This window comes from Enterobacter wuhouensis (assembly GCF_004331265.1).
GTDB classification, from domain to species: domain Bacteria; phylum Pseudomonadota; class Gammaproteobacteria; order Enterobacterales; family Enterobacteriaceae; genus Enterobacter; species Enterobacter wuhouensis.
The window spans coordinates 170,932-227,824 of the sequence record NZ_SJOO01000006.1; the positions used below are offsets into that span (position 1 = coordinate 170,932).

The window sequence follows — 56,893 nt, forward strand, 5'->3', positions numbered from 1 at the left end:
GGCGGCACGCGTACCGCATCCATTACTGGTGCCTGCGTCGCGCTGGCGGATGCGCTGAACAAGCTGGTTGCGGCCGGTAAGCTGAAAACCAACCCCATGAAAGGGATGGTTGCGGCAGTTTCCGTGGGTATTGTTAACGGCGAAGCGCTTTGCGATCTGGAATATGTTGAAGATTCCGCCGCTGAAACCGACATGAACGTGGTGATGACTGAAGACGGTCGCATCATCGAAGTGCAGGGCACCGCGGAAGGCGAACCGTTCACCCACGAAGAGCTTCTCTCCTTGTTGGCGTTGGCCCGAGGGGGAATCGAATCCATTGTAACGACGCAGAAAGCGGCGTTAGAAAATTGATTTACAGGCGACCAATGAGTCGCCTTTTTTTTGCCTGTAAGACAGAAAAACCAAAGGAGCGAATCCATGAAATCGTATCAGCGCCAGTTTATCGAGTTTGCGCTTAACAAGCAGGTACTTAAGTTTGGCGAGTTTACGCTGAAATCCGGGCGTAAGAGCCCCTATTTCTTCAACGCCGGACTGTTTAATACCGGGCGCGATCTGGCTCTGTTAGGCCGTTTCTATGCCGAAGCGCTGGTGGATTCCGGGATTGATTTTGACCTGCTGTTTGGCCCGGCCTACAAAGGCATTCCGATTGCGACCACCACCGCGGTTGCGCTGGCGGAGCACCACGACCGTGATGTGCCTTACTGCTTTAATCGTAAAGAAGCCAAAACCCACGGTGAGGGCGGCAACCTGGTCGGAAGCGCGCTGCAGGGCCGCGTTATGCTGGTAGACGATGTGATCACCGCCGGCACGGCGATTCGTGAATCGATGGAAATTATCCAGGCTAACGGTGCGACGCTGGCCGGCGTGCTGATTTCTCTGGATCGTCAGGAGCGCGGCCGTGGCGAAATTTCTGCCATTCAGGAAGTTGAGCGTGATTACGGCTGCAAGGTGACTTCCATCATCACCCTGAAAGATCTGATTGCATACCTGGAAGAGAAGCCAGAGATGGCGGACCATCTGGCGGCGGTACGTGCGTACCGGGAAGAGTTCGGCGTGTAGTTGAATTGCCCGGTGGCGCTACGCTTTACCGGGCCTGCGCATTTCGTTGGCCGGATAAGGCGAAGCCGCCATCCGGCAACGGCATTACTGCAACTGAGCGGCCACTAACGGCCAGCGAGCGTCGAAATCTTCCGTTGGGCAGTACTTGAATTCACTGCGCACAAAGCGGGAGAGCATCCCTTCACAAAACGCCAGGATCTGGCTCGCCAGCAGCGTTTCATCGGTGGTGTAACCTTCACCTTCACGCATTTTCTTCTCGCGCAGCACCTGTCGCAGCTGGGCTTCGATACGCTCAAAAAGCTGGTTAATGCGGCCCTGCAGACGGTCCTGCTCGAACATCAGCGCGTGGCCGGTCAGAATACGGGTGAGGCCCGGATTGCGTTCACCAAAGCCCAGAATCAACAGCACTATCAGTCGAATACGTGCGGTAGTGTCTTTTTCATCTTTCAAAATCAGATTGATGCGCGTGATCAGGCTGTCTTCGATGAACTCGATCAGGCTGTCGAACATCCGGGTTTTGCTCGGAAAATGGCGATACAGCGCCGCCTCTGACACGCCTACAGAAGCGGCCAGTTTTGCGGTTGTGATGCGTTGACTGCCATCGCTGGATTCAAGCATCAGAGCCAGAGATTGAAGTATTTCTTCGCGACGATTCCTTTTCGCGGTTTGTTTTTCTGCCATGTTACAAAATACCCCTGAAAATAAGCACTGCCAGGCTGGCATCCACACAGCGACCGCAAACTAACGTTTGCGGTTTGTTATGACATTATGGCGCTGTGAGATGCGTATCTGTCGGGCGACTATTTGCGCCCGGAATGGCCGAAGCCGCCTTCGCCACGGTCGGTAGCATCAAAGTCAGCTACCAGGTTAAATTCTGCCTGCACCACAGGGACAAAGACCATCTGCGCGATACGCTCGCCGGGCTCAATGGTGAAGCTGTCCTGACCGCGGTTCCAGACGGACACCATCAGCTGACCCTGGTAGTCAGAATCAATCAGGCCGACCAGGTTGCCCAGCACGACGCCGTGCTTATGGCCCAGGCCAGAACGCGGCAGGATCACCGCTGCCAGCGACGGGTCAGCAATGTGAATCGCCAGGCCGGTCGGGATCAGGGTGGTCGCACCCGGAGCCAGTTCTACGGCGTCATCGAGACAGGCGCGCAGGTCAAGACCGGCAGAGCCGGAGGTGGCATAGGTTGGCAGCGGGAACTGCTCGCCAACTCGCGGGTCCAGAATCTTAACGTCGATTTTTTTCATCATAACGGGTAACGATCTCGTCCAGTAATTGTTGGCCCAGGAGTTCCTTACGCTCACGCGGTAAGACTTTATCTCCCTCCTGCCAGAAAAGGTGCAGTGCGTTGCTGTCGCTGTTAAATCCTTGCGTGGCCAGCGATACGTCGTTCGCGCAAATCAAATCGAGGTTTTTGCGGGTACGTTTTTGCCGGGCATATTCTTCCACATTATTCGTTTCTGCGGCAAACCCAACAACGTAAGGACGATGGCTTTTCAGTGCGGCGACACCGGCAACGATATCCGGGTTTTTCACCATTTTTATCGTTAATTCATCGCCTTGCTTTTTAATTTTGGCATCAGAAATTGTCTCTGCACGGTAATCCGCCACGGCCGCACAGCCGATAAAAATCTGCTGGCTTTGCGCATGCGCCTGCACGGCGGCTTCCATTTCCAGCGCGGTGGTGACATTGATGCGCTGCACAAACGGTGGCGTAGGCAGCGAGACCGGGCCGCTTACCAGCGTGACGTGCGCACCGCGTTTTGCTGCCGCAGCAGCAATGGCAAAGCCCATCTTACCGGAGCTGTGGTTGGTAATGTAACGCACCGGGTCCAGCGGCTCGCGCGTGGGGCCCGCGGTAATCATGATGTTGAGATGTTGCAGATCGTTGACAGGCGAAAAATGGGCGGCGGCCATATCAACAATCGTCAGCGGGTCAAGCATACGGCCTGGGCCTACGTCACCGCAGGCCTGGCTGCCGCTGTCTGGCCCCCAGATCAGCAGGCCTCGTGAGGCCAGCGTCTCCAGATTGTGCTGGGTCGCGGCGTTACGGTACATCTGCTGGTTCATGGCGGGCACGACGGCCACGGGCGCAGGCGTGGCAAGGCAAATGGTTGAGACGAGATCGTTCGCCATGCCTGCGGCCACGCGGGCAAGTAAGTCTGCCGTAGCCGGGGCAAGGATAACCAAATCTGCCCATTTTCCCAGCTCGATATGACCCATTGCGGCTTCTGCAGCCGGATCGAGCAGGCTGTCAGATACCGGGTATCCTGAAACGGCCTGCAGGCTCAGCGGGGTGATAAAGGCTTTGCCACCTTCGGTTATCGCGACCCGCACGTCGGCCCCGCGCTCGCGCAGGCGACGCACCAGGTCCGGGGCTTTATAGGCAGCAATACCGCCGCTCACGCCAAGAACGATCTTTTTACCGGCCAGGCTCATCATGATTCTTTCCTGTTGGGGTTCACCAGAGAGCGGGCATTTTATCACAATCATAAAAACGGGGGCATTTTGTCCGCTGTCCAGTTTGCGAGGCGTTACGCAAGAACGAAAAATGCGCGTCGAGTGCCGGGTTTGCCTGTGGCAGCATGAAGGCAACAAAAAGGAGACGGCACATGGAAGAGACAGAACTTATGCTACCGCGCGAAAAATTACTGCGCTATGGCGTCACGTTGTTAAAGGATGACGAACTGCTGGCGCTTTTTTTGCGCACCGGTACGCAGGGTAAGACGGTGTTTACGCTGGCAAAAGATTTGATAGACCACTTTGGCTCACTGTACGGTTTGCTGACGGCAGAGCTGGAGGAGTTCAGGCACGTCGAGGGAATTGGCGTTGCGAAGTATGCTCAATTGAGAGGCATCGCCGAGCTTGCCCGACGTTTTTACAATGTCCGTCTGGAGGAGGAAGACCCGGTTCTGACGCCCGACGGCGCGCGTGAATTCCTGCAAAGCCAGCTGGCAGATGCGGAGCGCGAGATCTTTATGGTGATCTTCCTCGACAACAGGAATCGGATAATCAAGCACAGCCATCTGTTTTCAGGGACATTAAGCCATGTGGAGGTTCATCCGCGTGAAATTGTGCGGGAAGCGATAAAAGTGAATGCAGCCGGCGTGATCCTCGCGCATAATCACCCCTCTGGCTGTGCGCAACCGAGCAAAGCGGATAAAGAAATCACCCAACGCATTATCAAGTGCTGTCAATTCATGGACATTCGTGTGCTGGACCATATGATAATTGGCCGCGGAGAGTACATTTCTTTTGCAGAACGGGGTTGGATTTAGGCCCTTTCTCGCGATCCATTGGGATCTTTGTCTGTTCGGGACTTGAGCACACCGCCGAGTCAGCGTATACTACGCCACCTTTGAGAATCTCGGGTTTGGCATTTGGGCCTGGCAATCGAGAGTTCACTTAGAACTATGCGATGACCGGGCTGTAAAGCCTGACGAGGCGCCGATACCCCATACGAAGCTCGAGCTAATTTGATTTTTGGAGAATAGACATGTCCCGAGTCTGCCAAGTTACTGGCAAGCGTCCGGTGACCGGTAACAACCGTTCCCACGCACTGAACGCGACTAAACGCCGTTTCCTGCCGAACCTGCACTCTCACCGTTTCTGGGTTGAGAGCGAGAAGCGTTTTGTCACCCTGCGTGTATCTGCTAAAGGTATGCGTGTTATTGATAAGAAAGGCATCGATACAGTTCTGTCCGAACTGCGTGCCCGTGGCGAAAAGTACTAAGTACTTAAAGAGGAAATAAATCATGGCTAAAGGTATTCGCGAGAAAATCAAGCTGGTTTCTTCTGCTGGTACAGGTCACTTCTACACCACCACGAAGAACAAACGTACTAAGCCGGAAAAACTGGAACTGAAAAAATTCGATCCAGTTGTACGCCAGCACGTACTGTACAAAGAAGCTAAAATCAAATAATTTTAGTCTCCTTGTATTGAAAAACCCCGCAACTGCGGGGTTTTTTGCATTCTGTATCTCAACGGAGGAACCATGCCTGAATTACCCGAGGTAGAGACCAGCCGCCGCGGCATTGAGCCCCATCTGGTCGGCGCAACTATTCTTCATGCGGTTGTCCGTAATGGTCGCCTTCGCTGGCCGGTGTCCGATGAGATCCACGCGTTAAGCGATAAACCTATCCTCAGCGTGCAGCGCCGCGCTAAGTACCTGCTGCTGGAGCTGCCCGACGGCTGGATTATCATCCACCTCGGCATGTCCGGAAGCCTGCGTATCCTCACCGAAGAGCTGCCTGCCGAAAAGCATGACCATGTCGATCTGGTGATGAGCAACGGCAAGGTGCTGCGCTATACCGACCCACGGCGCTTTGGCGCTTGGCTATGGACCAAAGAGCTTGAAGGGCACAGCGTGCTGGCGCATCTGGGGCCGGAGCCGCTCTCAGAGGCCTTTAATGCGGAATACCTGAAAGAGAAGTGCGCAAAGAAAAAGACGCCGATTAAGCCCTGGCTAATGGATAACAAGCTGGTGGTCGGCGTGGGAAATATTTACGCCAGCGAATCGCTGTTTGCCGCCGGGATCCATCCCGATCGGCTGGCCTCTTCGCTGTCGGCACAGGAGTGTGAGCTGCTGGTTCGGGTGATTAAAGCGGTGCTGCTGCGCTCAATTGAGCAGGGGGGAACCACGCTGAAGGACTTCCTGCAAAGTGACGGTAAGCCGGGCTATTTTGCGCAGGAGCTACAGGTGTATGGCCGCAAAGGCGAGCCGTGCAGAGTGTGTGGCACGCCCATTATTGCGACGAAACACGCCCAGCGCGCCACGTTCTACTGTCGTCAGTGTCAGAAGTAGGGCTACTTCAGCTTTTCCATTAATGCCCGGTGGACGTTGACCGGCAGGAAGTGGGTCACGTCGCCGTGATGGCGCGCGACCTCTTTCACCAGCGATGAAGAGATAAATGACCACTCTTTGGAAGGCATCAGGAACACGCTTTCCAGCTCCGGCATAAGATGGCGGTTCATGTGCGCCAGCTGCATTTCATACTCGAAGTCTGCCACCGCGCGCAGGCCACGGATCAGGATATTGGCCTGCTGGGCGCGTGCAAAGTTGGCCATCAGGTCGCTGAAACCAATTACCTCAACGTTCGGCAGGTGCGAAATCGCATCGGTGGCAAGCGCCACTCGCTCGGGCAGATCGAACATCGGCTTTTTGCTGGGGCTGGCGGCAATCGCCAGAATCACCTTGTCGAACATGCTCGCCGCACGGGTGATGATGTCAAGATGACCGTTTGTGATCGGATCGAAGGTACCCGGATAAATCGCTTTTGTGCTCATGGCTCACGCTTTCTCTGAGTAGCCGCGGCAGAGCGCCCACAGCTCGGTGTATTTGTTGAAAGTATACTGGGCATTAACCACAGCCAGTAACCAACCCTGCTTACCGTCCAGTACGCCACCGCGCAGCAGCAGCGTTTTCAGAAACGCCCCCAGCGTGTGGGTGAAGATCCCCGTCAGCGAGGCCTTCTTGCCGCGCTGGTGACGTTCCTGCGCCCATGCCGTGGCGTAGCTGAGCTGCTTACGCTGGAAGCTGGCGAAATCCCGGCAGGTCAGGTGCAGCAGGTCGCCCGTCAGGGGAAGCACCTGAGCGTTATCGCAGGCAAGGGATTCATGGACAAGGTTATCGTTATACTGATAGCGGTCGCGCTCATACAGGCGCATCACGCGGTCGGGATACCAGCCGCTGTGGCGCATGAAGCGGCCAAGAAAGTAGTTTCGGCGCGCAATACTGTATACCGCACCCGGTTGAGGCGCGGCGAGCACGCCCTTGATGGCCTGCTGAAGTTCCGGCGTAACGCGCTCATCGGTATCGATCATCAGCACGTAATCGCCGGTGGCGTAATCCTGCGCGCGCTGGCGCTGGATGCCGTAACCCTGCCAGTCGGTGTTGATATACACCTTCGCGCCCGCCGCACGGGCAACGTCCACCGTGTTGTCTTCGCTACCTGAGTCGAGGAGAACAATCTCGTCAGCCCAGGCAACGGAGGCCAGGCAGTCGGGGAGCAGGTCGGCAGCGTTTTTGGCGATCATCACCACCGACAGACGCGTTGGCATTAGTGGCTCCGCTGAGGCAGATAAGGTTGCAGAAGTTGCAGCAGACGGGTCAGTGCGCCCTGATTCTGATGCAGCACTTCGACGGCATGGCGACCGTACCACAGGCGGTAGTCTTCGTCGGTCAGCAGGGTTGAGACCTCTTTAACCACCGAATCCGCGTCGGTTACGGTGATTAAGCCGTCAGCCTGCTGCAATTTAGCGCAGATATCTTTGAAGTTAAAGGTGTGTGGCCCCATCAGCACCGGAATGGCGTGGGCAGCCGGCTCTAGCGGGTTATGGCCGCCGCGCTCCACCAGGCTACCGCCAACGAACGCGAGGTCGGCAATGCCGTACAGCAGCATCAGCTCGCCCATCGTATCGCCAATCACCACCTGAGTGCTGCCGGAAGGGATCTCACCGCTGCTGCGCAGGGTGTAGCTGAAGCCGCCCTTTTGCACCATTTCGCGGGCATCCTTAAAACGCTCCGGATGGCGGGGAACCAGGATCAGCAGCAGGTCTGGGAATTTTTCCAGCAGCTTGCGGTGCGCCTGCAGGATAATCTCTTCTTCGCCGTCGTGGGTGCTGGTCGCAATCCAGACCTGGCGGCGCGGTGCCCACTGGCGGCGCAGCGTTACCGCGCGAGCTGCGAGCTCTGGCGTAACGGAAATATCGAACTTCAGGCTTCCCGTTACCGCAAGCTGGTTACGCTTCAGGCCCAGCGCGACAAAGCGTGCCGCGTCTTCTTCGTTCTGTGCGGCGATCAGCGTAATTCTGCTGAGCAGGCGACGCATAAATTTACCCAGCTTGCCGTATCCCTTCGCCGAGCGCTCTGAAAGGCGGGCGTTGGCAATCACCAGCGGGATTTTACGGGCGTGCAGGGCGGAAATCATGTTTGGCCACAGCTCGGTTTCCATCACGATCACCAGCTTCGGGCGCACGGTGTTCAGGAAGCGGTTCATGGCGCAGGGAAGATCGTAAGGGAGATAGACGTGATGTACGTCTTTACCGAACGCGGATAACGCGCGCTCCGAGCCGGTCGGCGTCATGGTGGTGACTGTGATCGGCAGCGAAGGGTAGCGGTGACGCAGGGCGCGCACCAGCGGGATAGCCGCCAGCGTTTCACCGACAGACACGGAATGAAGCAAAATACCGTCCGGGGCAACCTTATTGCGGCAGAAACCATAGCGTTCAGCCCAGCGTTTTCGATACGCAGGCGCTTTTCGGCTACGAAGCAACAGTCGCAGCCACACCAGTGGCTGAATGAGGTAGAGCAGGGCGGTATACAACAATTCCAAGCGATTATCCGTTTTTTTAGTTTCGGCGGGCAAATTCTAAGCATTTAAGCCAGGTAAAGCTATCTCTTATGCCAGATACCGTTTTAAACGGAAATAGCGACGGCCCAGCCGCCAGTGCTGGCGCAGCCCGCGAGCATTTTTCCAGATAAGCGTCCAGATCCCGCGATCGAACAGCTCGCGGATGATTTCGCGCTTTTTACTGAGATCGCCGATGTTGTTAATGGCGTGAAGAATACCCAGGCCCTCTTTTGCGATCTGCCACTGGCAGGCCGGAACGCGGCGCACGGCATCCGGATGGCGCTGATTAATAGCATCCAGCATCTCGAGGATTTTCATGTAATGACGCGCGTTGCGCATGCGCGTGTCATCCGTTCCCGGCGTATGCGATACCGACGCGGAGTGGATGAGGTAGTCGTAGAAGGTTTCGTCGGTGTACTGCACGCGTTTGGCGGTCAGCAGCACTTCGGTGGTCCACGGAATGTCCTGGTGACGCAGGCCATGCTCAAAGGTGAAGCCCTGCTCCTGAATAAACGCGTGGCGGTAAATATTCAGCCAGGTAACGTGCAGGAATTTACGCGACGCCAGGGCGCGCTGCAGCCACGTTGGGCCGTCGAGTACGTCCGTGGAGTGCAGTTTATCGGAGGGGAAGATTTTCTTCGACGGTCGACCATCGTCGTAGATATAGGTCCCGTTACAGGTCGCCACGTCAAGATCGTTCTTTTTAGCCATCTCAAGCAGGCGCGGGTACATGCCCGGATAAATCACGTCGTCGATATCCGGAAACGCAACATACTCGCCGGTTGCCTGCGCCAGTCCGGTATTACGGGCCGCCGAGACGCCCTGGTTGGCCTGGTCAATCACCTTGTAAAACGGGAATTCGCTGGCGTACTGCGCGATGATGGCCGATGAGCTGTCGCTCGAGCCGTCGTTCACAACGACCAGTTCCAGACTGTCCAGACGTTGAGCTTTGATGCTGTCGAAAAATGCACTCAGGAATTTTTCACCGTTGTAGACGGCGACTACAAGGCTCAATAAAGGTGTGTCGGACATGCTTTCTCCGTTGTGTTCAGGGCAGGCCACCCAGTATGGTGATACCATTCGTGCTGTATTATATCTGGTGGATACTAAAAACATATGCCTGGAGGGACAAAGATCCCGTCAGGCGGCAAATTAGCGTCACGCTGGCGAGATTCTTAACAGGAAATGTATGCATATTGTTCACACTGAAGCAGACGGCGGCAAAGGCGGACAGCCTCTGCGCATTATCAACGAATCGCTCGGGATGATTCAGCGTGGCCATCAGGTGACGATCCTTTGCCCGGAAACCGCGCCTTTACATGGGCTGGCGCGCGATGCCGGGTTAACGGTGGTCACCATGCCGTTACGGCGCAAAAACCTTAAAAACCTGCAGCAGCTGCGCCGCTGGCTGAAGGATAACCGACGCTCGATTGACGTCATTAATAGCCACAACTCCGCCGACACCTGGCTGGTAGCGCTGGCAAATTTGACGCTCTCTCAGCCTGTTCCCCTGGTGCGTACCCGCCATGCGTCTGGCGTTCCGCGCAACAACTGGACGACCCGCTGGCTGTTCCGCACGGCCTGCGCGCATATCGTGACCACGGGCGAGGCGCTGCGCCACCAGGTCGCAAACATTGGCGTGCCGATGTCCCAAAGTACCTCGGTGCCAAGCGGCGTGGATACGCAGCGCTTCCGCCCCGGTGATAAGCACGAAGCCCGCGCGCACTGCGGATTAACGCAGGATGATTTCTGGCTCGGCGTGGTGTCTCACCTGCGCCCTAACAAAGGCCACAGCGTGCTGCTGCGCGCCCTGGCAAAGATCGACAATCCGCATATCAAACTGGCGATTGTCGGGGAAGGGCCGCACAAAACGGCGCTGGAACAGGAAATCGCTGGGCTTGGGCTGCAGCAGCGCGTGGTGATGGCGGGGCACCGCAGTGACCCGGAGCGCTGGTTCCCGGCGTTTGATATCGCGCTTAGCCCGTCTCACGATATGGAAGGCGTGCCGCAGGGCGTGCTGCAATCGTTAGCTTCCCGCATTGCCACTATCGCCACCGATGCAGGCGGAACGGGAGATGCGGTCATTAACGGCCAGACGGGGATGTTGATCGCGCAGCGCGATGAAAAAGCGCTGCACGATGCGATTGTGACGCTCTACGATGATGCTGCACTTCGCGAGACGCTGGCGCAGCAAGGTTATGACTACCTGAGCGCCCACTTTACCCGCGAATGTATGCTGGATGCGATGGAGAAGGTCTTCTCTGACGCGGCTCAGCGCAGCAAGTCGCGGTAAAGCGCCTGCAGCTCTTTCGCCATTCTGTCCAGCGTATAAGGTTCTGCCGTCGCGCGTGCGGCGGCGGAATAGTCGACTCCCACTTCGCGGCCTTTTAACCATTGGGCAACGGCCTGCTGGTAGCCTTCGCTGTCGAGCGCATCGCGCACCCAGCCGTTTTGCCCTTCGACGATCCACTCCGCTGCACCGCAGCCGTGGCTGGTAAGCAGCGGCAGACCGCAGGCCAGGGCTTCCACGCAGACGTTCGGGAAGGGATCGTAGAGCGTCGGCAGGATAAGCGCATCGGCCGTTCCGTACACTTCGCGCACGTTAGCAACCGGGCCCAGGAACTTAACGCGGGAAGAGACGCCCAGCTTACCGGCGAGCTTTTCGAACCTGCGCGCGTGTTTATCGCGCCCGGCAACCAGCAGCCAGACCTCAGGATGCGGCACGATGGCGCGCAGCGCGGTCGCCACGCCTTTACGGCTGAAGCCGGAACCCACGTACGCCAGCACGGGCGCACGCTCGGGAATGCCGAGCGCGTTACGCTGCGAGAGCGCGCGTACTTCAGGGCTAAACTGTTCAGTGTCGACGCCGTTGTAGATCACCGTTAGCCTGTCGTCCGGCAGCCCGAAGCGACGGGCGATATCATCCCGCACCATCTTCGAATTGCAGATCACCTTGCGCAGCTGCGGATGGGTAAACATCTGCGCTTCGGCCTGCAGAATGTAGCGGTGATACCGGCTGAGTGACTGCGCCCAGCGCGCCAGCGGCGACAGGATGCGGCCATACTGCTCAAGCCAAGTGGCATGTACGCCGTCGCCCGCGCGGAAGATGGTGGCACCCGGAATGCGCTCGTGGCTCTGCACAATATCGAACTGCGGAAAATGCGAGGCGGCCTCCGCGGCAAAGCCGGATTCACGGGCGATTCGGTTACGGAACGGCGGGTTCACCGTCAGCGTTTTCCAGCCTGCGGCATCTTCCCACTGGCGGGCAATTAGCGTCACGTCCAGCGAGGTATCCTGCGCCAGCACGTTCAGCGCGCGGGAAACGAAACGCTCCGCGCCGCCGTTCGGGTTATAGGTCTGTCGGACTATTGCCAGCTTCATGCCGGATTTTCCAGAAGCATGGTGTCGATGGCGCTCAGCACCTGCTGCGGGGTGATGGCCGTAATGCAGTCAGAAATGCCGCCGTCGCCGCAGCCCGCTTTACCGCACGGCTGGCAGGTGAACCCGGCAACGATAACGCGATAGTTCACCCCCCACGGCGCCCACTTGATCGCCCCGGTTGGGCCGAAGATGGCGACGGTCGGCGTACCGACGGCGCTGGCGAGGTGCATCGGCATGGAATCCACGCCGAAATAGACCCGGGCGTGCTTCATGAGCGCGCCCAGCTCTTTCAGGTTCAACTGACCGCTTAAATCAAACACCGGCTGGGTGAGCGCAGCGCGCAGCGCGTCCATGTACGCCTTCTCTTCTTTTGAAGGCGCGGCGGAGAGGATAATCGGCAGGCCGCGTGCGGCCAGGCTATCGATGGTGGCGGCCAGCTTGTTGATATCCCAGGCCTTAAACATCCAGCGCGACGTCGGGTGTACCAGGATATACGATTTACTCTGCAGCCCGAATCCGGTCAGCTTTTCCGCAATGGACGCTTCCGCCGCATCGCCCGGCACGAACAGGGTGTGTTTATCTTCGCTGGACTGCGGATGAATGCCGATCCGGCGCAGGGCGTCCAGGTTCACCTCCACCATGTGGCGGCTGTTGTCCTGAATGGCCGGGTAGAGCGTGGTGAAGGATTTCACCCAGCGACGACGCGCAAGGCCGCTGCGTTTGTCCGGCTTAAAGCCCACGGAGACGCGCGGCTTCAGGCGACGCGCCAGACGCGCGCCGTGCCAGTGCTCGGTCAGGTTAATCAGCACGTCGTACTGGCGGACTTTCAGCGTATTCACCAGCGCACGGTAGAGGCGGAACTGCTCAAACCAGCCTTTTTTACGCCAGTTGCGGCCAATGGTATGGACCTGGTCAATGTGCGGATGGCTGGTCAGCATCGCCTGCGTGTCGTCATAAACCAGCGCGTCGACTTCCACGTTCGGCCAGTTCTTTTTCAGCACGGTAAACACCGGTGAGGTCAGGAGAACGTCACCGTGGTGACGCAGCTTAATGATTAGCACGCGCTTGGGCGGGCGCTCCGCGGAGAAAAAATCAGACATAGGCTCTCTCTGCTGCCAGCAAAGGCTCTAATTGCGCAAATACCGCAGCGGCACCGAGGTCGCTTAGCTGCGATGAATGTTCCGGGCGGCAGATATATTGATTTTTTCCATAGCCGCCAATAAGGCCCGGGTCCGTTGGGCCGTAAAGCGTAATATTAGGTCGATCCAGCGCCGCCGTCAGGTGGCTGAGGCCGGTATCGACGGACACGACGGCCGCTGCGCCTGCCAGCGCCTGCGCCACGCCATCGAGCTTCATGCGTGGCAGAACGTCAACGTAATCAAACCCTTCCGCCAGGCGTTTCGCGCGCGCTTCTTCATGCGGCGCGCCCCACGGGAGCTTGATGCGCAGCCCTGAATGGGCGAGCAGAGCGATCAGTTCACGCCAGTGCGCTTCCGGCCAGTGTTTATCATCGCGGGTCGTGGCGTGAAGGAAAATGAGATATGGCGAACCGTCGTGCGGCGAACCGGGCATGAAATGCTGCGAAATAGCGTAATCGCCCTGCGATTCAGGCTTCGCATAGCCCAGGCTTTTGGCGAACAGCTCGCGGGTACGTTCGACGGCGTGCTGCTGTTTTGCGATATGGTGACGGCGGTTATAGAACAGGCTCGCCAGCGGCTCGCGGGCGGTTTGCCAGTCCATGCCGTGCTTTACGCCGCGTGCAAGACGCGTTACCAGCGCGGCGCTTTTGACCAGCCCCTGCGCGTCGATGATGGCATCATAACGCTGGGCCTGCACCGCATCGCGGAACGCGCTGCGCTCGGCCTTAATCGGCGCGGAGAACCAGGCTTTACGCCAGCGGCGGATCGCCACCGGGATTACGCGGTCTACTGCCTCATGCCAGGTGGGGATCTGCGCGAAGCCTTCTTCCACCACCCAGTCGAAACGAATGCCGGGAATGGCCTGCATGGCGTCCGTCAGGGACGGCAGCGTATGCAGGACATCGCCCATCGACGAGGTTTTAACGATCAATACCCGCATTCGTTATCCTTCTTCACTCAACAGCAGTTCGTTGAGCTCTTCGAGCACGCGCTCTGGCGTAATGTCGATCAGGCTCTGGTGATAGCCTTCTGCGGCATCGCCCTTGCGCACCTTGTGGTAGCCGGAGATCAGGCGGATAACGCGCGCCTTATGCGACAGCGGCGGGGTGAAGTCCGGGCTGCTTGGGCCATACAGCGCCACCAGAGGGCGATCCAGAGCGGCGGCCACGTGCATCAGGCCGGAGTCGTTGGTGACCACGGCCTTACAGGCGGCAATGAGGATAACCGCCTGCTCCAGCTGCGTTTCCCCAGCCAGGTTGCGGCACCAGGCCTGCTGTTCGGTGCTGAGCGTCGCGAGGATTTCGTTGCCCGCGTCGTGGTCTTTCGCCGAGCCGAACAGGACAATCTGATAGCCTTCGTCGATCAGCTGCTTCGCCAGCTCGGCGTAGTGGTAGTGCGGCCAGCGTTTTGCCGGGCCGAACTCCGCGCCGGGGCAGAAGCCGATCATTGGGCGTTCTGACGAGATGCCAAACGCGTTACAGGTGTGGGATTTCTCCCCGTCATTAACCTGCAGCTGAGGCCACAGGAGCGGCTGCGGCAGGTCTTTCGCACTGCGCATCACGCCTTTATCGTAGGCCAGCGCCACGTAGCGCTCCACCATCAGTGGCCAGGCCTCTTTATCCAGCACGCGCGCGTCGTTCAGCAGGCCGTAGCGCATTTCTCCGCGCCAGCCGGTGCGGTGCGGAACGCCCGCAAAGAAGGGCACGAGAGCGGATTTGAAGGAGTTTGGTAATACGTAAGCGCGGTCATAGCGCTTCTCGCGAAGGCTGTGGCCGAGCTTGCGGCGTTCGCCGATTTCCAGCGCCCCGTGGCCGAGCGGCATCGGGATCGCCTCGTTCACTTCCGGCATACGCGACAACAGCGGACGGCACCACGCGGGTGCCATCACGTCGATTATCGCCTGGGGATAGCGCGCCTTGAGCGTGCGATAGAGACTTTGCGACATCATCATGTCGCCCACCCATGACGGGCCGATCACCAGAATTTTCATACTTACGCGTCGCGGTTCAGCCAGGCCATATACTCCGTTACGCCTTCGGCAACGGTTTTGAACGGCTTGTCGTAGCCCGCCGCACGCAGGTTGGTCAGGTCAGCCTGGGTGAATGCCTGATAGCGGCCTTTCAGTTTTTCCGGGAACGGAATGTACTCAAGGCTGCCTTTCTTGTGATACGCCAGCGCTGCGTCAGCCACCGCCTGGAAGGATTCCGCACGGCCCGTACCCAGGTTGAAGATGCCGGACACGCCGTTTTCCCAGAACCAGAGGTTTACGGCCGCAACGTCGCCCACGTAGACGAAGTCACGCTTGAAGCCGTCGCTACCTTCGAACAGTTTCGGGCTTTCGCCGTTGTTCAACTGGGTGTTCAGGTGGAACGCTACGCTCGCCATGCTGCCTTTGTGGCCTTCACGCGGTCCGTAGACGTTGAAGTAGCGGAAGCCGACAATCTGGGAGTTCGCTTCTGGCAGCACCTGACGCACGTACTCGTCGAACAGGAACTTGGAGTAGCCGTAGACGTTCAGCGGCTGCTCGTACTCGCGGGACTCGATAAAGTCCGAGGTGCGGCCGCCGTAGGTTGCCGCGGAGGAGGCGTACAGGAACGGAATTTCACGCTCCAGGCAGTAGTGCAGGATCTCTTTAGAGTACTGATAGTTGTTGTCCATCATGTACTTGCCGTCCCACTCGGTGGTGGAAGAACACGCACCTTCGTGGAAGATGGCTTCGATCTCGCCGAACTCTTCACCTGCCATAATCTGGATAAGGAAGTCTTCTTTATCCATGTAGTCAGCGATGTTCAGATCCACCAGGTTTACAAACTTGGTGCCGTCTTTCAGGTTGTCCACCACCAGGATGTCGGTGATGCCTTTGTCATTGAGGGCCTTGATAATGTTGCTGCCGATAAAGCCCGCGCCGCCGGTAACGATGATCATAACTGTAACCTTTGAAGTGTGGAGTCCGGGGACAATCCCGGACGCTAATGTTTCTATCATATCATTAGTATGGCTGCCCTTCAGCCATTCACCGACATAGCGCAAGGGTACACGTGATTTATGCTGCAAAAACGAGAAGAGATAATGTGTCATCTCGTCAGGAAGTATAGGTTTGGGTAATATGTGCCAAAATTTGCCGAGTCTGGAGAATTGCAATGCGTGGTGATTTTTACAAACAGTTAAACAGCGACCTCGATACCGCACGTGCGGAAGGGTTGTTCAAAGAAGAGCGTATTATCACGTCTGCTCAGCAGGCGGACATCACCGTTGCCGACGGCAGCCATGTGATCAACTTTTGTGCGAACAACTACTTAGGTCTTGCGAATCACCCTGAGCTGATTGCCGCTGCAAAAAACGGCATGGATACCCACGGTTTCGGCATGGCCTCCGTACGCTTTATCTGCGGTACGCAGGACAGCCACAAGCAGCTTGAGCAAAAGCTGGCGAGCTTCCTTGGGATGGAAGACGCGATTCTGTACTCCTCCTGCTTCGACGCCAACGGCGGGCTGTTTGAGACCCTGCTCGGCGCAGAAGATGCGATTATCTCCGACGCCCTGAACCACGCCTCCATCATCGACGGCGTGCGCCTGTGTAAAGCGAAGCGTTTCCGCTACGCCAACAACGACATGGTTGAGCTGGAAGCGCGCCTGAAAGAGGCTCGTGAAGCGGGTGCTCGCCACGTGCTGATCGCCACCGACGGCGTGTTCTCGATGGACGGCGTCATCGCCAACCTGAAGGGCGTGTGCGACCTGGCAGACGAATACGACGCGCTGGTGATGGTCGATGACTCTCACGCGGTCGGCTTTGTCGGCGAAAACGGCCGCGGTTCCCACGAATACTGCGACGTGATGGGCCGCGTGGACATCATCACCGGCACGCTGGGCAAAGCGCTCGGCGGCGCGTCCGGCGGCTATACCGCCGCGCGCAAAGAGGTGGTTGAGTGGCTGCGCCAGCGCTCCCGTCCGTACCTGTTCTCCAACTCCCTGGCGCCGGCGATCGTTGCCGCCTCCATTAAGGTGCTGGAGATGGTGGAGTCCGGCGCCGAGCTGCGCGACCGCCTGTGGTCCAACGCCCGTCTGTTCCGCGAAAAAATGAGCGCTGCAGGCTTCACCCTGGCGGGTGCTGACCACGCGATCATTCCGGTGATGCTTGGCGATGCGGTTGTCGCGCAGAAATTTGCCCGCGAGCTGCAGAAAGAAGGGATTTACGTCACCGGGTTCTTCTTCCCGGTGGTGCCAAAAGGTCAGGCGCGTATCCGCACCCAGATGTCTGCGGCACATTCGCCTGAACAAATTGAGCGTGCGGTGGAAGCCTTTACCCGCATCGGCAAACAGCTGGGCGTAATTGCCTGAGGACGTGTGATGAAAGCGTTATCCAAACTGAAAGCGGAAGAAGGGATTTGGATGACCGACGTGCCGGAGCCGGAAGTCGGTCATAACGATCTGCTGATCAAAATTCGTAAAACCGCCATCTGCGGTACTGACGTTCACATCTACAACTGGGACCAGTGGTCGCAGAAAACCATTCCGGTACCGATGGTTGTCGGTCACGAATATGTCGGCGAAGTGGTGGGTATTGGCCAGGAAGTGAAAGGCTTCAAAATCGGCGACCGCGTCTCCGGTGAAGGCCACATTACCTGCGGTCACTGCCGTAACTGCCGCGGCGGACGTACTCATCTGTGCCGCAACACCGTCGGCGTGGGCGTGAACCGTCCGGGCTGCTTCGCAGAGTATCTGGTGATCCCGGCGTTCAACGCGTTCAAAATCCCGGACAATATCTCGGACGATCTGGCCTCCATCTTTGACCCGTTCGGCAACGCGGTACACACCGCGCTCTCCTTTGATCTGGTCGGTGAAGACGTACTGGTCTCCGGCGCGGGCCCGATCGGCATTATGGCGGCTGCCGTGGCGAAGCACGTGGGTGCGCGCAACGTGGTGATCACCGACGTGAACGAGTACCGCCTGTCGCTGGCGCGCAAAATGGGCGTGACCCGCGCGGTGGATGTCTCCAAAGAGAGCCTGACCGACGTGATGGAAGAGCTGGGCATGACCGAAGGCTTCGACGTGGGTCTGGAGATGTCCGGCGCGCCGCCGGCGTTCCGCACCATGCTCGACACCATGAACCACGGTGGCCGTATCGCAATGCTGGGTATTCCGCCGTCGGATATGTCTATCGACTGGAACAACGTCATCTTCAAAGGGCTGTTCATCAAGGGCATTTATGGACGCGAGATGTTCGAGACCTGGTACAAGATGGCGGCGCTGATCCAATCCGGTCTGGATCTGTCGCCAATTATCACTCATCGCTTCTCTATCGATGAGTTCCAGCAGGGCTTTGACGCGATGCGTTCGGGGCAGTCTGGAAAAGTGATACTGAGCTGGGACTAATCTGCTCCAGGGCACCCGTTTTTAGGGGTGCCCTTACATTTTTAGCGGTTTGACTTTCCCGGGGTTACTTGTTAACTTTTGGCGAAATTTCCCCCACACTGTCTTCTCCATACGTTCATTTATGTTGTCTTAATGATTACGTCAGGAAAGATGTTTGCCAGACTAATCAGGTCATTATGTCCACACTGCTGTCGCAAAAGTTGGTGAGTACCCCGTCACGTATTATCGCCTTTTTAACGGTGGTAATTTCCCTGCTAATAGTCATTGGCGTTAATATTATAAATGCCAAATATAATGCGGTCATTAACCGTACGCTGGTGTTTTTCCTGATCGTAATGACGTTAAAATGCATTAATAATAAATTAATCAGAAATACTCTGGCGGCTGTTTTATTAATTCCCGTCGCGGCAGATATTACTCTGCAGTTATATGCCTGGAATAATTTTAATTCGTCGTTTAGCTATGGATTTGCGCTAAGTGTACTAAATACCACTCCAGGTGAAGCGAGTTCGATGCTTGGGCTGTACTGGCGCGATTGCCTGACGTTCATCGCTCTCTCCGCGTTTTTCATCTATACCGCGAATACGGGCAGTTGGCCGATTGCGCCACGTTTTCGTCGCTGGCCAGCCATCGCGCTTGCGGTGACGCTGCTGGCTTTTTATGGCCAGGCTTTGCAGCATCAGCTCAGGAAAAGCAGCGTTGAAAGCCTGGCGCAGCGCGTGGTTCAGGCCACACCCGTTAGCACGGCAAAGGTCTTTATGCAGGCCATCGAAGATAATGCCGTCGTCGCCAACATCGGCAACAATATTCCTGATTACAAACTCACCCTGACGGATACCGGGATTGAGAACTATGTGCTGATCGTCGGCGAGTCCGAGCGCACGGCAAATATGGGTATCTACGGCTATCATCGCGATACGACGCCAGAGCTGGAGAAACAAATATCGCAGCTTCTGCTGTTCCGTAACGCCGTCACTCCGGCTCCGGTCACCATTATGGCCGTTCCTTTAGCCCTCACCGCCGATACCGTGGGTGCACGTGATCCGCGTAAATATAGCGATAACGTCATTAACATCGCCAATAAAGCAGGATTCGAAACCTACTGGTTTAGCCGCCAGGGTAAAGGCGGGGCGCATAATAACGTCATTACCGGCATAGCCTTGAACACCAAAGAGCACGAGTGGCTGGACGGCGGCTATGATGAAGACCTGCTGCCTTTGCTCCAGAATGCGCTTAAAGCGCCGGGCAAAAAATTGATCGTCCTGCACCTGTACGGCAGCCACGAGCCCTCCTGCCGGCGTTTCCCTGCCGATCGGGCGGTTTTGCACGGTGATAACGAAGCCGATGACTGCTATGACAACTCCGTTCGCTACACCGACGCGCTGATGGGCAAGATGTTTGGCATGCTGGAGAGTTCACGCTCGTCGGTCATGTATTTCTCCGACCACGGCCTGGTCCGCGACCCGCAGCGTGCTGTGGTTTACTCCCACGGAAATGTTAATCCTCCGCGAGAAGCCCTGCATATCCCCATGTTTATCTGGTACGGAAATCAGGTTGATGCGGGTAAGAAAACCACCGGGGACTATAATACCGTCTGGTCTGCGGATGATGTAAACACGCTCGCCGAGCTGTGGCTTGGGATCCATCGTCAGGGCGAACCCGTGCAATCGGTTCATTCCTGGCTTGCCGGTTACAATAAGGACGTGTCCGTGCTGGACACTACAGGAAAGTCCTATGACTGGCGTAATATTCGTTAACACAGGTGCGATAAACTTGCTTTTAGCAGTGTGCTAGCCTGCTTTGCCTTTCAGTAAATGGAATGATGATGATTAGTGTAGAACGAAATAAGCTTAAATTTGCGTTGTTGCAATTACTCTTTGGACTGTGCGCACTGGCTTTTGGATGCGTTATTGTCTCACCTAACTTATCCGCAAAAATTATGGGCGCAGCAGGTGTGACTGCATTAGTGGTTTTCCTGCTGGATATTAAACATTTCAGAAAAAATGATGTGTTCTGGCTGTGCCTGGTTCTGTTGGTGATAGGTATCTGCGATCTGGTCTGGTACAGAATGTATAAGGCTGAGACTGCGGCGATAAATTCTTATCGTGCATACCTGGAGGTAGGGAAAATCTGCCTGTTTGGCGCCTTCTCCCTCTTCGTGTTTGTGAACAGAAATGAGCTAAAAATAGGCAATAATAAGATCCACCTGCTGCTGGCGGCTGTCCTGCAGGTCATGATTCTTATCTATGCAGGCTATCAGCATTTCTTCCTTGACAGCAGAAGAGTAACGCTCGCCCTTACCGGCGGCACTGACGCGACGGGGGCCGCCTATACGGTCGCCTTTATCTCTTTCTATACGATTTTGGTTCTGCAGCACAGCTCCACCAGGTGGAAAGAGTTTTTAATTCTGGGCCATTTTTTCACCACCTTCCTGGTGCTGGTGACCACAGAAACGCGGGCAGCGATTCTGACCTATCCGATCATTTTCTTTGGTCTGCTGGTCGTTAAGCTCTACAAAGAGAAACATATTCCCTGGAAAGGTGTTGCTGTTTTCATCGTGGCGCTGATCGTCGGCGTATTCATGATGAAAGACAGCTTGATTCAACGGTATAACGACCTGAATCGCGATATTGTTGCCTACGATAAAGATAACAGTTCGACGTCAGTAGGCGCTCGTTTTGCGATGTGGGAGACGGGCCTGGCAGCAGCAAAAGATAATTACCTGTGGCAGTCAACGGATGAGCGAAACGCAAAAATCAGGGAAGTGGTAAAAAAAGAGCCAAGCCTTGCCGGTGCACTCGCGCATATTCGCGGCCACCTGCATAACGAAGTGGTTGAAACGCTCTCCTTAAAAGGTCCGTCAGGATTAGTACTGTATATCCTGTTTATTATCTCGCTTGCATGGTATGCGTTAAAAAAACGAAAAAGCGTTATTCTTTTTGCATTCCTGGTCTCATTAATTATGTTTGGACTCAGCGGCGTAATGTTCTATTCAAAAACAACGCCGGTCACCTGGATGCTAACGCTGATAATGTCGGTTGTTTTCCTTGAACAGAACAGACACCGCGCGGTCATTAAGTAATCGTTTTGATTCTCCACCGGGAAAACGGTATTCTCCCGGTGGAGAAATACCCTTCACCAGACGAGCACGCCATGAACGACCTAATCTCAGTAATCATCACCACCTATAACAGAGAGGACCTGCTGGAACGTGCAGTGCGTTCAGTTATTGCCCAGACCTATCCTGCGGTAGAATTGGTGATTGTTGATGATTGTTCTAACGAAAAAACGTCACAGCTGATTGAGCGTATGCGGGCGGAGTGTGAAGCGCGATTTGTGCATTTTACCTACGAGCGCAATGAAAAGAACAGCGGGTCTAACTTCAGCCGCAACCGGGGCTATGCGCTCTCGCACGGGAAGTTTGTGACAGGTCTGGACGATGACGACTATTTCCTGCCCGAACGCCTGACAAAGCTCGCGGAACGCTACGATGACAAATACGCTTTCGTCACGGATACGCCCGCCAGGCTGGATAAAACCCACCGCACCTATCCCGACACGGATGATAAAAGAATCATCGAGCTGCAGGACGTGTTGTGTGAAAACGTGGTGGGTAATCAGGTGCTGACAACCAAAGAGAAGCTGTTGGGCGTGGGGGGATTTTCGCCTGAAATCAAACAGCAGCAGGATCGCGATGTCTGGATTAAGCTGATCCTTAAATATGGTCCCGGTATTAAATACAGCTTCAGCACCGCCATGGTAGATGCTGAACACGGCAGTGACCGCATTACGTCACAGGTTAAAAAATATAACGCGTATCGAAAGCTTTATTTTAAATATCGCCAGCATATGACTGACGTTACGCGCAGTAATAATCTGTTCCAGCTCATGTCGTTTCGGGGTTTTAAATCGACGCGGATGAATTGCCTGCTGCGCGGCCACAAAAAAGATGCCAAGTTAAAAATGAAGCTGTTTCGCCGTACGTTAAAAGAGCTGTTCTGAGTGTGAGAAGGTGAAATAATGAATCTCAATGTAACGAATAAGCTCATCAAGAAAACCCGTCGCTGGCACAAAAAAACGGGTTTTTCTCTTTTTCAGCGCGCAGCCGCGCATTTTGAGCAGAAGAAAAAAGAGACGATTTTTAGCGTTATTGATGGCCTGCAGCTTCAGCCTGAAGAAGCAGGCTCTGCGGAACCCGCACAGTCGCGTATTATCTGGATCTGCTGGTTCCAGGGGCTGGAGAGCGCGCCTGAGCTGGTGAAGCGTTGCATTGCGTCGGTACAGAACAACGCGCCTGATGCGCAAGTCATTATCCTGACGGATGAGAATATTCCCGACTATCTTGCGTTGCCTGAGCATATTAAAACCAAGTATCAGGCAGGGCTGATTAGCAAGGCACAGTATTCCGACATTGTACGCTGCTCGCTGTTGTATCAGTACGGCGGGATTTGGATGGATGCCACCGTATTTATGACCAGGCCGGTACCGGAATCGTTCTACCAGCGTACCTTCTCATCATTGCGTTTTGATGTAGCCGAAAATGCGCTGAGCCAGGGTTACTGGACAGCCTATTTTCTTGCGGCTCAAAAGGGAAATGCCCTGGTGAAGCTGGTGCGGGATATCCTGTATCGCTACTGGCAGCACCATGACGCGCTGATTGAGTATTTCCTGATTGATTACAGCTTTTTGTATGCGCGCGAGAGATATCCTCAGTTCCGGCAGATAATGGATGTGCAGCCGGTTACCGGAAACAACCGCTTTTTGATTCGACAGTTTATCTCCTCGAAGCCGGACGTAACGGCCATGACGGCGCTAAATCAAGATCCGGTGGGAATTTATAAGCTGTCGCATAAAGAACAATACCGCACCTCAGACAGCGGCCAGCCAACGGTTTACAGCAAAATCCTGGACGGTTCCTTCTCTCTTAAGTCATAAAAAAGCCACCCTTAAGGTGGCTTTTTAGCGTCAGGCTTTTTTACCCCATCCCTGCCACTGATTCTGGACGTACTTCACCAGCGTGCTTTCACCGATGCTCTCCCCAATAACCGAGAAGAAGCGGGTCGCGTAGACCGGCTCAAGCGGCTGCTTCGGCAAGCAGCGCTTCACGCCGCGGAACGGATTGCGCGGTGTTGAAGGTGCGGGCTGCCCCGAGTTTGGTGTTGAGGTATCCACCTGCGGTTCGTTCAGCAGATCGCTCGGGCGCACCAGCGTGATATCGGAAGGCAAGGTCGGCAGCATCTGCTGAAGCACGCGCACCGTTGAAGGATGCGGGTGGCCGATAGCAATTGCTGAACCGTTGCGCCGGGCCAGCTGTACCGCGCGGTTGAACTGGAACCGGATATCCGCTTCATTCTGCGTATCATCCAGGAACACCTTGCGCTTAATCACCTTCACGCCCGTTCCCTGCGCGGCGCGCATGGCCTGGCTGTTGCCGATGGTCACGCTGTCGAGGAAATAGAGGTTGTAGCGCTCAAGCGACTGCATCACTTTGAGCATGCCATACAGGCTGGACGTCATCGCGCTGCCCATATGGTTATTCAGACCCACGGCATAGGGCACTTTGTTGTAGGCCTCGCGGATGATGCGATCGATCTCATCGCTGCTCATCTCCGGGCGAAGGGTATCTTTTTCTAGCGGCTGCTTGCTGATGGGCGCCATGGGCAGGTGGATCAGCACCTGATGGCCGCTGTTATGAGCTTTGGTCGCCATCTCACGCGCGTGTGGCGCATTGGGAAGAACAGCGACTGAGATGGCTGACGGCATCGCCAGCACCTGATTTTCGTAGTGTGGACGATAACCGAAGTCATCAATCACGATGGCGAGTTTGCCTGCGTATACCGGCGCAGCCAGCGCCAGTACGCTGGCTACGGAGAGAACAATTCGACGAAATTGAAGCAAAACTTATCTTCCCAACCACGGCTGTGGATTGACCGCCTGACCCTGGCGACGAATTTCGAAATAGAGTGACGGGCGGCCCTGACCGCCACTGCTGCCCACAAGGGCGATGGGTTGGCCCGCGCGCACCTGCGTGCCGACGCTGACCAGCGCGCTCTGGTTGTAGCCGTAAAGGCTCATGTCGCCTTTACCGTGTTCAACCACCACCACAAGCCCGTAACCCTGCAGCCAGTCGGCCAGGATCACGCGGCCATCGGCGATGGCTTTCACTTCGCTACCTTCAGACGCACCGATAACGATCCCTTTCCAACGTAGCTCACCCTGCAGCTGTTCGCCATAGCGATGCAGAATTGAACCGCGAACCGGCCAGTAGGCCTGACCGCGAGGTGAGCCCAGGCCGCCGGTACGCGACATTAACGAGCGCTCGCTTTCGCTGGGTTTGTAGGTGGTGCCTTTACGGGAGGCTTCCTGCTGCTTGTTGCGAACCGCCTGCGCCTCACGCGCCTCTTTTTCGGCACGCGCTTTCGCCGCCGCTTCGGCGCGGGCGATGCTGTTACGCAGTTTTGATTCGTTTGCCCGCATTTCGCTCAGCTGGCTTTGTCCTGCCTGAATAGAGGACTCCAGTCCGGCAAGCGTTTTCTTACGCTCGTTGCGTGCCTGCTCCAGCTTCGCCTGCTGGGCCTGCCGATCGTAAAGCAGCGTCTGCTGCTGGCTCTGCTTCTCTTCCAGCTCGGCTTTTTGGGTGGTGACTTCCTCGCGCGTCTGCTTCAGCTGCGCGATCGTCTCCTGGCGCGCCTGGTTCAGATAGCCGAAGTAGGCCTGCAGACGCTGGCCGCGCTGGCTCTCTTCACCGCTGAGGATCAGCTGAAGTCCGGTATGTTCACCCTGACGAAACGCGGCATCAAGCTGCGCGGCAAGGGTGCGCTCCTGCGCATCACGCTGGCGTTCCAGTTTGGCAATCGACGCGTTCATTTCGTCGATCTGTTTATTCAACTGGGCGAGGGTGTCTTGCGTTTCACGGAGCTTGCGTGCGGCGGCGGAAATGGCTTCTTCCTGCTGCTTGAGCTGGGCGAGAAGTGAGGAGCGCTGCTGCTGCTGCTGGCGTACCGCGCGCTCTTTGGCGGCGATATCGGCCTGAATGGATTTGAGCTGGTCGCGATCGTCCGCGTGGGCGGATGCGGCGCACAGCAATACGCCAGCGCTGAGCGCGCTGGCGTAAAACAGAGGTCTGACTGATAACCTAAGCGGCTTCACGACCCATGTGATTGAAAAAATCGCCTTTCCCCTCATGGGGAGCGATTATTCCACGATGAACAGCGGCTTACCAGTCATCTCTTCAGGGATCGGCATACCCATCAGCGTCAGCATGGTTGGCGCGATGTCGGAAAGCTTGCCGCCTTCCACTGCTTTCAGTGATTTATCACCCACATAAATCAGCGGAACGGGCAGGTTAGTGTGCGCGGTGTGCGCCTGACCGGTCGCCGGGTCGCGCATTTGCTCTGCGTTACCGTGGTCAGCGGTGATCAGCAGCTGGCCGCCAACGGATTCAACGGCTTTGGCAACCTGCTCAACGCAGTGATCCAGCGCTTCAACCGCTTTAACCGCCGCTTCCATCACGCCGGTATGGCCAACCATATCGCCGTTCGGGTAGTTACAGATGATGGTGTCGTACTTGCCGCTTTCGATGGCTGCAACCAGCTTTTCAGTCAATTCTGCAGAGCTCATTTCTGGCTGCAGATCGTAGGTGGCGACTTTCGGGGAGTTAATCAGGATGCGGTCTTCACCCTTGAACGGCTCTTCAACGCCGCCGTTAAAGAAGAAGGTGACGTGCGCGTACTTCTCGGTTTCAGAGATACGCAGCTGCGTTTTGTCGTTCTTCGCCATCCACTCGCCGAAGGTGTTTGCCAGCGAGGCTGGTGGGTAGGCGCAAGGCGCTTTAATGTCTGCGGCGTATTCGGTCAGCTGGATAAAGTCGAGGCTCACCACTTTCTTACGGGCGAAACCGTCGAAATCGCTGTTCACGAAGGCGCGGGTGATTTCACGCGCGCGGTCAGCACGGAAGTTCATGAAGATCAGCGCGTCGCCATCTTCCATCGCGGCATCGGCCTGGCCTTCAGCGCGAATAACGGACGCCTTAACAAATTCGTCGTTTTCATCACGTGCATAAGCGGCTTCCAGCGCTTCAACGGCGGTCGCGAACTGGAACTCACCCTTGGCAAGGGTCATCAGGTCATAGGCCTGTTCTACGCGATCCCAGCGGTTGTCGCGATCCATCGCGTAGTAACGACCAATGATGGAGGCCACGCGGCCCTTGCCCAGTGCGGCAAATCTATCTTCGAACGCTTTCAGCGAGCCTTCTGCGCTGCGCGGTGGCGTATCGCGACCGTCCAGGAACGCGTGCAGATAGATTTTCTCTGCGCCACGTTCCGCTGCTAGCTCAACCATCGCCATGATGTGATCTTCATGGCTATGAACGCCGCCAGCAGAGAGCAGGCCCATGATGTGTACCGCTTTACCTGCGGCAACGGCTTTATCCACTGCGCCAGACAGCACCGGGTTGGAGAAGAACGTACGTTCTTTAATTTCAACGTCCAGACGGGTCAGATCCTGATACACGATACGGCCCGCGCCCAGGTTAACGTGACCGACTTCGGAGTTGCCCATCTGGCGGTCCGGCAGCCCCACTTCCAGGCCAGACGCGTCAATCAGGGTATGGGGACGTTTTGCCCACAGCGCATCCATGACCGGGGTTTTGGCGTTGAAAATGGCGTTATCCTGTTGATCTTCGCGGTAGCCATAGCCATCCAGAATCACCAGTACCATAGGTTTTTTAGAAACCGACATTGCGACAACCTCATGCTCAAGAGACAAAAAATTTGCGTAATTTTACTACAGCTGAATCGATCAAATAGCCGCAGAAGATCAAAGAATACGTAGGGGCAACGCTCTTCACCGACTATTTTCAGGCTTTTTTTTCGTGGCATGCCGCAGAAAATGGATTAGCTTATTGTCGCTGGCTGTATTTGCCACAACGCACAGGTATACTCCTGTCCTGGTTTTTTTAATCACTTAGTCGGGAGTTGTTACCCCCCATGCAAGAAATTATGCAATTTGTTAGCCGCCACCCGGTTCTGAGCATCGCGTGGATTGGCCTGCTGGCCGCTGTGCTGTTCACCACCTTTAAGGGATTGACGTCTAAAATTAAGGTGATCACCCGTGGTGAAGCGACGCGTTTGATCAACAAAGAAGACGCCGTTGTTGTCGATCTGCGCCAGCGCGACGATTTCCGCAAAGGCCACATTGCAGGTTCTATTAACCTGCTGCCTGCTGAAATCAAAGCGAACAACATTGGTGAACTGGAAAAACATAAAGCCCAGCCGATCATCGTTGTTGACGGCACCGGTATGCAGGCGCAGGAATCTGCCAACGCACTGCATAAAGCAGGCTTCGAAAACGTAACGGTACTGAAAGAAGGCATTTCCGGCTGGAGCGGGGAAAATCTTCCTTTGGTTCGCGGTAAATAAGGAGTTGAGTGATGGCCAATATTGAGATCTACACCAAAGCAACCTGCCCGTTCTGCCACCGTGCGAAAGCGCTGTTGAACAGTAAAGGCGTCACCTTCCAGGAACTGCCGATCGATGGTGATGCGATTAAACGCGAAGAGATGATCCAACGTAGTGGTCGCACGACGGTTCCGCAGATTTTTATTGATGCGCAGCACATTGGCGGCTGTGATGACTTGTATGCGCTCGACGCCCGTGGCGGACTCGATCCGCTGCTGAGCTAAGAGACTTTAGGACAATTAAAAAGGGTTTTTCCATGTCAGAACAAAACAACACCGAAATGACTTTCCAGATCCAGCGCATCTACACCAAGGATGTCTCTTTCGAAGCGCCAAATGCGCCACACGTTTTCCAGAAAGATTGGCAGCCAGAGGTTAAACTTGATCTTGATACCGCATCCACCCAGCTGGCGGATGACGTGTATGAAGTCGTACTGCGTGTGACCGTTACCGCGTCTCTGGGCGAAGAAACTGCATTCCTGTGCGAAGTACAGCAGGGCGGTATCTTCTCCGTTGGCGGTATCGAAGGCAACCAGATGGCGCATTGCCTGGGCGCATACTGCCCGAACATTCTGTTCCCGTATGCGCGTGAGTGCATCACCAGCCTGGTATCTCGCGGTACATTCCCGCAGCTGAACCTTGCGCCAGTTAACTTCGATGCGCTGTTCATGAACTATCTGCAGCAGCAGGCTGGCGAAGGTGCCGAACAACATCAGGATGCCTGATGAGCACTGTTAATGCGTCAATGACTGTGATCGGTGCCGGCTCTTACGGCACCGCTCTTGCTATCACGCTGGCAAGAAATGGTCACGACGTGGTCCTGTGGGGCCACGATCCCAAACATATCGCGACGTTGCAACACGACCGCTGCAACGTGGCGTTCCTCCCGGACGTTCCGTTCCCGGACTCTCTGCATCTGGAAAGCGACCTCGCAACCGCCCTGGCGGCCAGCCGCAACATTCTGATTGTGGTGCCAAGCCATGTCTTTGGCGAAGTCCTGCGTCAGATTAAGCCGCTGATGCGTTCTGATGCACGCATTGTTTGGGCAACGAAAGGCCTTGAAGCGGAAACTGGACGGCTGCTGCAGGACGTTGCCCGCGAAGCGCTGGGGGATGAGATCCCGCTGGCGGTCATCTCCGGCCCGACCTTTGCCAAAGAGCTGGCCGCTGGCCTGCCGACGGCGATTTCGCTGGCCTCCACCGATCAGGTCTTCTCCGACGATCTTCAGCAGCTGCTGCACTGCGGCAAAAGCTTCCGCGTTTACAGCAACCCCGATTTCATCGGCGTGCAGCTGGGCGGGGCGGTGAAGAACGTGATTGCCATCGGTGCCGGGATGTCTGACGGCATCGGTTTTGGTGCGAACGCGCGTACTGCGCTGATCACGCGTGGCCTGACCGAAATGTCGCGCCTGGGCGAAGCGCTGGGCGCCGATCCTGCCACCTTTATGGGCATGGCGGGGCTGGGCGATCTGGTGCTGACCTGTACCGACAACCAGTCGCGTAACCGCCGTTTTGGCATGATGCTCGGACAGGGCAGCGATGTGCAAGGCGCGCAGGAGAAGATTGGCCAGGTGGTTGAAGGCTACCGCAATACCAAAGAAGTTCGCGAGTTGGCGCACCGTTTTGGTGTCGAAATGCCAATAACCGAGGAAATTTATCAGGTATTGTATTGCGGAAAAAATGCGCGCGAGGCAGCATTGACCTTATTAGGTCGTGCGCGCAAGGACGAGCGCAGCAGCAACTAGCCGGGAACTATCGTCACCTGAATGACCCAGCCAGCGCAGAACTGGCTGGTCATTATACTATCGTCTGGAGCAAGCAATGCCGTGTGAAGAACTGGATATCGTCTGGAACAATATAAAAGCCGAAGCTCGGGCTTTGGCCGACTGCGAGCCTATGCTGGCCAGTTTCTATCACGCGACGCTACTCAAGCACGAAGACCTCGGCAGCGCCCTGAGCTACATGCTCGCCAACAAGCTGTCCTCCTCGATCATGCCCGCCATTGCCATTCGTGAAGTGGTGGAAGAGGCCTATGCCGCTGACCCGGAAATGATCGCCTCTGCTGCCTGTGATATCCAGGCCGTGCGCACGCGTGACCCGGCGGTCGATAAATACTCGACGCCGCTGCTGTATTTGAAAGGCTTCCACGCGCTCCAGGCTTACCGCATCGGCCACTGGTTATGGAATGAGGGCCGCCGCGCGCTGGCGATCTTCCTGCAAAACCAGGTGTCCGTTACCTTCCAGGTCGATATTCACCCGGCGGCGAAAATTGGCCGTGGGATCATGCTCGACCACGCCACCGGCATTGTGGTCGGTGAAACCGCGGTGATCGAAGATGATGTATCTATCCTGCAATCGGTCACGCTGGGCGGTACCGGCAAAACCAGCGGCGATCGCCATCCGAAAATTCGTGAAGGGGTGATGATTGGTGCGGGTGCCAAGATCCTCGGTAACATCGAGGTAGGGCGTGGGGCGAAGATTGGTGCGGGTTCGGTGGTCTTACAGCCTGTTCCGCCACATACCACCGCCGCTGGCGTACCGGCACGCATTGTCGGCAAGCCAGACAGCGATAAACCGTCTATGGATATGGATCAGCACTTCAACGGCATCCACCATACGTTTGAGTACGGTGACGGTATCTGAGACAACGCCCGGTGGCGCTGCGCTTACCGGGCCTACCTTAAAAGCGCACCGGGATAACCCAGCTGGCGCCAGGCTTCATACACCACTACCGACACCGCGTTCGACAGGTTCATGCTGCGGCTGTCCGGCATCATCGGAATACGAATTTTCTGTTCAGCAGGCAGGGCATCCAGAATCGAGGCTGGCAGGCCGCGCGTTTCAGGGCCAAACATCAGATAGTCACCTGCCTGATAGCTCACGGCGCTATGTGCTGGCGTGCCTTTGGTAGTCAGGGCGAACATACGCTGCGGCTTTTCGGCATCGAGAAACGCAGCGTAATCGTGATGGCGAACCACGGCGGTAAATTCATGATAATCCAGCCCCGCGCGGCGCAGGCGTTTGTCGTCCCACGCAAAGCCCATCGGCTCAATGATATGCAGACGAAAGCCGGTGTTGGCACACAGGCGGATAATATTGCCGGTATTCGGTGGGATCTCTGGTTCGAATAAAACGATGTTAAGCATGCTGCCCCCTTAATTTCGGGGGCAGAATAGCATCCCCTCTCCCCTTTGGGGAGAGGGCCAGGGTGAGGGGAAGCTCCTTAAGCCGCGTCGCCCTGCGACAGCGGTGCCAGCGCGGCAGGCAGCTTGCGCAGCTCCTGCACCAGTGAATCCTGGCTGATTTCGCTAATCGACTTCGCGCCGGTCAGGGTCATCGCCACCTTCATCTCTTTCTCGATCAGGTTCAGCAGATTAGCGACCCCGGCCTGTCCGTGGGTTGCCAGCGCGTACAGGTACGCACGTCCCAGCAGCACGCTGTCTGCGCCCAGGGCGATCATACGCACTACGTCCAGCCCGTTGCGGATGCCGCTGTCGGCCAGAATCGCGATGTCCCCTTTCACTGCATCTGCGATGGCAGGCAGCGCGCGCGCAGAAGAGAGCACGCCGTCAAGCTGACGTCCGCCGTGGTTAGAGACGACGATCCCGTCCGCGCCGAAGCGCACCGCATCGCGGGCATCTTCCGGATCGAGGATCCCCTTGATCACCATCGGCCCATCCCAGAATTCGCGGATCCACTCCAGGTCTTTCCACGAGATGGACGGATCGAAGTTGTTCGCCAGCCAGCCGATGTAATCTTCAAGCCCGGTCGGTTTGCCGAGATAGGCAGAAATGTTGCCCAGATCGTGCGGACGACCGTTTACGCCGACGTCCCACGCCCACTGCGGGTGAGTAACCGCCTGCCAGTAGCGGCGCAGGGCGGCATTCGGGCCGCTCATGCCGGAGTGCGCATCACGATAGCGCGCGCCCGGCGTTGGCATATCCACGGTAAAGACCAGCGTCGAGCAGCCCGCCGCTTTGGCGCGCTCAAGGGCGTTACGCATAAAGCCGCGATCGCGCAGGACGTATAGCTGGAACCACATCGGGCGCTTGATGGTCGGGGCGACCTCCTCAATTGGGCAGACGGACACGGTAGAAAGCGTAAACGGAATGCCTTTGGCGTCCGCCGCCGCCGCCGCCTGGACTTCACCACGGCGGGCATACATGCCGCATAGGCCGACGGGTGCAAGCGCCACCGGCATGGAGAGCGTCTCATTGAACAGCTTTGTTTCAAGGCTTAGGTCAGACATATTCTTCAGCACGCGCTGGCGCAGGGCGACATCCGACAGATCTTCCACGTTGCGGCGCAGGGTATGTTCGGCATAGGCCCCGCCGTCAATATAGTGGAACAGGAACGGCGGCAAAATGCGCTGCGCCGCGGCGCGATAGTCACTGGCTGCTGAAATAATCATGCTTTGTTCTCCCTGGAAATATCACTCTCGCCGGGCAAGCGGGTAATGCGCGCCTGTCGGGCCTGATCTTCATCAAATCGTTTAATGGTGGTGTGCACGAAGCCGAGATGCGCCATCATCGCCTTGCGCGCGGCTTCGGCATCTCCGGCCAGAATGGCGTTGAGCACCGCCTCGTGCTGTTCGGTTAGCTGGGCGAAAACCGGCGGAACCAGATACATGCGCTGTCGGCTCTGCTTCACGGAGGATTGCAGCAGGTCGAAGAACCCGCGCATGGTTTGAAGGAGCACCACGTTGTGCGACGCTTCGGCAATCGCCAGGTGAAAACGCACGTCCGCCTGAGAGGCGATGTCCGGGTCGCTGCTCTGCGTGGCTTCAAAACACGCTTTGAGCTTCTCTTTGTCGGCCTCGGTTGCCCGCATCGCCGCGTGCCAGGCGGTGCTGGTTTCGATGGCGTGGCGCGCTTCAAGAATGTCGAAGCTGTAGTCCGGGTCGTTTTCCATCAGCGTTTTCAGCGGCTGGACGATATTTTGCTCGGACCAGTCGTCATGCTGCCAGCGCACGAAAGTACCGCCGCCGCGACGGCTCAGCAGCACTCCTTCGCTGACCAGCGTCGCCAGCGCTTCGCGCAGTGAATTACGCGACACGCCAAGCAGGGCGGCAAGCTGGCGTTCGGCGGGCAATTTCATGCCCGCCTCCAGCTGTTGTTCTTCAATCAGCGCCCGCACGCGAGTGGCAATCTCGTCGGACAGGCGTCTGGGCATCACTATCATGGAATCATCCAGGTTAAGACATAGGCCTGCAGGGTGGTGATCACCCCCACCATGCAGGTGAATATCAGGCTGTGTTTAACGGTAAAGCGGAACAGGTCAGACTCTTTCCCCACCAGCCCTACCGCCGCACAGGCAATGGCGATGGACTGCGGAGAGATCATCTTCCCGGTCACGCCGCCGGTGGTGTTCGCCGCGACCAGCAGCACGTCCGACACGCCAATCTGCTGCGCCGCCGTCGCCTGCAGGGCGGCAAACAGGGCATTCGATGAGGTATCAGAACCGGTCAGGAATACCCCCAGCCAGCCGAGGAACGGCGAGAAGAAGGTAAACGCGTGCCCGGTATGCGCCAGCGCTAACGCCAGCGTCGACGACAGGCCGGAGTAGTTCGAGATAAACGCGAACGCCAGCACCATCCCGATGGAGTAGATCGGCAGCAACAGCTCTTTAATCGTCGCCGCAAAGGTCTGCACCGCGGCGGCAGGCTTCATGCGCAGCCACACCACGGAAAGGATAGCGGCAAACAGAATCGCCGTGCCGGTGGCGGAGAACCAGTCGAACTTGAACACCGCCGCATACGGCGTGGCGTCGTGTACGACCGGCGGCATACGGGCAACCATCTTGTCGAGGAACGGCACGGAAATGTTAACCACCATGTCGTAAAGCGCGCCGCCCGGAGCGAATAGCGCTTTAAATGGCGGAATGCTCCACAGCGTCACGGTGGCGGTCAGGAACAGGAACGGTGACCAGGCGCGGACGATTTGCCCGGCGGTATAGCCGGTGCGGGCGAGGGTCTGATCCACGTGCGACGCGCCCATATCGGCAAAGCGGAAGATGCGCACCGGCTGCCAGCGCTTCAGGAACAGCGTCAGACAGACCAGTGATACCAGAGATGAAATAATGTCCGGCAGTTCCGGGCCGAGGAAGTTTGAACTCAGGTACTGGGCAATCGCGAACGAACCGCCCGCCACCATCACCGCAGGCCACGTCTCCTTCACGCCGCGCCAGCCGTCCATAATCGCCATGATCCAGAACAGCACGATGATGGTCAGGAACGGCAGCTGGCGGCCCACCATCTGGCCGATCTCAAAGCTGTCCAGCCCGGTCACCTGTCCGGCCACCAGAATCGGGATCCCCATTGCGCCGAAGGCGACCGGCGCGGTGTTCACAATCAGGCACAGGCCAGCGGCATACAGCGGGTTAAAGCCCAGCCCGACCAGCAGCGCCGCGGTGATCGCCACCGGTGCGCCGAAACCTGCAGCTCCTTCCAGGAACGCCCCGAAGGAGAAGCCGACGATCAGCATCTGCAGGCGCTGGTCCGGCGTGATGGAGAGGATCGACGAGCGAATAATGTCGAACTGCCCGGTTTTTACCGAGATTTTATAGACGAAGACCGCGGCGATGATGATCCAGGCAATCGGCCACAGTCCGTAGAAGAAGCCGTATACGACAGAGGCCAGCGCGCGATCGACCGGCATTTTGTAGAAAAACAGCGCCACCATCAGCGCAATGGCAACGGTATACGTCGCGGCGAGGTAGCCCTTCAGCTTGAGCTTAATCAGCGCAAAGAAGAAGAACAGGATCGGAAGCGATGCGATCAGGCTCGATAGCCAGATATTTCCGGCCGGATCGTAGTTTTGTTGCCAGAGGCTCATGCAGGTCTCCTGGGGACCACACGGTCTGAATAGCGGGTGAGTCTGCGCTCATCTCTGCGTCACAGTCTGTGTAAAAGTGGTCCTGCCAATATTGTGATGTAGGGTTAATGACAACGAATGGTTAACCAAATGTTATGGGTGAGCAATGATTTTGTGAGTGCAAATAATGGAAATGTGAACCAGGAAAGGGTTGGTTGAGTGATTGGTTGGGCCAATTTTATTCGTCAGAAAAAAATGGCGATACCACAGGGATATCGCCATTGTCAGGATTAACGCTATTGTTGTTACCGTATTACCACTGAATACCCGCACCGATGGCCGCGGAGTAATCGCCCTGGCTGTTGCTGGTCCCCTGCAGCTTGTAGACCCAGCTACCGCTCTCACTGACCATTGAAACGCCCAGCGCAACGGCGGTTTCACCGTTATAGGTACTTCCCGCGAGAGAGGTCATGCTGGCGCCTGGCGCGTAAGCCTGAGGCAGGCCTGCCATGGCCATTGCAGAGGCAATACCCCCGCTCATTTTGTCTTCCACGTTGCGGATCTTGCTGTTCATTTCACCCATTTTCTGGTCGGTATAGGTGTTCGCCGATTCAACGCTTTGTTTTAGCTGCGTATAGTTAACGGCGTCGGTATTGTTCACCGCTGCCGATACGTTGCTAATCCGCGTGGTGCTGCCGTTTCCGTCACCCAGGTTGATTACGCTGTAGTCTACAGAGCCATCAGTATTGGTGTTGTAACGCACGGTACCTGCTTCGGAAGCTTTCAGCTGAGCCACGTTAACAGCATCAGTGGAATTTACCCCCGCCGAGACGTTGGTAATACGACGCTGTTGGCTTGAGGAACCGACAGATACCGTGTTTTCCTCATTCGCGATGGAACCCGACCCTAACGCCACGCTGTTGTTGGCTGACGCCGTGGACGATGCGCCAATCGCCACGCTTTCATCACCTGTTGCGATAGCAACATCGCCAGTTGAATTCACCGCCAGATAATCGGAACCGCCGGATACAGTAATATCACCCAGGGACGTTTCCAGCGTGGTTACGCGGTTATCCAGGCTGCTGTACTGGTTTACAAGGTTGGAGATATTCGTGGTGTTTTCTGCCACTTTGCTGTCGGTGACTTTAAGCTGAGCGACGTTAACTGCATCAGTGTCCGCAGAGCCAGCGGCAACGTTAGTGACCTGGCGCTGACCGGTTGAGCTGCCAACCGAGAATTCACCTACAGAAGTTTGCGCGTCGCTCAGGTTGTAAGCCGTGTATCCACTCTGAGCGCCCACGGTAGTCATCGAGTTGCTGCCCATCGCGATGCTGTCAGCGTAGCTTGCATGCGCGTTGGTCCCGATGGCGATACCATTTGTCGCTGTTTGGTCAACGATAGAACCCGTCCCCATACCTACACCCGCATCGCCGTTCACAACCGTTTTTGCACCCACTGCAATAGCGTCAGTGCCAACAGCCAGGGCATCTTCGAGCGTGGAGTTTGCATGGAAATATTTACTTGCTGTCGTGGCAACGGCGCCGACTGCATTTTGCAGCTGACGTACGGTTACAGCATCCTGCGATTCAGTACCATCGGCAACGTTGGTGATCTGGCGATAGCTTTCACCGTCTTTACCCAATGACAGCGCGCCCAGCAGAGTGCGATCGGTGGTGTCATGGCCCACTGTGATAGTGCCATCGCTGTTAGTTTGCGTCGCTTTACTTGAGGCGACGACGGTTCGATCGGCGATCGAGCCTGAGCCTAACGCAATACCGGTATCGATGCTGCTCGTGCTGTTTTGACCAAGAGCCAGGCTGCTCGCCCCAGACGCAACGGCGTTATATCCGATAGCTGTCGCACCGACACCCGACGCATGCGCATCGTCTTCGGTTAAGCCCGTATCGTTAGTGCGCACATACTTCACACCAGAGCCGTTATTCGTGATGTATGTCGTGCTGGTATCCCCGGCAATCTGGCTAATGGCCTCGCTGTTTTCCTCAACCAGCAGGTTGGTTGCATACAGCTGCGCACCATTAACCACATCGGAACTGTCCGCCGCCAGGTTGCCTGCGGCAACATTGGTGATCTTGCTGGTGGCAGAGGAGCCGTGAGCGGCGCTGAATGCACCGGCGGTTTCATCCCACAACAGCGCATTCTCGGTCAGGCCCGTAATAGAGGTAGTGATGTCAGTGACGTTGTTATTGAGGGTGGTGATATCAGTGGTGTTTTGGGCCACGTCCTGATTGGTAGCAAACAGCTGTGAGCCATTAACGGCATCAGTGCTGTCTGCGGCCAGAGCGCCTGCCGCGACGTTGGTGATCTTGTTAGTGGTAGTGGTGCCGTGCGCGGCACTGAATGCACTGGCAGCGTCGTTCCACAGCAGAGCATCTTCAGAAATGTCGGCCACAGAGGTATCTATGGAGACTAAAGCGTCACCAACGTTGTTATACGTGCCGTGGCTTAATACGTACTTAGGGGCATTTACCGTGCCGTTTACGTTTACGGATGCACCGCCGCCCAGGCGGGTGGCCACGGATGAGCTCAAGTTATAGAGCTGCGACCCGTTAACGGCATCGGTGCTGCTGGCGGTAATTACGCCTTTATCGACATAAGTGATTCTGCGTTGTGTATTCGCATTCCCTACTGAAACGGTATTATCCTCGGCTGCACTAGAACCATCACCGAGTGCAACGGAATTGAGGGCCGTAACTTCTGCATTTTTACCAAGTGCGATACTTTGATCGCCGCTGGCGGTTGCACCATTACCGATAGCAATAGAATCGACGGCGTTAGCATCCGCTTTGTGTCCCAGTGCGACGGCGTTATTTCCCGTTGATTTTGCGCCGTTACCCAAGGCGACGGAATCGGTGCCCGTTGCATTGGCTACTACGCCCAATGCCATTGAATAGCTACCGCTAGCCTTAGAAGATGCACCCACAGAAATGCTGCGGTCGCCAGATGAGCTAGCTTTAACACCCAGCGCCAGCGATGCGTCGCCGTCGGATTTACTGTAGGAGCCAATTGCGGTACTCCAGAGACCCATTGCGGAAGAGTAATAGCCCAGTGCTGCACTGGCACCATCACCGCTGGTATAGGTATTTGCCGTTACGCCCGTACCGATTGCAATCCAGCCGTTTCCTGCTGGATTACCCTCTTCGGTTACGCCTGTGCCCGTATCGTTCCCGGTATTGGCAAACACATTAACTGCTGACGCCAGGCTGCTCATGCCGATTAATGCGGACAAGACTAATTTTCTAGCGCCGGTTTTTTTTCCACGACTTTTTGCAGTCTCACTTGCTACTTTATATGTGCCAGTGGATGCATCCCAGATAACTTTAAAAATTTTGTTCAAAGTGATAGGTCCTTTTCATTAGTCTTTAAAATGTTGACGCTTTATTTTTTACTTTTTTTAACGTCAGATTTTGACGTTTTATTTGTGCCGAAAATGAGATTGTCCATATTAATACTCATTTTCAGATATTTAAGGTTGTTCGGTGATACGCCTTTCAATGTAAGGTCAATATCTTTCCATTGCCCAGGCAGTAACTCGATGCTTGAATCCATTTTTGTGCTAAATAAAAGCTGCTGCCAGCGAGTAAGCGCCTCTTTGTTTTTGGGCCTTTCGTTTCCCCATGCCATTTGGAAGGCAATGTTAGCAACAGGTACGCTTAAAAGATTAACTAGCGAAATATGAATGATGCTTCCATCGGTGGTCGGGGCGATTGAAATAATGCGGCCTGCCAGCCCAATCGAACCGTTATTCAAAACAAAAAAGCGGGTTTGGGTTGGATCGAGTTCTGTATAGGTTGAAGCCTTCTCTCTGGCATCAATATGGCCGACCGCTTTAGCAATAACTTTTTCATTATTCACAAGAATCTGTTGCTGTTTCTCAAGTTGCTCAATTCTTTTTAACTGGGCTTGCTGCTGCGCGCTGAATTCTGCGGCGTCAAATGTGTCGAGTTTTCTGTCGCAGCCGGATAGAATAAAAGGCAATGATATGATTAATGAATAATAAAGAGATTTAACGGCAAACATAGTTCTTCCTTAACGTTATGTCTTAACAAGAAGTTATCCTTTTCTTGTAATAAAAAATTGCAAAACGTGTCGAAGATTATCATTTGAAATCTTTAAATATAATTTAGTATTCCTAATTTCTGTGTTTAGTATTATTTATTCTGAGCGAATCATTCATGGTAAGAATGTTTGAGCGGGTGTAAAGGCGTGCGGGATAGTATTTCAGCGAGTAAGAGGGGGGGATTAAATTAAAGCAGTTATCTGATTGAACAGATAACTGCCTGAGATACTGTAAACAGCAAATCTTAGAATTCAGTTCTGGCGAAGCCGGTCATCTCTTTCAGGCCCATTTCGCGGCCAAGCTCGGTCATCGGGTGTACCACCACCAAACCACGGACGCTTTTCTTCAGCTTGCCCATGTCGGCCTGCTCTTTTTTGGTGATCGCACGACGGTGCGGCATGTTCATCAGCTTCTGCGCTTCTTTGCTCAGCTTCTGGCCTTTCACTTCGCGCAGGCGCTCGATCTCCGCTTCCAGCGTGGCGGCTTCCTTCTCTAGCTCGGCGTACTTCTCGGCGGAATCGACCAGGGAGAGGCCAGCCATCTGGTGGCGGATCAGATCCAGACGGTCGCTCAGGCGTTTAATTTCGTTCTTTTCGACTTCTTTCATGACAAATGACTCTAAAAACGGGGGATTTACAGGGAAGGATACACCAATGTGCGCAGGCTTACTTCTGAAACGCTTTTTTTAAGCTGATTCGGGAAATCAGCTCAGTCAGGGAAAGGACCATTGTGGAACGGACAACCTGTTGATAACGCAGCTTTTGCATCGCGTACAGCTCAGGATCGCTGTTATCAAAATGGGGGGCAGGGGGCAGTGCGGTCACGCAGTGCAGCTCGCCGAAGGGCCCCAGAATCTCATCATCGGTAAAGCTGTATTCGTTACCGTCATGATTTAACTCTTCGCGCAGCGCCATCAGCAGTTCAGCGTCTTCATATTCCGGCCTGCTCAGCACGCCAAGACCGTAAATCAGCTTCAGGCGTACCGACAAATCGCCCAGCGGTCCGTCTCCGTCCAGTAACGGTTCTACAGCATATTTTACCGCGTAGTCGTCTTTGCGGAACACCTGAAGCACCAGAATGTTCACCGCCTCGGTCAGTAGTTCGACGGCGGCAATCAGGAAGCTTCGTACGGTTTTGCCAGCATTCAGACGCTCAAGCACACGATTTTCATAGGCCTGGGTTTGTTCCATTATTGCCTGCATATCTGACAATCTGTTGTTTGGGCGCAGGCTTACCTGCGCCGCATTCTGCATCATTTGGTTGCGTTATACGCGTCAACCGCCTCCACAACCACGTCGCTGTTGGCGTCCAGACCGGAAATCTGCGCCAGCGCAGCCTGCGCGCCTTTGTCATCAATCAGCTGAGCCAGCTCAATCGCCTGCGGGTCCTGCTCGCTGCGGTAGTGCATCGCGGCGGCAATCCCTTTCACCAGGTTGGCGTGCGGCAGGCCGTATTCCAGCGTGCCGAGCAGCGGCTTAATCAGGCGATCGCCTGCACTCAGCTTGCGCAGCGGCTGACGGCCCACGCGCTCAACGTCATCTTTGAGATACGGATTTTCAAAACGACCGAGGATTTTCTGGATATATGCTGCGTGTTTTTCAGCATCAAAACCGTAGCGTTTGATCAGCACCGCGCCGCTCTCTTCCATTGCACCTTTTACCACAGCGCGAATGTTCTCATCGAGAATCGCGTCACGGATGGTCTGATGACCGGCCAATTTTCCGAGGTACGCGGTTATAGCATGCCCGGTGTTCAGCGTGAAGAGTTTACGTTCGACAAATGCCATCAGGTTATCGGTTAACTCCATGCCCGGGATGGTCGGCAGCGCGCCTTTAAACTGGGTTTTATCAACGATCCACTCGCTGAACGTTTCCACGGTGACTTCCAGCGGATCGTTGGTGGCGGATTCTGATGGCGGAACGATACGGTCAACGGCGGAATCAACAAAGCCAACGTGGGCTTCAACCCAGGTCTTGTCTTCATCCGCAACGGCGGCGAGAACGTGCCCTTTCAGCTGCGTGGTGCCGCGCACCATGTTTTCACAGGCGATGATGTTCAGCGGGGCGTCGTTACCCTGTGCTTTACGTTTTGCCAGGCCTTTAGCGACCGCAGGGGCGATGCGCTCAAGCACCACCGGGCCTACCGCCGTGGTGACCAGGTCAACGCTGGCGATCAGATCGATAACATCGTCGCCGATGCTGCTCACCGCATTCACGCCCGATACCGTTTCAACCTGCTCGTTTTCGCCCACCACGTGGACCTGATAGCTATGACGGGCATTCAGGGCATCCAGGACGACCTGATTCACATCGGCGAATGTCAGCGTAATGCCCGCGTCTGCCAGCAGTTTGCCGATAAAGCCACGACCGATATTACCTGCGCCAAAATGTAATGCTTTCATAGTATTAACCTTCCTAATGTTTTTACCCGAGAGGGCTGGGGTGAGGAACCGCATAACTTTCCCCTCACCCTAGCCCTCTCCCCAAAGGGGAGAGGGGATAGACCGGAACTTACTTGTTCAGCAGTGCCAGAACTTCTTCTACGCTGGTGGTGTTGGCCAGACGCTCAATGACGGTGTCGTCATCCAGGGCGTTGGTCAGGCTGGTAATCACCTGAATGTGCTCGTTGTTGCGAGCGGCGATACCGATCACCAGACGGGCAATATCGTCTTCTTCTTCGCCGAAGCGCACGCCCTGCGGATACTGACAGAACACCACACCGGTTTTCAGCACGCGGTCTTTCGCTTCAACCGTACCGTGCGGAACCGCGATGGATTCACCCAGATAGGTCGGGGTCAGCTTCTCACGTTCCAGCATCGCATCAACGTACTCTGGCTGAACGTAGCCGCCTTTCACCAGCTGCTCGCCGGCAAAGCGAATCGCCTCTTCTTTGGTGCTCGCGGTACGGCCGAGGAAGATGTTTTCCGCGCCCAGCCTGAACAGGTGAGCGTTGCTCTCGTCAAAGCTGTCCTGCAGGCTGCTGCGCACTTTCACTTCGTTGTCTTCGTGACGCTGCGCCGCGACCAGACGCTCGGTCAGGCTGGTGTACAGGCCGCTGTCGAGGAAGTTGGTCAGGGAAATGTGCTGCGCCTGCGGTACCTGACGCATGGCGCGTTCGGTCAGATCGCGGTGCGTGATCACCAGGTCAACGTCCGGCGGCAGGCTGTTAATCGCGCTGTTGGTCACAGAGATGTTGGTCAGGCCCGCATCCTGCACTTTCTTACGCAGTACGCCTGCACCCATTGCGCTGGAGCCCATACCGGCGTCGCAGGCAACGATGATTTTACGCACGTGGCTCAGGTCGTTAGAGACATCGCCAGCCGCCAGCGGGGTTGCGCCTTTGGATTCCGCTTTCATGTCGTGCATACGGCGGGTCGCCGCTTCAATATCGTCTTCTTCTTTCACTTTGCTGGTTTTCAGCAGGATGGCAGAGACAACGAAGGAGACCGCCATTGCCGCGCAAATTGCCGCGATGTTAGCGAAGTAAGCGCCTTTCGGGGTCATCGCCAGTACCGCCAGGATGGAACCCGGGGAAGCTGGAGAAACCAGACCACCGCCCAGCACGCTCAGGGTGAACACGCCGGTCATACCGCCGAGGATTACGGCCAGGATCAGACGTGGGTTCATCAGCACGTACGGGAAGTAAATTTCGTGGATACCGCCCAGGAAGTGGATGATTGCCGCGCCGCCCGCAGACTGCTTCGCGCTGCCGCGACCGAAGAACATGTACGCCAGCAGTACGCCCATACCCGGACCCGGGTTCGCTTCAATCAGGAAGAAGATGGACTTGCCGAGATCGTGAGACTGCTGAATACCCAGCGGTGAGAAGATACCGTGGTTGATGGCGTTGTTGAGGAACAGGATTTTCGCCGGTTCAACAAAGATAGACGCCAGCGGCAGCATGTCGTGCGCCACCATGAAGTTAACGCCCGCCGCCAGAATTTTGGACAGGACTTCAACCGCAGGGCCAATGCCGAGGAACGCCAGAATCGCGAGGATCATCCCGATGATGCCCGCGGAGAAGTTGTTCACCAGCATTTCGAAGCCGGACTTGATCTTGCCATCAACCCAGACGTCGAATTTCTTAATCGCCCAGCCGCCCAGAGGACCGGCAATCATGGCGCCGAGGAACATCGGCATATCCGCACCGACGATCACGCCCATGGTGGTGATAGCACCCACCACGCCGCCGCGGTCACCGCCAACCAGACGGCCACCGGTGTAACCGATGAGCAGCGGCAGCAGATAGGTAATCATTGGGCCAACAAGTTTCGCCAGCGTTTCGTTAGGCAACCACCCTGTCGGAATGAACAATGCGGTGATGATACCCCACGCGATAAACGCGCCGATATTTGGCATCACCATGTTGCTGAGAAAACGACCAAAGCTTTGAACTTTGATCTTGAAATCGGATGACATAAAACACCCCTTCTTATGTTTACGCTTAGGCTTGCGGCCCGAGGTTTATCGTTAATGTGCGGCGGCAGAGGTAGCCGGGCCCTGTTCTGATGCTGTGAAATCTGGCACTGAATCGTTCAACTGTCCAGACGGCGAAAATTTATGTGATCGCAGTCACGTAAATGTAGGGGGTAGAGAGATTATTGAAGTGATCTGCATCACAAAAACACGGTACAAAATAAATGCAACGGCCAGAAAAGCAGCAAAACCGCCCCTGTTTTGTGATCTTCATCACGTCAGCTTGTCGTGGGTTTGTTTCTGGAATGTGACTGAATTCACAAAATATTTTTATGCGGATTTGTCTGGGTGCATTTGGCGAAAAAGTTAAAGCTGGATTACGCTCATAATGTAAGGTTAAGTAGATTATTATTCAGGATATATTTTGACACGTTTATAAACTTGCGTGGAGATATTATAAAAAACCATACTCCCCGGCTCTGAAATAATAAATACAGGCTCTGTATTTAAAAATAAATTAATTAGATTGCATATCATTTTATTAATTTAATGAGTTGACGTTGTTAAAGTGAGGAGAATATGTTTCTCAACTATTTCGCGCTGGGCGTATTAATTTTTGTATTCCTGGTTCTGTTTTACGGAATCATCGCTATTCATGACATTCCCTATAATATGGCCAAAAAGCGTAACCATCCGCATGCCGATGCGATTCATACGGCGGGCTGGATCAGCCTGTTCACGCTCCATGCTATTTGGCCGTTCCTGTGGATTTGGGCCACGCTGTACCGGGAAGACCGCGGTTGGGGTATGCAGAATCATATCGCCACGCCTGATGAGGTTCCCGGCATGGATGCCCTGACCAAACGCGTGGCAGAGTTAGAGCAAAAGCTCGCCGCGGCACAGCCCGCTGCTGATAAGAAAACGCTGGAGCACTGATCGTGGATCTGTTAATTATTCTGACCTATGTGGCCTTCGCGTGGGCTATCTTTAAAATATTCCGCATTCCGGTCAATCAATGGACGCTTGCCACCGCAACGTTGGGCGGCGTCTTTATTGTTGCGGGCCTCATTCTGTTAATGAACTATAACCATCCGTATACCTTTACGGCGCAAAAAGCGGTTATTTCTATTCCGATTACGCCGCAGGTAACGGGGATCGTCACGGAAGTGACCGATAAAAATAATCAGCTCATTAAAAAAGGCGAGGTGTTATTTAAACTCGATCCGGGCCGCTACCAGGCACGCGTCGACAGGCTGAAGGCTGACCTGGTAACCGCCACGCACAATATCGATAACCTGAAAGCGCAGCTTTCGGAAGCGGTCGCCAACACCACCCGCGTGTCCGCCGAACGCGACCGTCTGTTTAAAGACTATCAGCGCTATCTGAAAGGCAGCCAGGCGAAGGTTAACCCGTTCTCTGAGAGCGATATCGATAACGCCCGTCAGAACTATCTCGCGCAGGATGCGATGGTGAAAGGCTCCGTTGCAGAACAGACGCAGATACAAAGCCAGTTGGACAGCATGGTCAATGGCGAGCAGTCGCAGATTGCGTCCCTGCGCGCCCAGCTAGCCGAAGCAACCTATAACCTCGATCAGACCGTGGTGCGTGCCCCAAGCAACGGCTATATCACCCAGGTGCTAATCCGTCCGGGAACCTACGCCGCCGCGCTGCCGCTGCGCCCGGTGATGGTGTTTATTCCTGAACAGAAACGTCAGATCGTGGCGCAGTTCCGGCAGAACTCGCTGCTGCGCCTGAAGCCGGGCGATGAGGCGGAAGTGGTGTTTAACGCGCTGCCGGGCCAGGTCTTCTCCGGCAAACTCACCAGCGTCCTGCCGGTGGTGCCCGGAGGATCATATCAGGCGCAGGGCGCATTGCAGGCGCTGACCGTTGTGCCGGGTACCGACGGCGTGCAGGCGCTCATCGAGCTGGAGCCAAACGCGGATGTCGATGCTCTGCCGGACGGCATTTATGCCCAGGTGGCGGTCTATTCTGACCACTTCGCCCACGTTTCGGTGATGCGTAAGGTCCTGTTACGCATGACCAGCTGGATGCACTACCTCTACCTGGATCATTAATCTCCCCGACGGAGGCAGGAATGCGATACGCATACCTGCCTTTTTTTTCGCCTTGATCCATACTGATTTCTTTATGGATATTCAGGATCAGGCAATGAAACTCATCGGCAGCTACACCAGTCCCTTCGTGCGTAAAATTTCGATTCTCCTGCTGGAGAAAGGGATTGAGTTTGAATTCATAAATGAACAGCCCTACAACGCCGAAAACGGCGTGGCGCAGTACAACCCGCTGGGGAAAGTCCCTGCGCTGGTGACGGACGAAGGCGAATGCTGGTTTGATTCCCCCATTATTGCCGACTACATCGAGCTGCTCGGCGTAGCGCCGCGGATGCTGCCCGCCGACCCTAAGGCTGCGCTGGCGATAAAGCAAATTGAAGCGCTGGCCGATGGCATTATGGATGCGGGGCTGGCCTCCGTACGCGAGCAGGCAAGACCTGCCGTGCAGCAGTCAGAAACCGAGCTGCTGCGCCAGCGTGAAAAAATCAGCCGCAGCCTGGACATGTGCGAGCAGCTCATTCGGGACGGTAAAATTAAGAATGAGGAGGTAAACCTGGCGACGATTGCCATCGCCTGCGCGATTGGCTATCTCAACTTCCGCCGCGTGTCCCCCGGCTGGTGCGTGGAGCGCCCGCAGCTGGTGAAGCTGGCGGAAACCCTCTTCCAGCGCGAAAGCTTTGCCCAGACCGAACCGCCAAAGGCTTGATGCGGGATATAACACTTCGCGGCGGGAGGCGGTACAATCCCACCACATGTTAACTCCCTCTCCCGTCGGGAGGGGGGAAGATATTCACTCGCCAGGCGCTTTCATGACAACTCATCACTCCCTCTATACCCAAATTCCCGCGACCGATCGTTTGCTTCGTGAGCCTCGCGTTCACGCTGCCCTGGCGCTGTTCGGCCATACCGCGACGGTCGAGATGCTACGCCAGCTTCAGGACGAAGCCCGGCGCCATATTCAGGCGGAGAATGCGTTGCCCGCCTGGTGCGAAGCGTGGGAGCGGGAAGTTGAGCTGAGGCTGGCTGAGAATGCGCAAAGCGCGCTGCGCCCGGTGATTAACCTGACGGGAACGGTTCTGCACACCAACCTCGGGCGTGCGCAACAGGCCGACGAGGCGGTGGCGGCGGTCACGCAGGCCATGCGCTCCCCGGTCACGCTGGAGTACGATCTGGACGGAGCAGGGCGCGGCCACCGCGACCGCGCGCTGGCGGATCTCCTCTGCAGGATCACCGGGGCGGAAGATGCTTGTATCGTGAATAACAACGCGGCGGCGGTGCTATTGATGCTGGCCGCCACGGCGAGCGGCAAAGAGGTGGTGGTGTCGCGCGGCGAGCTGGTGGAGATAGGCGGGGCGTTTCGCATTCCTGACGTCATGCGCCAGGCCGGCTGTGCGCTGCACGAGGTCGGCACCACAAACCGCACGCATGCGAAAGATTATCGCGCGGCGGTAAATGAAAATACCGCGCTGCTGATGAAGGTGCATACCAGTAATTATCATATTGAAGGTTTTACCAAAACGGTCGACGAGGCGGAGCTGGCCGCAATAGGTCACGAGCTGAATATTCCGGTGATTGCCGATCTTGGCAGCGGTTCGCTGGTGGACTTGAGCCAGTACGGGCTGCCAAAAGAGCCTATGGTGCAGGAGATGATTGCGGCGGGCGTAAGCCTGGTCAGCTTCTCCGGCGACAAGCTGCTGGGCGGGCCGCAGGCGGGGATCATCGTCGGCAAGCGCGAGCTGATAGCGCAACTGCAGCAGCACCCGCTGAAGCGCGCCCTGCGTGCCGATAAAATGACGCTGGCCGCGCTGGACGCCACGCTGCGGCTTTATCTCCACCCGGAGAAGCTGGCCGAGCGCCTGCCAACGCTGCGTATGTTGTCCCGCGATGCGGCTTCGATTCGCGCGCAGGGGGAGTTATTGTTGCCCGAGATCGCGCCGCACTATGCTGATTTTGATGTGCGCCTCGAATCCTGCCAGTCGCAAATCGGCAGCGGGTCGCTGCCGGTAGACAGGCTGCCGAGCGAAGCTCTGACGTTCACGCCGCGCGACGGGCGCGGCAGCCAGCTTGAGGCGCTGTCGGCGCGCTGGCGAGCCTTGCCGACGGCGATTATCGGGCGAATTTACGATGGCCGAATGTGGCTGGATCTACGCTGTCTTGAAGATGAAGCGCGTTTTCTGGAGATGTTGTTGAAATGATTATTGCCACCGCCGGTCACGTCGACCACGGAAAAACCACCTTGCTGCAGGCAATCACCGGCGTAAACGCCGATCGTCTGCCGGAAGAGAAAAAGCGCGGTATGACCATCGATCTGGGCTATGCCTACTGGCCACAGCCGGATGGCCGCGTGCTGGGATTTATTGACGTGCCCGGCCACGAAAAGTTTCTTTCTAACATGCTGGCGGGCGTCGGGGGTATTGACCATGCCCTGCTGGTGGTGGCCTGCGACGACGGCGTGATGACGCAAACGCGCGAGCATCTGGCGATCCTGCAGCTTACGGGCAACCCGCAGCTGACCGTTGCGCTAACAAAAGCCGACCGCGTAGATGACGCCCGTATTGAGGAGGTACGCGATCGGGTGCAGGCGACGCTGCGCGAGTTTGGTTTTTCGGATGCTTCACTGTTTGTCACGGTGGCGACAGAAGGACGCGGTATTGACGAACTTCGCGACCATTTGCAGCAGTTGCCCTCTCGCGAGCACGCCGATCACCATCGTTTCCGCCTGGCTATCGACCGCGCGTTTACCGTAAAGGGCGCAGGCCTGGTGGTGACGGGAACGGCCCTGAGCGGCGAAGTGAAGGTAGGCGACACGCTGTGGCTCACGGGCGTTAACAAGCCCATGCGCGTGCGCGGACTGCATGCCCAGAATCAGCCAACGGAGAGGGCGTATGCCGGGCAGCGTATTGCGCTGAATATCGCCGGTGATGCAGAAAAAGAGCAGCTTAATCGGGGAGACTGGCTGCTTGCTGATGCACCACCTGAACCGTCCGAGCGGGTGATTGTTGCCCTGCAGGCCCATACTCCGCTCACGCAGTGGCAGCCGCTGCATATTCACCATGCGGCCAGCCATATTACCGGGCGCGTATCGCTGCTGGAGAACGACCTCGCTGAGCTGGTGTTCGATTCCCCGCTCTGGCTAGCGGATAACGATCGTCTGGTGCTGCGCGACATCTCGGCGCGGGAAACGCTGGCAGGCGCGCGCGTGGTGACGCTCAATCCGCCGCGTCGCGGCAAGCGTAAGCCAGAGTATCTTCAGTGGCTGGCGACGCTGGCGCAGGCCAGCGATGATAAATCCGCATTGCTGGTCCATCTCGAACGGGGCGCAGTCAACCTTGCCGATTTTGCATGGGCCCGCCAGCTGAGCGGAGAGGGTTTGCGCCTGTTGACCCAGGAGCCCGGCTTTATCCAGTCCGGTTACAGCCTGCTGAATGCGCCCGTTGCGGCGCGCTGGCAGCGTAAAATCCTCACCACGCTTGCGACCTATCATGAGCAGCATCAGGATGAACCCGGCCCCGGTCGTGAACGTCTGCGGCGCATGGCGCTGCCGATGGAAGACGATGCGCTGGTACTGCTGCTGATTGAAAACATGCGCGAAAGCGGCGAGATCGCCAGCCATCACGGCTGGCTGCATCTGCCGGATCACAAGGCGGGCTTTACCACAGAGCAGGAAGCAGCCTGGCTAAAAGCGGCTCCTCTGTTCGGCGATGAGCCGTGGTGGGTTCGCGATCTCGCCCGCGAAACGAATACCGACGAGCAGATAATGCGTCAGGTGTTACGCCACGCGGCGCAGCAGGGGCTAATAGTGGCGATCGTGAAAGATCGTTATTACCGTAACGATCGGATTGTGGCGTTTGCCAACATGATCCGCGAGCTTGACCGGGCGCGGGGATCGACCTGTGCGGCGGACTTCCGCGACCGGCTTAACGTGGGGCGCAAGCTGGCCATCCAGATCCTGGAGTATTTCAACCGCATTGGGTTTACGCGCCGTCGCGGCAATGACCATGTGCTTCGCGACGCGCAGCTGTTCCCCTAAGCGTTCTGCTTCGCCAGCCAGACCGCGCCCAGCCGTCCCGCCTGGTTACCGAGTTCGCAGGGCAGAATGGGCACCTTGAGCGCTTCCCACTCTTCGAACCGCTGCAAATACTTATCGAGCAGGAGGTAAATTTTCTCCTGCTCGCTAATTCCGCCGCCAATCAGCACCACCTGTGGGTCAAACATGGAGATCACGCTGTAAACGCCGCGGGACAAAAAATGCGCCCACTCTTCAATGGCTTCGTGCAGATGGACGTCGCTCTCCATGCGCTTGAACAGCTCCTCGCCGTGGGGCATTTCATCTTCAGAAAGCCGCAGCGCGCGGCTGCAGGCCTTCATCAGGCCGCTGGCAGACGCCACCTCGTGCATGCACTCGCCGTTATTGCCGACCGGAAGCACGCCAAACTCTCCCGCCCGATAGTGTGAGCCGCGATAGAGATCGCCTTCCATCACAATTCCCCCGCCGATGCCGGTTCCTATCGTGATGCACACGAAATGCGCGTAGTCCTTGCCCGCGCCCTGCCAGCGTTCACCCAGCGCCGCGCAGTTGGCGTCGTTTTCAATGGTGACAGGGAGATCGGTCAGGCCAGCAAAGAGTTCGCACAGGTTTTCGCCGTCAAGGTAGTCGAGCGCCCCCGCTTTTGCCGCTTCGCCGGTATGGTGATTGATGTGGCCGGGAAAGCTCACGCCGATGCCAGCGATGTCATGTTCCTTTTGATAGGCGGCAACCACCGCTTTCCACTTCTTTTTGAAGGCGTTTTCATCTTCGGGCGTATCGTATTCATCAGACACAATTTCCCTGCCGTTCTCATCAATCACGCCGTGTTTAATGTGCGTTCCACCTACGTCAAAGCCGATAAACAGCTGCATCGCGTCGTTCCTCGTGAGCCCTTGAACTGTTAAGTATGGCTCAGCGGCGGAAACGAAACGTAAAGTACGGTAATCCGTGATACGGCTCGTAAACCCGTCACCCGCTGGCGAGAAAATCGCCAGCCGCAGCTACCCTTGTTGTACACCAACAGCAAGGAGACGGACATGACGAACAATCCTCCCTCATCGCGCGTTCAGCCCGGCGAGTATGGTTTTCCCCTCAAGCTGAAGCCCCGTTATGACAACTTTATCGGCGGCGACTGGGTCGCTCCCGTCGACGGCGAATACTATTCCAATCTAACGCCCGTCACCGGCCAGCCGCTGTGTGAAATAGCCAGTTCGGGCAGGCGCGATATCGATCTGGCCCTGGACGCGGCGCACAGCGCCAAAGATAAATGGGGGCAAACCTCCGTTCAGGACAGAGCCGCCATCTTGTTCAAAATTGCCGATCGGATGGAGCAGAACCTCGAGCTGCTGGCAACGGCGGAGACCTGGGATAACGGCAAACCGATCCGTGAAACCATGGCGGCGGATGTGCCGCTGGCGATTGACCACTTTCGTTATTTTGCCTCCTCCATTCGTGCTCAGGAGGGGGGGATCAGTGAAGTCGATAAAGATACCGTGGCGTATCACTTCCACGAGCCGCTGGGCGTGGTGGGACAAATTATTCCGTGGAACTTCCCGCTGCTGATGGCGAGCTGGAAAATGGCCCCCGCCCTGGCGGCAGGCAACTGCGTGGTACTCAAACCTGCGCGCTTAACGCCGCTTTCCGTGCTGCTGTTAATGGAGGTGATTGGCGATCTGCTGCCTCCGGGCGTTATCAACGTGGTCAACGGTGCGGGCGGCGAAATCGGGGAATATCTGGCGACCTCAAAGCGTATCGCCAAAGTCGCGTTTACCGGATCGACGGAAGTGGGGCAGCAGATCATGCAGTATGCGACCCAGAACATCATTCCGGTGACGCTGGAGCTGGGCGGCAAATCCCCGAACATCTTCTTTGCTGACGTGATGGATGAAGAGGACGCCTTCTTCGATAAAGCGCTGGAAGGGTTTGCGCTCTTTGCGTTCAACCAGGGCGAAGTCTGCACCTGCCCAAGCCGCGCGCTGGTGCAGGAGTCCATTTATGAGCGCTTCATGGAGCGGGCGATCCGCCGCGTGGAGTCGATCCGCAGCGGTAACCCACTCGATAACGTCACGCAGATGGGCGCGCAGGTGTCGCATGGACAGCTGGAAACCATCCTCAACTACATTGATATTGGCAAAAAAGAGGGGGCCGATGTCCTGACCGGCGGTAGACGCAAGATGCTGGGCGGCGATCTGCAGGAAGGATATTACCTTGAGCCGACGATCCTGTCCGGTAAAAACAACATGCGCGTTTTCCAGGAGGAGATTTTCGGACCGGTGCTGGCCGTGACGACCTTCAAAACGATGGAGGAGGCGCTGGAAATTGCCAACGACACGCAGTACGGCCTGGGGGCGGGCGTCTGGAGCCGTAACGGTAATCTGGCTTATAAGATGGGCCGGGGCATTCAGGCCGGGCGCGTATGGACCAACTGCTACCACGCCTATCCGGCACATGCCGCGTTCGGCGGCTACAAACAGTCGGGCATTGGGCGTGAAACCCATAAGATGATGCTGGAGCACTACCAGCAGACAAAATGCCTGCTGGTAAGCTATTCCGATAAACCACTGGGGCTGTTTTAATCGTCCTGCTCAGGTCGTCCGTGGACGGCCTGAGCAATCTTATGCCGCAGGTGGTTTAATATGCCATCCAGCACATACTGTACGCGCCAGGGTTGATATTCCCGCTTGCGGAAAATGGCGGTGAGATCGATCCACCACTCTTCCTGATGCGGGAAGCAGGGAACCAGTGCGCCGTGGGTTAACTCTTTTTTCAGACTCTCTTTCGGCGCGAATACAATGCCAAGATTATTTCTTGCCAGTTCCAGCGCCGTTTGCGTGTTGTCGCAGATATAATTTCCCGTCACTTTGTAATCGCAAATATCCTCGCTGCCGTGAGCGCGAAAACGCCAGATGTTGGCATCGTCCACCAGCATCGAGTCTATTAATATACACGAGTGGTTGATGAGATCGTCAGGGCCACTGATGGGATGTAAATTTAAATAATCTTTGGTTGCAAATGCCGTGACGGAATATTGTGTTAATACGCTCGCCACTAAATTTTCATCTTTGGGCTGGGCGTAGGTAATTAAAATATCGCAGTCCTCAGGAAATGAGACGCCTTCAGAGAATTCATTGCGATCGAGGTTGTACGTTTTGAGCGAGAGGCGAATATCGCCGATCTCTTTAATTTTATGGATAACATGGCGTGCGAGGTATGTGACTATGCCGGTCGGCGCATAAATTGTCACTTTCCCACGCTTTTCATGCTTATAATCAGCAATGAAATTAATGAGTTGGGTGTTTTTATCCAGCGTGGCGTCAATATAGGGGAGTAAGGCCTCCCCAAACTGAGTGAGCGCCAGCTGGCGGGTGGTTCGTTCGAAAACCTTGAGCCCAACGCGCGTTTCAAAATCAGACAGATACTTGCTCACGTTGGCCTGCGCCATTCCTAACAGTGCGGCGGCGTCACCAATGCTGTGCGTTGCCGCAATGACGGAAATAATTTTTAGCTCACGCGGTTTTAATTGCAGGTTAGCCATCATGCGCACCCATCTATATGATTTCTTATATAGTATTATATAAACGGTATCGTTGCATGGGTAAATTTGTAACCATTATTATGCGCCACGCGAGTTGGGCGTTTAAATGGATTGCAAAGAATGACTGTTAAAAATAATTTACTGATTGCTGCCGCGTTATTCGTAACGTCATCTGCAATGGCGGGTGATTTATCACTTGGGGCGGGTGCGGTATTTAATGAATCGCCTTATAAGGGGTATAACGAAAATACCACCGCCGTACCTTTAGTGAGCTACGAAGGCGATCGTTTTTACGTCCGTCAGACCACCGGGGGATGGATCCTGTGGAAAGACAGCAAGAATGAAATCAGCCTGACCGCATCCTGGATGCCGCTGAGTTTCGATCCCGACGACAACGACGACCGTCAGATGAAACATCTTGATGAGCGTAAGGCCTCGGCGTTCCTCGGCGGCGCGTACTACCGCCATGAAAGCTGGGGGAGCCTTAAATTTGCCGTCTCCGGCGATGCAATGGACGAAAGCGGCGGCGTGGTGGGTGAGATCTCTTACTTCCATCCCATCCGCATGGATCGCCTGACGCTGATCCCTTCCTTGGGCGTTTTCTACAGCGACGAAAGCTACAACGACTACTACTACGGCGTCTCCGGCAGCGAGTCGCGTCGTTCGGGTCTTGATGAATACGCCGCAGGCGACAGCTGGACGCCGTACGTCGGCCTGGCCGCGAAATATCAGCTGACGCAGAACCTGTTCCTGAATGCGAGCGCGGTGTATACCGCGCTGCCTGACGACGTGAAGAACAGCCCGATGATTGACCGCGACGACAGCTTCGCGCTGATGACAGGCATTACCTGGCGTTTCTGATTGCCCAAAGCCGGGTGGCGGCTCCGCCTTACCCGGCCTACGTAGGGCACATCGTAGGCCCGGTAAGCGCAGCGCCGTTAATTATGCCTCATCCACCCAGATGCGCATTTCCCCTTCGCCCCGATTCGCCCAGCTAAACCACGGAATAAAGGTCAGGGTCCGGGGCTGTCGTTGAACGGGCGAGCGGTCGTACTGCCACAGCGCATCCGTCTCCTTCACGTGACACCCCATCCCCTCTGTCTGGATCAGCATCTTATGCGCGAAAATCCCTTTCCCTTCAAAGACCCGAAATTCGCCGTCAGCGGGCAGGGAGAGGTTATGCAGATCCGCACCGTTGTCGGCCTCTTCCAGACAGTAGACCAGCGGGCCGCGCTGCAGCGCAACTTTTCCGGCCTGCTGGCGCACCTGCGGGTTGCCATACACGCGGCGTACCGGCATGGGCAACGTCAGCGTAATGACGTCACCCTCCTGCCAGCTGCGGGTGAGGTAGAGGTATCCGCGGGATACGTCACCCGTTACCGCTTCGCCATTTAATGAAACATCAGGCGACGCGCACCAGTCCGGCAGGCGCAGAGCCAGCGTGTGTGTAACGGCGACCGGAGAGGCGATCTCGATTTTCACCTGCTCATGCCACGGATAGTTTCCGCTGATACGCAGCTGCAGCGACTGATTGCCAACCGGGATCGCTACGTCGTTGCCCACGTACAGATTGATAAATAGCGCATCCGGACGAACGGTATAGACGTAATGACCCAGCGAGGTCAGCACGCGGGCAATGTTTGGCGGACAGCAGGCGCAGCCAAACCAGCGCTGGCGTACCGGCTTGACGTGGTCGTAGATATGGTTAAAGGCCAGCGTTTTCGGGTGTACTTCGAGTGGGTTCACGTAGAAGAAATGCTTCCCGTCCAGCGCCATTCCGCCCAGCACCGTGTTGTATAACGCGCGCTCCATGACGTCGGCATAGTGACCGTCCGCCTCCATCTCCAGCATTCGGCGGGCAAACATCATCAGGCCGATTGAGGCGCAGCTTTCAGCGTAAACCGTATCGTTGGGCAGATCGTAATCGCTGCTGAAGGCTTCGCCGCTGCTCTGGGAGCCGATCCCGCCGGTGATGTAGAGCTGGCGCTGCGCCATGTTTTTCCACAGCCGCAGGCAGTCCTGGCGTTTTCCTTCGTCATTGCTCAGGCGCGCCAGATGCGCCATGCCTGCCATCAGGTAGACAAAACGGACGGCGTGACCGATGGCCGTTTGCTGTTCGGCAAGAGGCTGATGCGCCTGGCTGTAGGCTTTGTCCTTGACCATCCAGGCCGGACCATAGGTGTTCCAGTATGATGTTCTGCCGCGCTTCTCATATTCGATATCGTAGAAGTGAGGCTGCACGCCGCGTTGTTCAACGAAATATTTCACCAGCGTGAGGTAGCGGGGCTCCTGCGTGACGTCGTAAAGCCGCATCAGCGCCAGCTCGATTTCCGGGTGGCCCGGATAACCATGTAGCTGGTTTTCACCGGGGCCAAACACGCTGTCGATATGGTCCGCCAGCCTGCAGACCACATCCAGCAGACGGCGTTTCCCTGTTCCCTGGAAATACGCCACGCCCGCTTCAATCATATGTCCGGCGCAGTACAGCTCGTGGCATTCGGCCAGATTCGTCCAGCGCTCCTCGGGGGCTCTCACCGTAAAGTACGTGTTGAGATAGCCATCTTCACACTGCGCTGCGGCAATCAGTTCAATGACCTCGTCGGCGGTTTTTTCCAGTTCAGCATCCGGTTTCTGGCACAGCGACCACGCCACGGCTTCGAGCCATTTCGCCACGTCGCTATCCTGAAATACCATGCCGTAAAACTCACCCTTTTCCAGCCCCGCCGCAATGCGGAAGTTGGTGATGGCGTGGCTCGGTTCGGCTTCGGTTACCCGGTCGTTTAGCGCCTCCCACTGGTAGGGGATCACCACATCACGCACCAGCCGTTGGTACTGGCCGAGAAACGGATCGTTAATTTTCAGTTGATGCAGGTCGGCTTCCATTATGGACATATCGTTCTCCTCAGGAGGGTACGTGACGCTGGCGCAGGTCGGTGGCAATGCGCGACATCATTGGATTGTTAAGCCTGCACCAACGGATAGACACGGCCAGCAGCAGATGGAAAAGGGCGGGGAGCAGCGTCTCCATGGCGGTGATGCCCTGCAGCGAGGCAGGCGTTTGATTGCCCGCGCCCGGCTGGTAGGCGACGGCGATAAACACCAGGCTGATGATCCCGGCGCTGGATGCCCACGCGAGCTTGATGAAAAACAGGTTAAAGGCGAAGTTCATGCCTGATGAGCGCACGCCGGTTTTCCACTCGCCGTAGTCGTCGGCAAAGGCCATCAGCGAAAAGTGCAGCGGCAGGGTAAAGCCCAGAATAACGCCGTTGCTCAGAATGATAATCAGCCATAGCGTCTGGTGCGCCGGGCCGCCCGGCAGGAACCACATGCCCACCGCCAGCGCGGCCAGCACCAGGTTGGTGTAGTAGTAAAGCTTGACGGTATCGATACGACGAGTGAGCGGGCTAACGATCACCGCGCCCAGAATGGCGGCAAAGGTCACCATAGTGAAAAACAGCGAGGTGTACGCCGTGCTGCCCTGAAGCACGTAGGTGATGAAGTACATGTAGCCGCCGCCGCGAATGTTGAAGACGTTGATCAGCAGGAACGACATCACCAGCATCAGCAGCAGCTGGTCGTTGTTGCGCAGCCCGGCGAGATGTTCGCGCAGCGTGAATTTGCCCATCAGCGCCAGCGGTACGCGCTCGCGCACCCAAAAGAAACAGCACAGGAACATCACCACGGCGATAGCGCACAGCACGCCGACCCCGAGCTGATACCCCTTCGCGGTATCGCCCTGGCCCAGCTCCGCCACCAGCCACGGCAGGCCAACGGAAACCAAAAAGCCCGCCACGCCGCAGAGGACAAATCGCCAGGACTGGCAGGAGATAACCTCGCCGTGGCGGGTGGTCATGGTATTGATCAGCGCGCAGTAGGGCACGTTGATGGCGGTATAGCCGACGGACAGCAGCAGATAGGTGCCGAACGCCCAGGCGATTTTCACCCCCATGCCGGCGTCCGGTACGGTGAAGGTCAGCACGCCGATAATGCCAATCGGCAGCGCCACCCACAGCTGCCAGGGGCGGAAGCGTCCCCAGCGGCTTTGCGTGCGGTCGGCAATGATGCCCATCACCGGATCGGAAATCGCGTCAAACACGCGCAGGGCAATAAACAGCGTGCCCACAAGCGCCGGGGTCAGGCCAAATACATCGGTGTAGAAAAAGGTCAGAAAGTTCATGATCAGGC

General features: G+C 56.3%; 53 protein-coding genes and 2 pseudogenes (2 of these 55 running past the window's edge). 25 read left to right on the top strand and 30 right to left on the bottom strand.

The window, feature by feature from the left end; translation table 11 throughout:
- Positions 1-351: the end of a ribonuclease PH gene (rph, locus tag E0L20_RS15115; RefSeq protein WP_010426431.1), read on the top strand. Its footprint begins 366 nt before the window's first position; the window shows 351 of its 717 coding nt (coding positions 367-717); the start codon falls outside the window, past its left edge; it ends in the stop codon at positions 349-351.
- A 66-nt stretch (positions 352-417) separates the two neighbouring features.
- Positions 418-1,059: an orotate phosphoribosyltransferase gene (gene pyrE / locus E0L20_RS15120; RefSeq protein WP_120158955.1), complete on the top strand. Its 642-nt coding sequence runs from the start codon at positions 418-420 to the stop codon at positions 1,057-1,059.
- A gap of 84 nt (positions 1,060-1,143) precedes the next feature.
- Here the strand turns inward: pyrE and slmA are convergent, their stop codons facing one another.
- The 3 genes from slmA to coaBC all read right to left on the bottom strand — a co-directional run bounded on the left by slmA (position 1,144) and on the right by coaBC (position 3,507).
- Complete coding sequence (gene slmA, locus E0L20_RS15125) at positions 1,144-1,740, bottom strand: nucleoid occlusion factor SlmA (RefSeq protein ID WP_131634658.1); 597 nt, start codon at positions 1,738-1,740, stop codon at positions 1,144-1,146.
- Between the two features lie 119 nt (positions 1,741-1,859).
- Entirely contained in the window at positions 1,860-2,318 is a 459-nt protein-coding gene (gene dut, locus E0L20_RS15130) for a dUTP diphosphatase (protein ID WP_015570042.1), read from the bottom strand.
- Positions 2,296-3,507: a bifunctional phosphopantothenoylcysteine decarboxylase/phosphopantothenate--cysteine ligase CoaBC gene (gene coaBC, locus E0L20_RS15135; protein WP_131634748.1), complete on the bottom strand. Its 1,212-nt coding sequence runs from the start codon at positions 3,505-3,507 to the stop codon at positions 2,296-2,298. The genes dut and coaBC overlap by 23 nt, the downstream gene beginning before the upstream one ends.
- 173 nt (positions 3,508-3,680) lie before the next feature.
- Between coaBC and radC the strand changes: the two genes are divergently transcribed.
- The 4 genes from radC (at position 3,681) to mutM (ending at position 5,873) form a co-directional block, all read left to right on the top strand.
- Positions 3,681-4,346, top strand: a complete 666-nt coding sequence (gene radC / locus E0L20_RS15140) for a RadC family protein (protein WP_131634659.1) — start codon at positions 3,681-3,683, stop codon at positions 4,344-4,346.
- Between the two features lie 218 nt (positions 4,347-4,564).
- The gene (gene rpmB, locus E0L20_RS15145; protein WP_002436699.1) at positions 4,565-4,801 is read left to right on the top strand and encodes a 50S ribosomal protein L28; all 237 of its coding nucleotides are present in this window, start codon (positions 4,565-4,567) and stop codon (positions 4,799-4,801) included.
- Positions 4,802-4,823: 22 nt separating this feature from the next.
- The gene (gene rpmG, locus E0L20_RS15150) at positions 4,824-4,991 is read left to right on the top strand and encodes a 50S ribosomal protein L33 (protein WP_003024094.1); all 168 of its coding nucleotides are present in this window, start codon (positions 4,824-4,826) and stop codon (positions 4,989-4,991) included.
- A gap of 72 nt (positions 4,992-5,063) precedes the next feature.
- The gene (gene mutM, locus E0L20_RS15155; protein WP_119936365.1) at positions 5,064-5,873 is read left to right on the top strand and encodes a bifunctional DNA-formamidopyrimidine glycosylase/DNA-(apurinic or apyrimidinic site) lyase; all 810 of its coding nucleotides are present in this window, start codon (positions 5,064-5,066) and stop codon (positions 5,871-5,873) included.
- A gap of 2 nt (positions 5,874-5,875) precedes the next feature.
- Here the strand turns inward: mutM and coaD are convergent, their stop codons facing one another.
- The 4 genes from coaD to E0L20_RS15175 form a co-directional block, all read right to left on the bottom strand.
- Positions 5,876-6,355 (bottom strand): pantetheine-phosphate adenylyltransferase, encoded by a 480-nt coding sequence (gene coaD / locus E0L20_RS15160; protein WP_131634660.1) that lies wholly within the window; start codon positions 6,353-6,355, stop codon positions 5,876-5,878.
- A gap of 3 nt (positions 6,356-6,358) precedes the next feature.
- On the bottom strand, positions 6,359-7,129 hold the full coding sequence (locus E0L20_RS15165; RefSeq protein WP_131634661.1) for a glycosyltransferase family 2 protein: 771 nt from the start codon (positions 7,127-7,129) through the stop codon (positions 6,359-6,361).
- The gene (gene waaA / locus E0L20_RS15170) at positions 7,129-8,403 is read right to left on the bottom strand and encodes a lipid IV(A) 3-deoxy-D-manno-octulosonic acid transferase (protein WP_131634662.1); all 1,275 of its coding nucleotides are present in this window, start codon (positions 8,401-8,403) and stop codon (positions 7,129-7,131) included. Before waaA ends, E0L20_RS15165 begins: the two co-directional genes overlap by 1 nt.
- Positions 8,404-8,469: 66 nt before the next feature.
- Entirely contained in the window at positions 8,470-9,453 is a 984-nt protein-coding gene (locus tag E0L20_RS15175; RefSeq protein ID WP_131634663.1) for a glycosyltransferase, read from the bottom strand.
- 157 nt (positions 9,454-9,610) lie between these two features.
- Here E0L20_RS15175 and E0L20_RS15180 point away from each other — a divergent pair, with 157 nt between their 5' ends.
- Positions 9,611-10,714: a glycosyltransferase family 4 protein gene (locus E0L20_RS15180; RefSeq protein ID WP_131634664.1), complete on the top strand. Its 1,104-nt coding sequence runs from the start codon at positions 9,611-9,613 to the stop codon at positions 10,712-10,714.
- Here E0L20_RS15180 and E0L20_RS15185 read toward each other — a convergent pair.
- The 5 genes from E0L20_RS15185 to rfaD are packed head-to-tail and all read right to left on the bottom strand — an operon-like array spanning position 10,693 to position 15,866.
- Entirely contained in the window at positions 10,693-11,802 is a 1,110-nt protein-coding gene (locus E0L20_RS15185; protein ID WP_131634665.1) for a glycosyltransferase family 4 protein, read from the bottom strand. The genes E0L20_RS15180 and E0L20_RS15185 overlap by 22 nt on opposite strands.
- Positions 11,799-12,902: a putative lipopolysaccharide heptosyltransferase III gene (rfaQ, locus tag E0L20_RS15190; protein ID WP_131634666.1), complete on the bottom strand. Its 1,104-nt coding sequence runs from the start codon at positions 12,900-12,902 to the stop codon at positions 11,799-11,801. The genes E0L20_RS15185 and rfaQ overlap by 4 nt, the downstream gene beginning before the upstream one ends.
- Positions 12,895-13,881, bottom strand: coding sequence for a lipopolysaccharide heptosyltransferase RfaC (rfaC, locus tag E0L20_RS15195; protein WP_131634667.1), 987 nt, complete (start codon positions 13,879-13,881; stop codon positions 12,895-12,897). The genes rfaQ and rfaC overlap by 8 nt, the downstream gene beginning before the upstream one ends.
- Before the next feature lie 3 nt (positions 13,882-13,884).
- Complete coding sequence (rfaF, locus tag E0L20_RS15200) at positions 13,885-14,931, bottom strand: ADP-heptose--LPS heptosyltransferase RfaF (protein WP_131634668.1); 1,047 nt, start codon at positions 14,929-14,931, stop codon at positions 13,885-13,887.
- Positions 14,932-14,933: 2 nt separating this feature from the next.
- Entirely contained in the window at positions 14,934-15,866 is a 933-nt protein-coding gene (gene rfaD, locus E0L20_RS15205; RefSeq protein ID WP_131634669.1) for an ADP-glyceromanno-heptose 6-epimerase, read from the bottom strand.
- Positions 15,867-16,081: 215 nt separating this feature from the next.
- Here rfaD and kbl point away from each other — a divergent pair, with 215 nt between their 5' ends.
- The 6 genes from kbl to E0L20_RS15235 all read left to right on the top strand — a co-directional run bounded on the left by kbl (position 16,082) and on the right by E0L20_RS15235 (position 23,248).
- A complete protein-coding gene (kbl, locus tag E0L20_RS15210) occupies positions 16,082-17,278 on the top strand; it encodes a glycine C-acetyltransferase (RefSeq protein ID WP_131634670.1) in 1,197 nt (398 codons plus the stop codon).
- Between the two features lie 9 nt (positions 17,279-17,287).
- Positions 17,288-18,313, top strand: a complete 1,026-nt coding sequence (tdh, locus tag E0L20_RS15215; protein ID WP_131634671.1) for an L-threonine 3-dehydrogenase — start codon at positions 17,288-17,290, stop codon at positions 18,311-18,313.
- Between the two features lie 512 nt (positions 18,314-18,825).
- Positions 18,826-20,070, top strand: a complete 1,245-nt coding sequence (locus E0L20_RS15220; protein WP_345788978.1) for a phosphoethanolamine transferase — start codon at positions 18,826-18,828, stop codon at positions 20,068-20,070.
- Between the two features lie 62 nt (positions 20,071-20,132).
- Positions 20,133-21,395 carry an O-antigen ligase family protein gene (locus E0L20_RS15225; protein ID WP_345788979.1) on the top strand — a complete coding sequence of 421 codons (1,263 nt, stop codon included), beginning with the start codon at positions 20,133-20,135 and terminating at the stop codon, positions 21,393-21,395.
- Between the two features lie 71 nt (positions 21,396-21,466).
- Positions 21,467-22,315: a glycosyltransferase gene (locus E0L20_RS15230; protein ID WP_131634673.1), complete on the top strand. Its 849-nt coding sequence runs from the start codon at positions 21,467-21,469 to the stop codon at positions 22,313-22,315.
- 18 nt (positions 22,316-22,333) lie between these two features.
- Positions 22,334-23,248 carry a capsular polysaccharide synthesis protein gene (locus E0L20_RS15235; protein ID WP_131634674.1) on the top strand — a complete coding sequence of 305 codons (915 nt, stop codon included), beginning with the start codon at positions 22,334-22,336 and terminating at the stop codon, positions 23,246-23,248.
- Between the two features lie 30 nt (positions 23,249-23,278).
- Here the strand turns inward: E0L20_RS15235 and E0L20_RS15240 are convergent, their stop codons facing one another.
- The 3 genes from E0L20_RS15240 to gpmM are packed head-to-tail and all read right to left on the bottom strand — an operon-like array spanning position 23,279 to position 27,052.
- Positions 23,279-24,211: a divergent polysaccharide deacetylase family protein gene (locus E0L20_RS15240; RefSeq protein WP_131634675.1), complete on the bottom strand. Its 933-nt coding sequence runs from the start codon at positions 24,209-24,211 to the stop codon at positions 23,279-23,281.
- Positions 24,212-24,214: 3 nt separating this feature from the next.
- Complete coding sequence (gene envC, locus E0L20_RS15245) at positions 24,215-25,474, bottom strand: murein hydrolase activator EnvC (RefSeq protein ID WP_242673413.1); 1,260 nt, start codon at positions 25,472-25,474, stop codon at positions 24,215-24,217.
- 33 nt (positions 25,475-25,507) lie between these two features.
- The gene (gene gpmM, locus E0L20_RS15250) at positions 25,508-27,052 is read right to left on the bottom strand and encodes a 2,3-bisphosphoglycerate-independent phosphoglycerate mutase (RefSeq protein ID WP_131634677.1); all 1,545 of its coding nucleotides are present in this window, start codon (positions 27,050-27,052) and stop codon (positions 25,508-25,510) included.
- A gap of 248 nt (positions 27,053-27,300) precedes the next feature.
- Between gpmM and E0L20_RS15255 the strand changes: the two genes are divergently transcribed.
- From E0L20_RS15255 to cysE, 5 genes are all read left to right on the top strand, one after another.
- Positions 27,301-27,732 (top strand): rhodanese-like domain-containing protein, encoded by a 432-nt coding sequence (locus E0L20_RS15255; RefSeq protein ID WP_089598266.1) that lies wholly within the window; start codon positions 27,301-27,303, stop codon positions 27,730-27,732.
- Positions 27,733-27,743: 11 nt separating this feature from the next.
- Positions 27,744-27,995, top strand: a complete 252-nt coding sequence (gene grxC, locus E0L20_RS15260; RefSeq protein ID WP_010426371.1) for a glutaredoxin 3 — start codon at positions 27,744-27,746, stop codon at positions 27,993-27,995.
- A 32-nt stretch (positions 27,996-28,027) separates the two neighbouring features.
- Positions 28,028-28,495 carry a protein-export chaperone SecB gene (secB, locus tag E0L20_RS15265; protein WP_014068374.1) on the top strand — a complete coding sequence of 156 codons (468 nt, stop codon included), beginning with the start codon at positions 28,028-28,030 and terminating at the stop codon, positions 28,493-28,495.
- Entirely contained in the window at positions 28,495-29,514 is a 1,020-nt protein-coding gene (gene gpsA / locus E0L20_RS15270) for an NAD(P)H-dependent glycerol-3-phosphate dehydrogenase (RefSeq protein WP_131634678.1), read from the top strand. The genes secB and gpsA overlap by 1 nt, the downstream gene beginning before the upstream one ends.
- 76 nt (positions 29,515-29,590) lie before the next feature.
- The gene (gene cysE / locus E0L20_RS15275; protein ID WP_131634679.1) at positions 29,591-30,412 is read left to right on the top strand and encodes a serine O-acetyltransferase; all 822 of its coding nucleotides are present in this window, start codon (positions 29,591-29,593) and stop codon (positions 30,410-30,412) included.
- Positions 30,413-30,444: 32 nt separating this feature from the next.
- On the opposite strand, the gene trmL is transcribed toward cysE, so the two are convergent.
- From trmL to E0L20_RS15325, 11 genes and pseudogenes are all read right to left on the bottom strand, one after another.
- Positions 30,445-30,915, bottom strand: a complete 471-nt coding sequence (trmL, locus tag E0L20_RS15280) for a tRNA (uridine(34)/cytosine(34)/5-carboxymethylaminomethyluridine(34)-2'-O)-methyltransferase TrmL (RefSeq protein ID WP_131634680.1) — start codon at positions 30,913-30,915, stop codon at positions 30,445-30,447.
- A gap of 77 nt (positions 30,916-30,992) precedes the next feature.
- On the bottom strand, positions 30,993-32,180 hold the full coding sequence (gene lldD, locus E0L20_RS15285; protein ID WP_131634681.1) for an FMN-dependent L-lactate dehydrogenase LldD: 1,188 nt from the start codon (positions 32,178-32,180) through the stop codon (positions 30,993-30,995).
- Positions 32,177-32,950: a transcriptional regulator LldR gene (lldR, locus tag E0L20_RS15290; RefSeq protein ID WP_131634682.1), complete on the bottom strand. Its 774-nt coding sequence runs from the start codon at positions 32,948-32,950 to the stop codon at positions 32,177-32,179. Before lldR ends, lldD begins: the two co-directional genes overlap by 4 nt.
- Positions 32,947-34,602 (bottom strand): L-lactate permease, encoded by a 1,656-nt coding sequence (lldP, locus tag E0L20_RS15295; RefSeq protein ID WP_131634683.1) that lies wholly within the window; start codon positions 34,600-34,602, stop codon positions 32,947-32,949. Before lldP ends, lldR begins: the two co-directional genes overlap by 4 nt.
- Before the next feature lie 292 nt (positions 34,603-34,894).
- Positions 34,895-37,621: pseudogene (locus E0L20_RS15300) on the bottom strand (YadA family autotransporter adhesin); the annotation flags it as partial.
- A gap of 183 nt (positions 37,622-37,804) precedes the next feature.
- Positions 37,805-37,936, bottom strand: a pseudogene (locus E0L20_RS24295) (ESPR domain-containing protein); the annotation flags it as partial.
- Positions 37,937-37,977: 41 nt separating this feature from the next.
- Positions 37,978-38,619 carry a SadB/YajI family lipoprotein gene (locus tag E0L20_RS15305; protein WP_131634685.1) on the bottom strand — a complete coding sequence of 214 codons (642 nt, stop codon included), beginning with the start codon at positions 38,617-38,619 and terminating at the stop codon, positions 37,978-37,980.
- Between the two features lie 284 nt (positions 38,620-38,903).
- The gene (locus E0L20_RS15310) at positions 38,904-39,266 is read right to left on the bottom strand and encodes a YibL family ribosome-associated protein (RefSeq protein WP_131634686.1); all 363 of its coding nucleotides are present in this window, start codon (positions 39,264-39,266) and stop codon (positions 38,904-38,906) included.
- Between the two features lie 58 nt (positions 39,267-39,324).
- Positions 39,325-39,915, bottom strand: coding sequence for a mannitol operon repressor MtlR (gene mtlR, locus E0L20_RS15315; RefSeq protein ID WP_131634687.1), 591 nt, complete (start codon positions 39,913-39,915; stop codon positions 39,325-39,327).
- Positions 39,912-41,060, bottom strand: coding sequence for a mannitol-1-phosphate 5-dehydrogenase (gene mtlD / locus E0L20_RS15320; RefSeq protein ID WP_131634688.1), 1,149 nt, complete (start codon positions 41,058-41,060; stop codon positions 39,912-39,914). The genes mtlR and mtlD overlap by 4 nt, the downstream gene beginning before the upstream one ends.
- Positions 41,061-41,169: 109 nt before the next feature.
- Positions 41,170-43,077, bottom strand: a complete 1,908-nt coding sequence (locus tag E0L20_RS15325; RefSeq protein WP_131634689.1) for a PTS mannitol transporter subunit IICBA — start codon at positions 43,075-43,077, stop codon at positions 41,170-41,172.
- Positions 43,078-43,653: 576 nt separating this feature from the next.
- On the opposite strand from E0L20_RS15325, the gene E0L20_RS15330 reads away from it, so the two are divergent.
- The 5 genes from E0L20_RS15330 (at position 43,654) to selB (ending at position 49,176) form a co-directional block, all read left to right on the top strand.
- Entirely contained in the window at positions 43,654-44,010 is a 357-nt protein-coding gene (locus E0L20_RS15330; RefSeq protein ID WP_131634690.1) for a DUF3302 domain-containing protein, read from the top strand.
- 2 nt (positions 44,011-44,012) lie between these two features.
- Positions 44,013-45,149, top strand: a complete 1,137-nt coding sequence (locus tag E0L20_RS15335) for an HlyD family secretion protein (RefSeq protein ID WP_131634691.1) — start codon at positions 44,013-44,015, stop codon at positions 45,147-45,149.
- A 94-nt stretch (positions 45,150-45,243) separates the two neighbouring features.
- Positions 45,244-45,852 (top strand): glutathione S-transferase, encoded by a 609-nt coding sequence (locus E0L20_RS15340; protein WP_131634692.1) that lies wholly within the window; start codon positions 45,244-45,246, stop codon positions 45,850-45,852.
- A gap of 103 nt (positions 45,853-45,955) precedes the next feature.
- Positions 45,956-47,341 carry an L-seryl-tRNA(Sec) selenium transferase gene (gene selA / locus E0L20_RS15345; protein WP_131634693.1) on the top strand — a complete coding sequence of 462 codons (1,386 nt, stop codon included), beginning with the start codon at positions 45,956-45,958 and terminating at the stop codon, positions 47,339-47,341.
- Positions 47,338-49,176: a selenocysteine-specific translation elongation factor gene (selB, locus tag E0L20_RS15350; protein WP_131634694.1), complete on the top strand. Its 1,839-nt coding sequence runs from the start codon at positions 47,338-47,340 to the stop codon at positions 49,174-49,176. The genes selA and selB overlap by 4 nt, the downstream gene beginning before the upstream one ends.
- Here the strand turns inward: selB and E0L20_RS15355 are convergent.
- Positions 49,173-50,045, bottom strand: a complete 873-nt coding sequence (locus tag E0L20_RS15355; protein WP_131634695.1) for an ROK family protein — start codon at positions 50,043-50,045, stop codon at positions 49,173-49,175. The two genes, selB and E0L20_RS15355, sit on opposite strands and share 4 nt — an antisense overlap.
- A 165-nt stretch (positions 50,046-50,210) precedes the next feature.
- Between E0L20_RS15355 and exaC the strand changes: the two genes are divergently transcribed.
- Entirely contained in the window at positions 50,211-51,749 is a 1,539-nt protein-coding gene (exaC, locus tag E0L20_RS15360; RefSeq protein WP_131634696.1) for an acetaldehyde dehydrogenase ExaC, read from the top strand.
- On the opposite strand, the gene E0L20_RS15365 is transcribed toward exaC, so the two are convergent.
- On the bottom strand, positions 51,746-52,711 hold the full coding sequence (locus tag E0L20_RS15365) for a LysR family transcriptional regulator (protein WP_131634697.1): 966 nt from the start codon (positions 52,709-52,711) through the stop codon (positions 51,746-51,748). The genes exaC and E0L20_RS15365 overlap by 4 nt on opposite strands.
- Before the next feature lie 117 nt (positions 52,712-52,828).
- Between E0L20_RS15365 and E0L20_RS15370 the strand changes: the two genes are divergently transcribed.
- Positions 52,829-53,569 carry a MipA/OmpV family protein gene (locus E0L20_RS15370; RefSeq protein WP_131634698.1) on the top strand — a complete coding sequence of 247 codons (741 nt, stop codon included), beginning with the start codon at positions 52,829-52,831 and terminating at the stop codon, positions 53,567-53,569.
- 81 nt (positions 53,570-53,650) lie between these two features.
- Here E0L20_RS15370 and E0L20_RS15375 read toward each other — a convergent pair whose 3' ends face one another.
- The gene (locus E0L20_RS15375; RefSeq protein WP_131634699.1) at positions 53,651-55,600 is read right to left on the bottom strand and encodes a glycoside hydrolase family 127 protein; all 1,950 of its coding nucleotides are present in this window, start codon (positions 55,598-55,600) and stop codon (positions 53,651-53,653) included.
- Between the two features lie 10 nt (positions 55,601-55,610).
- Positions 55,611-56,893, bottom strand: partial view of an MFS transporter gene (locus E0L20_RS15380; RefSeq protein ID WP_131634700.1) — the 3' portion only. Its footprint extends 118 nt past the window's final position; the window shows 1,283 of its 1,401 coding nt (coding positions 119-1,401); its start codon lies off the right edge, out of view — the gene reads right to left on this strand; its stop codon occupies positions 55,611-55,613.

What these genes read in the sequence shown, in the direction of transcription:
- gpmM (WP_131634677.1), bottom strand. Translation starts at nt 27,052, where the DNA reads ATGTCGGTTTCTAAAAAACCTATGGTACTGGTGATTCTGGATGGCTAT.
- coaD (WP_131634660.1), bottom strand. Translation starts at nt 6,355, where the DNA reads ATGAGCACAAAAGCGATTTATCCGGGTACCTTCGATCCGATCACAAAC.
- mtlR (WP_131634687.1), bottom strand. Translation starts at nt 39,915, where the DNA reads ATGATGCAGAATGCGGCGCAGGTAAGCCTGCGCCCAAACAACAGATTG.
- E0L20_RS15225 (WP_345788979.1), top strand. Translation starts at nt 20,133, where the DNA reads ATGATGATGATTAGTGTAGAACGAAATAAGCTTAAATTTGCGTTGTTG.
- E0L20_RS15375 (WP_131634699.1), bottom strand. Translation starts at nt 55,600, where the DNA reads ATGTCCATAATGGAAGCCGACCTGCATCAACTGAAAATTAACGATCCG.
- kbl (WP_131634670.1), top strand. Translation starts at nt 16,082, where the DNA reads ATGCGTGGTGATTTTTACAAACAGTTAAACAGCGACCTCGATACCGCA.
- rfaD (WP_131634669.1), bottom strand. Translation starts at nt 15,866, where the DNA reads ATGATCATCGTTACCGGCGGCGCGGGCTTTATCGGCAGCAACATTATC.
- E0L20_RS15235 (WP_131634674.1), top strand. Translation starts at nt 22,334, where the DNA reads ATGAATCTCAATGTAACGAATAAGCTCATCAAGAAAACCCGTCGCTGG.
- E0L20_RS15230 (WP_131634673.1), top strand. Translation starts at nt 21,467, where the DNA reads ATGAACGACCTAATCTCAGTAATCATCACCACCTATAACAGAGAGGAC.
- coaBC (WP_131634748.1), bottom strand. Translation starts at nt 3,507, where the DNA reads ATGAGCCTGGCCGGTAAAAAGATCGTTCTTGGCGTGAGCGGCGGTATT.
- E0L20_RS15165 (WP_131634661.1), bottom strand. Translation starts at nt 7,129, where the DNA reads ATGCCAACGCGTCTGTCGGTGGTGATGATCGCCAAAAACGCTGCCGAC.
- E0L20_RS15220 (WP_345788978.1), top strand. Translation starts at nt 18,826, where the DNA reads ATGCTTGGGCTGTACTGGCGCGATTGCCTGACGTTCATCGCTCTCTCC.
- E0L20_RS15355 (WP_131634695.1), bottom strand. Translation starts at nt 50,045, where the DNA reads ATGCAGCTGTTTATCGGCTTTGACGTAGGTGGAACGCACATTAAACAC.
- E0L20_RS15175 (WP_131634663.1), bottom strand. Translation starts at nt 9,453, where the DNA reads ATGTCCGACACACCTTTATTGAGCCTTGTAGTCGCCGTCTACAACGGT.
- mtlD (WP_131634688.1), bottom strand. Translation starts at nt 41,060, where the DNA reads ATGAAAGCATTACATTTTGGCGCAGGTAATATCGGTCGTGGCTTTATC.
- E0L20_RS15370 (WP_131634698.1), top strand. Translation starts at nt 52,829, where the DNA reads ATGACTGTTAAAAATAATTTACTGATTGCTGCCGCGTTATTCGTAACG.
- exaC (WP_131634696.1), top strand. Translation starts at nt 50,211, where the DNA reads ATGACGAACAATCCTCCCTCATCGCGCGTTCAGCCCGGCGAGTATGGT.
- lldD (WP_131634681.1), bottom strand. Translation starts at nt 32,180, where the DNA reads ATGATTATTTCAGCAGCCAGTGACTATCGCGCCGCGGCGCAGCGCATT.
- cysE (WP_131634679.1), top strand. Translation starts at nt 29,591, where the DNA reads ATGCCGTGTGAAGAACTGGATATCGTCTGGAACAATATAAAAGCCGAA.
- E0L20_RS15305 (WP_131634685.1), bottom strand. Translation starts at nt 38,619, where the DNA reads ATGTTTGCCGTTAAATCTCTTTATTATTCATTAATCATATCATTGCCT.
- mutM (WP_119936365.1), top strand. Translation starts at nt 5,064, where the DNA reads ATGCCTGAATTACCCGAGGTAGAGACCAGCCGCCGCGGCATTGAGCCC.
- E0L20_RS15310 (WP_131634686.1), bottom strand. Translation starts at nt 39,266, where the DNA reads ATGAAAGAAGTCGAAAAGAACGAAATTAAACGCCTGAGCGACCGTCTG.
- rpmB (WP_002436699.1), top strand. Translation starts at nt 4,565, where the DNA reads ATGTCCCGAGTCTGCCAAGTTACTGGCAAGCGTCCGGTGACCGGTAAC.
- selB (WP_131634694.1), top strand. Translation starts at nt 47,338, where the DNA reads ATGATTATTGCCACCGCCGGTCACGTCGACCACGGAAAAACCACCTTG.
- trmL (WP_131634680.1), bottom strand. Translation starts at nt 30,915, where the DNA reads ATGCTTAACATCGTTTTATTCGAACCAGAGATCCCACCGAATACCGGC.
- E0L20_RS15365 (WP_131634697.1), bottom strand. Translation starts at nt 52,711, where the DNA reads ATGATGGCTAACCTGCAATTAAAACCGCGTGAGCTAAAAATTATTTCC.
- grxC (WP_010426371.1), top strand. Translation starts at nt 27,744, where the DNA reads ATGGCCAATATTGAGATCTACACCAAAGCAACCTGCCCGTTCTGCCAC.
- pyrE (WP_120158955.1), top strand. Translation starts at nt 418, where the DNA reads ATGAAATCGTATCAGCGCCAGTTTATCGAGTTTGCGCTTAACAAGCAG.
- radC (WP_131634659.1), top strand. Translation starts at nt 3,681, where the DNA reads ATGGAAGAGACAGAACTTATGCTACCGCGCGAAAAATTACTGCGCTAT.
- tdh (WP_131634671.1), top strand. Translation starts at nt 17,288, where the DNA reads ATGAAAGCGTTATCCAAACTGAAAGCGGAAGAAGGGATTTGGATGACC.
- rfaQ (WP_131634666.1), bottom strand. Translation starts at nt 12,902, where the DNA reads ATGTCTGATTTTTTCTCCGCGGAGCGCCCGCCCAAGCGCGTGCTAATC.
- E0L20_RS15340 (WP_131634692.1), top strand. Translation starts at nt 45,244, where the DNA reads ATGAAACTCATCGGCAGCTACACCAGTCCCTTCGTGCGTAAAATTTCG.
- rfaC (WP_131634667.1), bottom strand. Translation starts at nt 13,881, where the DNA reads ATGCGGGTATTGATCGTTAAAACCTCGTCGATGGGCGATGTCCTGCAT.
- rpmG (WP_003024094.1), top strand. Translation starts at nt 4,824, where the DNA reads ATGGCTAAAGGTATTCGCGAGAAAATCAAGCTGGTTTCTTCTGCTGGT.
- gpsA (WP_131634678.1), top strand. Translation starts at nt 28,495, where the DNA reads ATGAGCACTGTTAATGCGTCAATGACTGTGATCGGTGCCGGCTCTTAC.
- selA (WP_131634693.1), top strand. Translation starts at nt 45,956, where the DNA reads ATGACAACTCATCACTCCCTCTATACCCAAATTCCCGCGACCGATCGT.
- E0L20_RS15180 (WP_131634664.1), top strand. Translation starts at nt 9,611, where the DNA reads ATGCATATTGTTCACACTGAAGCAGACGGCGGCAAAGGCGGACAGCCT.
- E0L20_RS15185 (WP_131634665.1), bottom strand. Translation starts at nt 11,802, where the DNA reads ATGAAGCTGGCAATAGTCCGACAGACCTATAACCCGAACGGCGGCGCG.
- dut (WP_015570042.1), bottom strand. Translation starts at nt 2,318, where the DNA reads ATGATGAAAAAAATCGACGTTAAGATTCTGGACCCGCGAGTTGGCGAG.
- E0L20_RS15325 (WP_131634689.1), bottom strand. Translation starts at nt 43,077, where the DNA reads ATGTCATCCGATTTCAAGATCAAAGTTCAAAGCTTTGGTCGTTTTCTC.
- E0L20_RS15255 (WP_089598266.1), top strand. Translation starts at nt 27,301, where the DNA reads ATGCAAGAAATTATGCAATTTGTTAGCCGCCACCCGGTTCTGAGCATC.
- secB (WP_014068374.1), top strand. Translation starts at nt 28,028, where the DNA reads ATGTCAGAACAAAACAACACCGAAATGACTTTCCAGATCCAGCGCATC.
- E0L20_RS15330 (WP_131634690.1), top strand. Translation starts at nt 43,654, where the DNA reads ATGTTTCTCAACTATTTCGCGCTGGGCGTATTAATTTTTGTATTCCTG.
- slmA (WP_131634658.1), bottom strand. Translation starts at nt 1,740, where the DNA reads ATGGCAGAAAAACAAACCGCGAAAAGGAATCGTCGCGAAGAAATACTT.
- rfaF (WP_131634668.1), bottom strand. Translation starts at nt 14,931, where the DNA reads ATGAAAATTCTGGTGATCGGCCCGTCATGGGTGGGCGACATGATGATG.
- lldR (WP_131634682.1), bottom strand. Translation starts at nt 32,950, where the DNA reads ATGATAGTGATGCCCAGACGCCTGTCCGACGAGATTGCCACTCGCGTG.
- lldP (WP_131634683.1), bottom strand. Translation starts at nt 34,602, where the DNA reads ATGAGCCTCTGGCAACAAAACTACGATCCGGCCGGAAATATCTGGCTA.